Annotated in this window: 55 protein-coding genes and 9 pseudogenes (1 of these 64 cut by a window edge); 25 read left to right on the top strand and 39 right to left on the bottom strand. The window is 68.7% G+C overall.

Features of this window, described 5'->3' with window-relative positions:
- Positions 1–86 precede the first annotated feature (86 nt).
- From U9R90_RS18680 to U9R90_RS18690, 3 genes are all read left to right on the top strand, one after another.
- A complete protein-coding gene (locus U9R90_RS18680; protein ID WP_411057793.1) occupies positions 87–314 on the top strand; it encodes a polyprenyl synthetase family protein in 228 nt (75 codons plus the stop codon).
- Positions 293–742, top strand: a complete 450-nt coding sequence (locus tag U9R90_RS18685) for a polyprenyl synthetase family protein (RefSeq protein WP_411057794.1) — start codon at positions 293–295, stop codon at positions 740–742. Before U9R90_RS18680 ends, U9R90_RS18685 begins: the two co-directional genes overlap by 22 nt.
- Positions 743–901: 159 nt before the next feature.
- Positions 902–1,705: a terpene synthase family protein gene (locus tag U9R90_RS18690; protein ID WP_411057795.1), complete on the top strand. Its 804-nt coding sequence runs from the start codon at positions 902–904 to the stop codon at positions 1,703–1,705.
- An 84-nt stretch (positions 1,706–1,789) separates the two neighbouring features.
- Here the strand turns inward: U9R90_RS18690 and U9R90_RS18695 are convergent, their stop codons facing one another.
- Positions 1,790–2,191 carry a hypothetical protein gene (locus tag U9R90_RS18695; protein WP_411059731.1) on the bottom strand — a complete coding sequence of 134 codons (402 nt, stop codon included), beginning with the start codon at positions 2,189–2,191 and terminating at the stop codon, positions 1,790–1,792.
- 207 nt (positions 2,192–2,398) lie between these two features.
- Between U9R90_RS18695 and U9R90_RS18700 the strand changes: the two genes are divergently transcribed.
- Positions 2,399–2,527, top strand: a complete 129-nt coding sequence (locus tag U9R90_RS18700; RefSeq protein ID WP_411057796.1) for a hypothetical protein — start codon at positions 2,399–2,401, stop codon at positions 2,525–2,527.
- 530 nt (positions 2,528–3,057) lie between these two features.
- Here the strand turns inward: U9R90_RS18700 and U9R90_RS18705 are convergent.
- From U9R90_RS18705 to U9R90_RS18745, 9 genes and pseudogenes are all read right to left on the bottom strand, one after another.
- Positions 3,058–3,192, bottom strand: coding sequence for a hypothetical protein (locus U9R90_RS18705; protein WP_411057797.1), 135 nt, complete (start codon positions 3,190–3,192; stop codon positions 3,058–3,060).
- Positions 3,193–3,316: 124 nt separating this feature from the next.
- Complete coding sequence (locus U9R90_RS18710) at positions 3,317–3,463, bottom strand: hypothetical protein (protein WP_411057798.1); 147 nt, start codon at positions 3,461–3,463, stop codon at positions 3,317–3,319.
- 32 nt (positions 3,464–3,495) lie between these two features.
- Entirely contained in the window at positions 3,496–4,470 is a 975-nt protein-coding gene (locus tag U9R90_RS18715) for an epimerase (protein ID WP_411057799.1), read from the bottom strand.
- Between the two features lie 277 nt (positions 4,471–4,747).
- Positions 4,748–5,086: a hypothetical protein gene (locus tag U9R90_RS18720; protein WP_411054301.1), complete on the bottom strand. Its 339-nt coding sequence runs from the start codon at positions 5,084–5,086 to the stop codon at positions 4,748–4,750.
- Between the two features lie 94 nt (positions 5,087–5,180).
- Positions 5,181–5,332 (bottom strand): annotated as a pseudogene (locus U9R90_RS18725) (helix-turn-helix domain-containing protein); the annotation flags it as partial.
- Positions 5,333–5,761: 429 nt separating this feature from the next.
- Positions 5,762–6,202: a hypothetical protein gene (locus U9R90_RS18730; RefSeq protein ID WP_411057800.1), complete on the bottom strand. Its 441-nt coding sequence runs from the start codon at positions 6,200–6,202 to the stop codon at positions 5,762–5,764.
- Between the two features lie 42 nt (positions 6,203–6,244).
- A complete protein-coding gene (locus tag U9R90_RS18735; RefSeq protein WP_411057802.1) occupies positions 6,245–7,987 on the bottom strand; it encodes a hypothetical protein in 1,743 nt (580 codons plus the stop codon).
- 916 nt (positions 7,988–8,903) lie between these two features.
- Positions 8,904–9,674 (bottom strand): hypothetical protein, encoded by a 771-nt coding sequence (locus U9R90_RS18740; RefSeq protein WP_411057803.1) that lies wholly within the window; start codon positions 9,672–9,674, stop codon positions 8,904–8,906.
- 505 nt (positions 9,675–10,179) lie between these two features.
- Complete coding sequence (locus U9R90_RS18745) at positions 10,180–11,019, bottom strand: hypothetical protein (RefSeq protein WP_411057804.1); 840 nt, start codon at positions 11,017–11,019, stop codon at positions 10,180–10,182.
- A gap of 698 nt (positions 11,020–11,717) precedes the next feature.
- Here U9R90_RS18745 and U9R90_RS18750 point away from each other — a divergent pair.
- Positions 11,718–12,374, top strand: a complete 657-nt coding sequence (locus U9R90_RS18750; protein WP_411057805.1) for an alpha/beta fold hydrolase — start codon at positions 11,718–11,720, stop codon at positions 12,372–12,374.
- Between the two features lie 158 nt (positions 12,375–12,532).
- Here U9R90_RS18750 and U9R90_RS18755 read toward each other — a convergent pair whose 3' ends face one another.
- The 13 genes and pseudogenes from U9R90_RS18755 to U9R90_RS18815 all read right to left on the bottom strand — a co-directional run bounded on the left by U9R90_RS18755 (position 12,533) and on the right by U9R90_RS18815 (position 24,116).
- The gene (locus tag U9R90_RS18755) at positions 12,533–13,570 is read right to left on the bottom strand and encodes an alpha/beta hydrolase (RefSeq protein ID WP_411057806.1); all 1,038 of its coding nucleotides are present in this window, start codon (positions 13,568–13,570) and stop codon (positions 12,533–12,535) included.
- A complete protein-coding gene (locus U9R90_RS18760; RefSeq protein ID WP_411057807.1) occupies positions 13,567–14,529 on the bottom strand; it encodes a hypothetical protein in 963 nt (320 codons plus the stop codon). The genes U9R90_RS18755 and U9R90_RS18760 overlap by 4 nt, the downstream gene beginning before the upstream one ends.
- Positions 14,530–14,866: 337 nt before the next feature.
- Positions 14,867–15,343, bottom strand: a pseudogene (locus U9R90_RS18765) (transposase); the annotation flags it as partial.
- Between the two features lie 398 nt (positions 15,344–15,741).
- A complete protein-coding gene (locus U9R90_RS18770; protein WP_411057808.1) occupies positions 15,742–16,134 on the bottom strand; it encodes a nuclear transport factor 2 family protein in 393 nt (130 codons plus the stop codon).
- A gap of 77 nt (positions 16,135–16,211) precedes the next feature.
- The gene (locus U9R90_RS18775) at positions 16,212–17,555 is read right to left on the bottom strand and encodes a DHA2 family efflux MFS transporter permease subunit (RefSeq protein ID WP_411057809.1); all 1,344 of its coding nucleotides are present in this window, start codon (positions 17,553–17,555) and stop codon (positions 16,212–16,214) included.
- 55 nt (positions 17,556–17,610) lie between these two features.
- Positions 17,611–18,852 carry a cytochrome P450, cyclodipeptide synthase-associated gene (locus tag U9R90_RS18780; protein ID WP_411057810.1) on the bottom strand — a complete coding sequence of 414 codons (1,242 nt, stop codon included), beginning with the start codon at positions 18,850–18,852 and terminating at the stop codon, positions 17,611–17,613.
- Between the two features lie 29 nt (positions 18,853–18,881).
- The gene (locus U9R90_RS18785) at positions 18,882–19,598 is read right to left on the bottom strand and encodes a tRNA-dependent cyclodipeptide synthase (protein WP_411057811.1); all 717 of its coding nucleotides are present in this window, start codon (positions 19,596–19,598) and stop codon (positions 18,882–18,884) included.
- A 99-nt stretch (positions 19,599–19,697) separates the two neighbouring features.
- The gene (locus tag U9R90_RS18790) at positions 19,698–20,159 is read right to left on the bottom strand and encodes a MarR family winged helix-turn-helix transcriptional regulator (protein ID WP_411057812.1); all 462 of its coding nucleotides are present in this window, start codon (positions 20,157–20,159) and stop codon (positions 19,698–19,700) included.
- Between the two features lie 1,417 nt (positions 20,160–21,576).
- Positions 21,577–21,937 (bottom strand): annotated as a pseudogene (locus U9R90_RS18795) (IS5/IS1182 family transposase); the annotation flags it as partial.
- A 2-nt stretch (positions 21,938–21,939) separates the two neighbouring features.
- Positions 21,940–22,380, bottom strand: a complete 441-nt coding sequence (locus U9R90_RS18800; protein WP_411057813.1) for a VOC family protein — start codon at positions 22,378–22,380, stop codon at positions 21,940–21,942.
- A gap of 526 nt (positions 22,381–22,906) precedes the next feature.
- On the bottom strand, positions 22,907–23,230 hold the full coding sequence (locus U9R90_RS18805; protein ID WP_411059732.1) for an SH3 domain-containing protein: 324 nt from the start codon (positions 23,228–23,230) through the stop codon (positions 22,907–22,909).
- A gap of 27 nt (positions 23,231–23,257) precedes the next feature.
- A complete protein-coding gene (locus U9R90_RS18810; RefSeq protein ID WP_411057814.1) occupies positions 23,258–23,431 on the bottom strand; it encodes a hypothetical protein in 174 nt (57 codons plus the stop codon).
- A gap of 244 nt (positions 23,432–23,675) precedes the next feature.
- On the bottom strand, positions 23,676–24,116 hold the full coding sequence (locus U9R90_RS18815; RefSeq protein ID WP_411057815.1) for a hypothetical protein: 441 nt from the start codon (positions 24,114–24,116) through the stop codon (positions 23,676–23,678).
- A 459-nt stretch (positions 24,117–24,575) separates the two neighbouring features.
- On the opposite strand from U9R90_RS18815, the pseudogene U9R90_RS18820 reads away from it, so the two are divergent.
- Positions 24,576–24,907, top strand: a pseudogene (locus U9R90_RS18820) (transposase); the annotation flags it as partial.
- Between the two features lie 929 nt (positions 24,908–25,836).
- Here U9R90_RS18820 and U9R90_RS18825 read toward each other — a convergent pair.
- The gene (locus tag U9R90_RS18825; protein WP_411057816.1) at positions 25,837–26,859 is read right to left on the bottom strand and encodes an agmatine deiminase family protein; all 1,023 of its coding nucleotides are present in this window, start codon (positions 26,857–26,859) and stop codon (positions 25,837–25,839) included.
- Positions 26,860–27,105: 246 nt separating this feature from the next.
- On the opposite strand from U9R90_RS18825, the gene U9R90_RS18830 reads away from it, so the two are divergent.
- The 5 genes and pseudogenes from U9R90_RS18830 to U9R90_RS18850 all read left to right on the top strand — a co-directional run bounded on the left by U9R90_RS18830 (position 27,106) and on the right by U9R90_RS18850 (position 30,673).
- Entirely contained in the window at positions 27,106–27,678 is a 573-nt protein-coding gene (locus U9R90_RS18830) for a TetR/AcrR family transcriptional regulator (protein ID WP_411057817.1), read from the top strand.
- A 657-nt stretch (positions 27,679–28,335) separates the two neighbouring features.
- Positions 28,336–28,620 (top strand): transposase, encoded by a 285-nt coding sequence (locus U9R90_RS18835; RefSeq protein WP_411059733.1) that lies wholly within the window; start codon positions 28,336–28,338, stop codon positions 28,618–28,620.
- A gap of 52 nt (positions 28,621–28,672) precedes the next feature.
- A pseudogene (locus U9R90_RS18840) lies at positions 28,673–28,909 on the top strand (transposase); the annotation flags it as partial.
- Positions 28,910–29,395: 486 nt separating this feature from the next.
- A complete protein-coding gene (locus U9R90_RS18845) occupies positions 29,396–29,929 on the top strand; it encodes an ISL3 family transposase (RefSeq protein WP_411057818.1) in 534 nt (177 codons plus the stop codon).
- Between the two features lie 12 nt (positions 29,930–29,941).
- Positions 29,942–30,673 (top strand): transposase, encoded by a 732-nt coding sequence (locus U9R90_RS18850; RefSeq protein WP_411057819.1) that lies wholly within the window; start codon positions 29,942–29,944, stop codon positions 30,671–30,673.
- A gap of 161 nt (positions 30,674–30,834) precedes the next feature.
- Here U9R90_RS18850 and U9R90_RS18855 read toward each other — a convergent pair whose 3' ends face one another.
- Together U9R90_RS18855 and U9R90_RS18860 are read right to left on the bottom strand one after the other, a co-directional pair.
- On the bottom strand, positions 30,835–31,683 hold the full coding sequence (locus U9R90_RS18855; RefSeq protein ID WP_411057820.1) for a class I SAM-dependent methyltransferase: 849 nt from the start codon (positions 31,681–31,683) through the stop codon (positions 30,835–30,837).
- The gene (locus U9R90_RS18860) at positions 31,680–32,723 is read right to left on the bottom strand and encodes a saccharopine dehydrogenase NADP-binding domain-containing protein (RefSeq protein ID WP_411057821.1); all 1,044 of its coding nucleotides are present in this window, start codon (positions 32,721–32,723) and stop codon (positions 31,680–31,682) included. Before U9R90_RS18860 ends, U9R90_RS18855 begins: the two co-directional genes overlap by 4 nt.
- A 66-nt stretch (positions 32,724–32,789) precedes the next feature.
- On the opposite strand from U9R90_RS18860, the gene U9R90_RS18865 reads away from it, so the two are divergent.
- Entirely contained in the window at positions 32,790–33,410 is a 621-nt protein-coding gene (locus tag U9R90_RS18865; protein WP_411057822.1) for a TetR/AcrR family transcriptional regulator, read from the top strand.
- Here the strand turns inward: U9R90_RS18865 and U9R90_RS18870 are convergent.
- Complete coding sequence (locus U9R90_RS18870; protein ID WP_411057823.1) at positions 33,335–34,270, bottom strand: hypothetical protein; 936 nt, start codon at positions 34,268–34,270, stop codon at positions 33,335–33,337. The two genes, U9R90_RS18865 and U9R90_RS18870, sit on opposite strands and share 76 nt — an antisense overlap.
- Positions 34,271–34,886: 616 nt before the next feature.
- Between U9R90_RS18870 and U9R90_RS18875 the strand changes: the two genes are divergently transcribed.
- The 3 genes from U9R90_RS18875 to U9R90_RS18885 all read left to right on the top strand — a co-directional run bounded on the left by U9R90_RS18875 (position 34,887) and on the right by U9R90_RS18885 (position 37,036).
- Positions 34,887–35,567 (top strand): hypothetical protein, encoded by a 681-nt coding sequence (locus tag U9R90_RS18875; protein WP_411059840.1) that lies wholly within the window; start codon positions 34,887–34,889, stop codon positions 35,565–35,567.
- 424 nt (positions 35,568–35,991) lie between these two features.
- On the top strand, positions 35,992–36,306 hold the full coding sequence (locus U9R90_RS18880) for a hypothetical protein (RefSeq protein WP_411057824.1): 315 nt from the start codon (positions 35,992–35,994) through the stop codon (positions 36,304–36,306).
- 4 nt (positions 36,307–36,310) lie between these two features.
- Complete coding sequence (locus U9R90_RS18885) at positions 36,311–37,036, top strand: hypothetical protein (RefSeq protein ID WP_411057825.1); 726 nt, start codon at positions 36,311–36,313, stop codon at positions 37,034–37,036.
- A gap of 467 nt (positions 37,037–37,503) precedes the next feature.
- Here the strand turns inward: U9R90_RS18885 and U9R90_RS18890 are convergent, their stop codons facing one another.
- From U9R90_RS18890 to U9R90_RS18900, 3 genes are all read right to left on the bottom strand, one after another.
- Positions 37,504–37,974 carry a DIP1984 family protein gene (locus tag U9R90_RS18890; RefSeq protein ID WP_411057826.1) on the bottom strand — a complete coding sequence of 157 codons (471 nt, stop codon included), beginning with the start codon at positions 37,972–37,974 and terminating at the stop codon, positions 37,504–37,506.
- Between the two features lie 157 nt (positions 37,975–38,131).
- Positions 38,132–38,464 (bottom strand): hypothetical protein, encoded by a 333-nt coding sequence (locus U9R90_RS18895; RefSeq protein ID WP_411057827.1) that lies wholly within the window; start codon positions 38,462–38,464, stop codon positions 38,132–38,134.
- 22 nt (positions 38,465–38,486) lie between these two features.
- Positions 38,487–39,842, bottom strand: coding sequence for a tetratricopeptide repeat protein (locus U9R90_RS18900; protein ID WP_411057828.1), 1,356 nt, complete (start codon positions 39,840–39,842; stop codon positions 38,487–38,489).
- A 218-nt stretch (positions 39,843–40,060) separates the two neighbouring features.
- Here U9R90_RS18900 and U9R90_RS18905 point away from each other — a divergent pair, with 218 nt between their 5' ends.
- The 6 genes and pseudogenes from U9R90_RS18905 (at position 40,061) to U9R90_RS18930 (ending at position 43,460) form a co-directional block, all read left to right on the top strand.
- Positions 40,061–40,219, top strand: coding sequence for a hypothetical protein (locus tag U9R90_RS18905; RefSeq protein ID WP_411057829.1), 159 nt, complete (start codon positions 40,061–40,063; stop codon positions 40,217–40,219).
- Between the two features lie 268 nt (positions 40,220–40,487).
- The gene (locus U9R90_RS18910; protein WP_411057830.1) at positions 40,488–40,754 is read left to right on the top strand and encodes a hypothetical protein; all 267 of its coding nucleotides are present in this window, start codon (positions 40,488–40,490) and stop codon (positions 40,752–40,754) included.
- Complete coding sequence (locus U9R90_RS18915; RefSeq protein WP_411057831.1) at positions 40,754–41,152, top strand: hypothetical protein; 399 nt, start codon at positions 40,754–40,756, stop codon at positions 41,150–41,152. The genes U9R90_RS18910 and U9R90_RS18915 overlap by 1 nt, the downstream gene beginning before the upstream one ends.
- A 598-nt stretch (positions 41,153–41,750) precedes the next feature.
- Positions 41,751–41,951: pseudogene (locus U9R90_RS18920) on the top strand (DEAD/DEAH box helicase); the annotation flags it as partial.
- Between the two features lie 82 nt (positions 41,952–42,033).
- Positions 42,034–42,936, top strand: a pseudogene (cas3, locus tag U9R90_RS18925) (CRISPR-associated helicase Cas3'); the annotation flags it as partial.
- A 167-nt stretch (positions 42,937–43,103) separates the two neighbouring features.
- Positions 43,104–43,460, top strand: coding sequence for a hypothetical protein (locus U9R90_RS18930; RefSeq protein WP_411059841.1), 357 nt, complete (start codon positions 43,104–43,106; stop codon positions 43,458–43,460).
- 313 nt (positions 43,461–43,773) lie between these two features.
- On the opposite strand, the gene U9R90_RS18935 is transcribed toward U9R90_RS18930, so the two are convergent.
- The 4 genes from U9R90_RS18935 to U9R90_RS18950 form a co-directional block, all read right to left on the bottom strand.
- On the bottom strand, positions 43,774–45,048 hold the full coding sequence (locus U9R90_RS18935) for a transposase (protein WP_411057832.1): 1,275 nt from the start codon (positions 45,046–45,048) through the stop codon (positions 43,774–43,776).
- 645 nt (positions 45,049–45,693) lie between these two features.
- Complete coding sequence (locus U9R90_RS18940) at positions 45,694–46,803, bottom strand: M20/M25/M40 family metallo-hydrolase (RefSeq protein ID WP_411057833.1); 1,110 nt, start codon at positions 46,801–46,803, stop codon at positions 45,694–45,696.
- Positions 46,800–47,909 (bottom strand): o-succinylbenzoate synthase, encoded by a 1,110-nt coding sequence (gene menC / locus U9R90_RS18945; protein WP_411057834.1) that lies wholly within the window; start codon positions 47,907–47,909, stop codon positions 46,800–46,802. Before menC ends, U9R90_RS18940 begins: the two co-directional genes overlap by 4 nt.
- A 56-nt stretch (positions 47,910–47,965) precedes the next feature.
- Positions 47,966–48,157 carry a hypothetical protein gene (locus U9R90_RS18950; protein WP_411057835.1) on the bottom strand — a complete coding sequence of 64 codons (192 nt, stop codon included), beginning with the start codon at positions 48,155–48,157 and terminating at the stop codon, positions 47,966–47,968.
- Between the two features lie 153 nt (positions 48,158–48,310).
- Between U9R90_RS18950 and U9R90_RS18955 the strand changes: the two genes are divergently transcribed.
- The 4 genes and pseudogenes from U9R90_RS18955 (at position 48,311) to U9R90_RS18970 (ending at position 51,768) form a co-directional block, all read left to right on the top strand.
- On the top strand, positions 48,311–48,931 hold the full coding sequence (locus tag U9R90_RS18955) for a PucR family transcriptional regulator (protein ID WP_411057836.1): 621 nt from the start codon (positions 48,311–48,313) through the stop codon (positions 48,929–48,931).
- A 160-nt stretch (positions 48,932–49,091) separates the two neighbouring features.
- On the top strand, positions 49,092–50,561 hold the full coding sequence (locus tag U9R90_RS18960; RefSeq protein WP_411057837.1) for an alanine/glycine:cation symporter family protein: 1,470 nt from the start codon (positions 49,092–49,094) through the stop codon (positions 50,559–50,561).
- Between the two features lie 34 nt (positions 50,562–50,595).
- Positions 50,596–50,904, top strand: coding sequence for a hypothetical protein (locus tag U9R90_RS18965; RefSeq protein WP_411057838.1), 309 nt, complete (start codon positions 50,596–50,598; stop codon positions 50,902–50,904).
- 328 nt (positions 50,905–51,232) lie between these two features.
- A pseudogene (locus U9R90_RS18970) lies at positions 51,233–51,768 on the top strand (hypothetical protein).
- Here U9R90_RS18970 and U9R90_RS18975 read toward each other — a convergent pair.
- The 5 genes and pseudogenes from U9R90_RS18975 to U9R90_RS18995 all read right to left on the bottom strand — a co-directional run.
- Positions 51,725–51,850: pseudogene (locus U9R90_RS18975) on the bottom strand (IS5/IS1182 family transposase); the annotation flags it as partial. The pseudogenes U9R90_RS18970 and U9R90_RS18975 sit on opposite strands and share 44 nt — an antisense overlap.
- Positions 51,790–54,207, bottom strand: a complete 2,418-nt coding sequence (locus U9R90_RS18980) for an ATP/GTP-binding protein (protein ID WP_411057839.1) — start codon at positions 54,205–54,207, stop codon at positions 51,790–51,792. The pseudogene U9R90_RS18975 and the gene U9R90_RS18980, both read right to left, overlap by 61 nt.
- Positions 54,208–54,514: 307 nt before the next feature.
- The gene (locus U9R90_RS18985; protein WP_411057840.1) at positions 54,515–55,261 is read right to left on the bottom strand and encodes a hypothetical protein; all 747 of its coding nucleotides are present in this window, start codon (positions 55,259–55,261) and stop codon (positions 54,515–54,517) included.
- Between the two features lie 316 nt (positions 55,262–55,577).
- The gene (locus U9R90_RS18990) at positions 55,578–55,934 is read right to left on the bottom strand and encodes a hypothetical protein (protein WP_411057841.1); all 357 of its coding nucleotides are present in this window, start codon (positions 55,932–55,934) and stop codon (positions 55,578–55,580) included.
- A gap of 216 nt (positions 55,935–56,150) precedes the next feature.
- On the bottom strand, positions 56,151–56,431 hold the 3' portion of the coding sequence (locus U9R90_RS18995; protein ID WP_411057842.1) for a hypothetical protein. It continues 10 nt past the right edge of the window; the window shows 281 of its 291 coding nt (coding positions 11–291); the start codon falls outside the window, past its right edge; its stop codon occupies positions 56,151–56,153.

A 56,431-nucleotide genomic window follows, 5' to 3' on the forward strand; every position in this document is an offset into this window, starting at 1 on the left:
AGGTCTTCGCCATGATCAAGACCCGCGAGTGTCAACAACGCTCATGATCAATACAGCTAGCCGGTGGTGGGCGGGAGGCCGACGCGGTGGCGGGGGCCGTCGCTGTGGAACTGCTGCACAACTTCACCTTGCTGCACGACGACATCATGGACGGCGATCGCACGCGGCGTCACCGTTCGGCGGCCTGGGTGGAGTTCGGCGTGCCGACCGCGCTGCTGACGGGTGACGCGCTGCTGGTGCTGGCCTTGCGCGTGGTGACAGACCAGGGCATCCGGCGGCAGGAGAAGCGGTCGTGCGGTCTCTGCAGGACCTGATGCATGGTCAAAGCGCCGACATGGCCTTCCAGCGGGGCGGTGACGTCTCAAGGGATGACTACTTGGTGATGGCGGCGGGCAAGTCTGGATCGCTCGCATCGACCGCGTGTGTCCTGGGCGCGATCCTCGCTCAAGCCACCCCCGAAGCAGTGGGGGCTCTCGGCTGTTTCGGACGCCACCTTGGCGTGGCCTTCCAGTGCGTGGACGACATGCTGGGCATCTGGGGTGATGCTGCCCTGACGGGCAAGCCGGTCGGCGCCGATCTGCTGGCGCGGAGGAGGACTCTGCCGGTCCTCGCCGCCTTGGAGGCCGGCGGGAAACCAGCCCGGCAGGTCGAGCGCCTGTACGGGGACGGCGGCCTCGGCCCCGTGTGGCTGCAAGAGCTCATGGAGGCGATCGAGAACGCCGGAGGGCGGGTCGGCCGCTGAGGCCGAAGCCGGGCGGCAGGTCGACCTGGCGTTGCGTTGCCTGGAATGCGAGGGCATCACCTCACGGGGACGAGTGGCCCTGAGGGCTCTGGCCGCCGAGGCGATCCACCGCGACCACTGAACCAAGAGCGTGGAACCCGCTGTACGAGACGAGGTTGTATGAGCACCGGCACTGCGCTGACGATCCCCGTGTTCTACTGCCCCATCCCCCCTGCGAACCGGCCCGACGCACAGGATGTCGAGCAGAAGGCTCTGGAGTGGATCACCGAGATGGGCGCGTACGCGGACGGCCGACGGCTCGACGCGCTCGCAGCTGCCCAGGCAGGCATCGTCATCCCGCAAGCGATGCCTCACGCGTTCCCCGACCGTCTCCAGATCGCGGCCGACTTCATGTACTGGGGATTCACCTTCGACGACTGCCACTTCGAGGAGGGTGCGCTGGGCGACCGTCCCGGGGAAGCGATCGAGTTCCTGGGCACCATGAGCCGCGTCGTCGAGGCTCCCTGGGCGCCGCTGCTCCCCGCCAATCCCTGGGCCCGCGCACTGCGCGACCTGCGCCGGCGCGTCGACGCCTGCGCGACGTACGAACAGTCCCAGCGTTGGGTCTGCGGTATGCAGACCCTGTTCTCCGGCCTGGCTTGGGAAACCTGCCACCGCGGCCGGGGAGTCTGCCCCGACGTGGACACCTACCTGATGATCCGCCGCGGCAGCATCGGCATGGAACCGCTGACCGCGCTGAACGACCTCGTCGACGGTTATGTCCTGCCTGGTCGTCCCTCCTGCACAGGTGGCCGCACTTGGACGACCTCGGTTCCGCTACCGGCACGACAACCTCGACTTGGCCGTCGGATCACCCTGCAGTTCGAGAGTGGAAGCATCCGCGTTCTCAACCTCCGGACGAAATCGTCGTGGCCCTTGACCAGCACCTGGGCCCGGTCGAAGCCCATCTCCACGAGGCGATGACGCCTACAGGCACGGATGCCTCACCATGAGGCGATCCTGGAGCCGATACGCCCCCGGCGACCACCGGCGGTGAAGCGCGGGAACTCACGCTGGGTCCGCTGAGCCTCGCTTGTCCTCAACGTGGACGACGTGAAGTTCGGTGCCGTCCCGGTGGCGCTTGGAACGTCCAAACAGCCCGACAGCGATCTCCGACTCATCCCTAGGCTCATCGGTGCCGACATAGGTAAGGACGTCGCTGTGGTGCCCCGTGACGACCCATCCCTCGGCATCCTTGAGGTCGATCACCCCGAAGTCTCCTGCCGAAGATCCGGCATGCACCGGGCCGAACTCCTTCAGGATCTCGGTGGCCTGTTCAGCCAGCTCTCCATCCGGGGCGGTCAGCACGACACAAGTGCCATGCTCGAACAGCACCCACGACTTGTGAGGGTCGGCAAGAAGCCGCTGCCAGACGTCTATCAGCATCTCGGTGTTCACGGTGGTCATCATGCCGCAGAGCACCGACACAGGGTGACGGTCGGCCGACGGCTACGGCGAATACGCGACTCCTGAACACGCGGGCCTACCAGTCCCAAGGCCGGGGCCCCACCGCTCGGCGACGGGACCCCTTCCCGCGCACCGGGGAGGAGACCCCGTCCGGGGTGATCTGTGCTCGATGAAGTGACCCCGCGGGCCGCTGGAGTGGTTGAGCCGATCATGCGTAGCGCGATGATGACGGCCCTCGTGAAGTGCAAGGCCAAGAAGGCCGGAAGGATGCGGGTCTACGTTCACAACGGCAAGCTCGACGGCCGCACCGGCCGGGTGGCCAGTAGGTACATCGACTGACACAGGCCGCGGATGGTGCAGAGTGAGGTCAGGCGCCAAGGGGGCCCGCTTGCGGGCCTCGGTGTGCTCCCGGATCGCGGCAGCGACGTCCAGCAGCGCGTACGCGACGGCCGCCAGGCCCTCCCCGATCGCGTCGGTCTGATTCTCCTCGCGCTCCCGCTCGGCCGCCCGGCTTTCCGCGTAGTCGCCTCACACGCCCTGGCTCGGCATCCTCGCCCCTCCCTCCAGGCCGCCGGTCCGTCCAGCGGGCTCCTGCACCCCCTCGGGGGCGGGGGTGAAGCGCCCACCCCGCGACACCGTCGAGTCCGCGCCAGGTCTGGACCCCGGATAGGCTCCCCATGTCCGGCGTTCGGGTTCTCAGCGAGCGCTCATGCGGCCCAGCGTGCGGTACCAGTCGTCAGCGGGCCCATCCACGATCACGCCGTCCCGTTCCGCCCAGGCGTGTTCTTCTGTGTCCCTTTCGCGAGCCCCTGGTCGGCTCGACCGCACGTAGATCCACTCCCCGAGCCCCTGGTCGGAGAGGTACTCACTCAAGAGCCGGGTCGCCTCGCCGCAGGAACCGCGCGGAAGTCCGCCTCGTACACCTCCAGCTCGCCGCGTGCCTTCGCTTCCTCCAGCGCACACCTCACCCGGGAGGCGGCCGCGCGGACCGTCGCTATGTCCATGGCGCCATGGTGGGACCGGCTCTGTCGCGGTGCATCCCGACCGGTTCTCCGTCACAGTTATGCCGATATCTGCGACGCCGACGGCTCCGAACTGGTCATCGAGGGCTACCAGGGCGGGCGGGGTTCACGGTTCTTCCGCTTGTTCTCGCCGTCCATGGACGATCCACACGTGCTGCACCGGCTGATCGAACTTCATGTTCTGGGTCCATGCGCCCTCGTACTCGACTCGATGGAAGCCGCCGCTGTGATAGCCGTTGCTGGAGATGGCCACCGGGTCGAGTGCGGCTGCCGCGATGAGCGCGGTCAGGAACGTGCTGCCGTCCGTCGGGAGCCGGACCGCTCACGACGCGCCCGTCGCACGAGGTCGGCGGCTGCTTGCGGCCAGGAACCGTGGTCGAAGGTGAACCCGGCGCTGCTCAGCCGCCCGGGCACCACCCGCCGGCTCTTCAGGAGGAGTTCGGTGTCGGAACGGAGAACAAAGGCACCGATCTCGGCCATCCACCGCGTTGCGGGCAGTCCGACCGGCATGCCCCAGGCGCCGCGCAGCGCACGCGCGAACTCCCGCTGCGGCAGCGGACCAGGAGCCGCGAGATTGACCGCCCCAGTGATGTCGTCCCGGCCGATCAGGAACTCCACGGCGCGTACGAAGTCACGGTCGTGGATCCAGGACACGTACTGGGCACCGCCCGCGACCGGGCCGCCGAGGCCTAGCCGCGCCAGCCACAGCATGTAGTCGAAGACGCCGCCACGGTCAGGGCTCATCACCATCGCCGACCGCAGGGCCACCTTGCGCGTCTGCGGCGTCGCGGCCCGCTCCTGCTCCCGCTCCCAGTTCTGCGCGATCTCCACGCTGTAGGCCCAGTAGCCGGGGACACTGGGCTCATCGCCGCCGATCACCCCGGTGGCCTCGTTGTTCGGCGCGTCGAAGCGGTGGGCGTAGATGGTGGCGGTGCTCATCTGGAGCCAGACCCGGGGCGGCTTGTGGGCGGCGGCGATCGCCTCGCCCACGACCCGTGCGGAGTCCACGCGCGAGTCCATCATGGCGCGGAGGTTCTCGTCGGTGTAGCGGCAGCTGACGCTGCGGCCCGCGAGATTGATCACGACGTCACTGCCATCGATCACCTCCGCCCAGCGGCCGAGCGTCCGGCCGTCCCAGTGGATCTCGCCGTCCCGCACCGGGCGTCTGGTCAGGACCACGACCTCGTGGCCCGCAGCGGTCAGCGCCCGGCGCAGCACGCCGCCTACCTGGCCGGTCCCTCCCGGCAGCACGATCTTCACTGGTCTCTCCTCGGACGCCGTACGTTGCACAGCGAGCGTACGACCTGCCCGTACGGGACAGAGCGCGGCATGGCCGTCGGCCGACCGGGCGGGCGGAGCGGCATCACGGTACCTCGCGTACCGCGGAGTGCGGCGGGTCCGGGCGCGCCTGCCGGGTCGCTTCCATGTGTCGCTGCGCTGGGTGGCCAGCTGTCGCCAGCGGGCCTGTACGGTCAGCGGGTCAGCGAGGCAGCGGTCCGCTGACAGGAGATGGGTCCGCTCCCACCTCGCTCGGCACCTAGCCCGTGAACTCCGGCCGCTCGTACGGCGTCCACCACGTGGTCAGCCCCCACACTCCGATGCCGAGCGCGGCCACGGCGACGAGCGCCGCGGCCCACGGCCGGCCCAGCAGGCGCAGGGTCAGCGACCAGGCGACGACCGGTACGAGCGCGCCGCCGAGCGCGATGAGCGGAAGGTCGACGTACAGCACACTGAGGTCCCGGTGGATCTCTTCGAATCCACCGGTGACGCTGACGCGGGCGTGCGGCGCCCAGGCCAGCACGGCTGTCGAGGCGCCGCCCGCACCTGCGATCAGAAGTCCGGCGCATCCACGGGTCTGGTGATCCACATCGTCCATACCCGCCTCGACGCGCCGGAGCCCACCGCAGTTCCTGCCGCGATTTTTCTGGTCGCGTATCTCCAGGGGCAGGACGGAGCGGCGGATCACCCTAGGCGACGAGTTTTCGCAGCGACCAGCGGGTGAAAGGGCTGACCAAGCTTGGTGGGGCGGGTGGTGGCCGTATCGACGACGAAGTCCTCGTCATCACGACTGAGCAGGCGGAGGACGGCCGCCCGCCCAGCGAGCGGCCAGGCAGGCCAGGCCGAAGGGCCAGCACGTGGCGCAGCCGGGGCACATCGACGTTCCCGCAGCTCAACGCGTCGTACACGCCACCGTGGCCCCGACAGTGCCCGGCCACTGACGACACGTCAACGGGCGCGGGCACCAGGCCATCCGCGCATAGCAGTGCGTCCGTAAACTCGAACAGGTCGTCTCCGCACGCGCTCACCACCCCACCTACAGCTGGAGGCTCCGGGCAGGCCGCCCTACGACCAGGCAGTGAGCTGGACCTCGCTCACCTACGCAGTGGAACACGCCGAGGAGCCCGGCACCAGGCTGTTGGTCACCACCAACCCGCAGGACGGCCAGGGGCGGGGCATTCCCCGGCGGGGCGAGGTAGGGACCGACGACATGGCGGCCTGGTCGATGAAGAACGGGTCCGTGAAGAGCCTTAAATGTCCCGGTCGGGTGGGGTCATTCAGGCGTGCTCGGGCCGAAGAGGGACTCGATGTGTGCCTGTAGGTCCCGGAGGAGGTCTGTCGGGGCCTGGGACGTCCCTGCCGGTTCACTGGAGGCAGGGCGTTGGGTGTCAGTCAGACGCGGGACCCGAAGTACGACCGTCCCGTCGGCCCGCCGTTCAATCGTGTACGCGGAACTCTGTTCCGGGTCTGTCGGGCCGGCTCGTCGGCCGCTGCGTGCCTGTCGGGTCTGCAGCCATGCGGCGAGGGTCTGGAGCGTGGCGGTGGTGAGTGTGAGTATCGCGATGATGGTGCCGAGCTCGCCATGCGTGTCTGTGGTGGCCGGGGGCGGTTGCTTCCGGATGGCCCCTTCGGGGAGGTTCTCGCTCAGTTCGTGGAATTCGATGAGCCGAAGTCCCTCGACGATCAGGGAGGGTTGGTGTTGCGTGTCGGACATGCGGCTGCTCCTCGTTGGTGGGGCGCATCCGGTTCACGATGGTCACACCCAACTGAGCAGGAGGGGGGCCGACTGCCCGACGCGGGGTGGATAGCCGTGGGTGTTCCAACAACTGTCCAGCTGATTCAGCGTCCAGTCGAGGTCGAATCCGAATGCACGGAACACGTCGGCAGTCTGCTCGCGGAGCGGGTGCAGTCCGGTGGCAAGGCCCAGCAGGGCCAGGCAGTTCAGCAGCCGGACCGAGCCGAGCAGGGGCAACATGCCGTCCTCCCGCATCACTTCGGCGCTCCGGTCGGCTGCTGTGTGGTCACGTGCCGTCCACAGAGCAGTGTCGCGGTACAGGCTGTCGGCTTCCTGGTCGGCCTGGTCCATGATGTGGTCGAAGGGGATCTTCAGTTCGGGCGAGGCCGTCACCAGAGCGTCAGCGACGGCGTGCAGTGGCGCGGCCGTGAGCGCGCCGCGTTCCCAGTAGTGCTCCAGCATCTTCTCTCGTAACCTCACATCGCTTTCCTCGATCATGGTGAAGGAGAGGAGGCGGTCTCCGTCTGTGACGAAGGCGCCTCGCCCCAGGGAGCCCTCCGGGCTCATCGTCTGGGCCGCCAGTACCTCTAGCCGGGCCTTGCGAACGCCGGGCCGGGTCCCGGGCTGCAGGTCCGACGCTGGGGCGGTGAACAGGTGTTGTCCTTGCCAGGAGACATCCATGCCCGCGCCCCCGCCATGGGTATACGTCTCCACCGGAACATGGCTCACGGTGAGGTAGGGGCGCCGATTCAGCGTCCGTACGAGAATCTGGTGCTGAGCCAACGAGAATTTCTCGCCGAGCAGTTCCCGAAGTCGGCCTTCGTGCAGGGAACTGAGCACCTCGGCGACAACGGTCGCAGTGAGATCTGAGGCGCCATCAGCAAGAATGCCGGGAGTCCCGTTCCGCTCGCCGGTCTCGCCGTAGCTGATCAGATGGTCTTCGAACGCCCTGATGTCACCTGCCGTTATTCGCTCGAAGTCGATGAGGCGTTGCTGCAGGCGGAGGGCGATGCGGCGTGCGCTGACCAGAGGATCTGCGTGGTCGGGGGAGAGGAGTAGCGTGACCAGCTCAGGGTCGTCGTAGAAGTAGGCGCGCAGGTATGTGAGTGCCAGGTCCGTCTCGGTGGCGAGCCGGGAGTCCTGCTTGCACAGGTGCCACCACAGGCTCTTGATGGCCAGATAGCCGGGAAGGTAGCCCTGCCCAGCGGCGCTCAACGGAGAAGCGAGCAGGCTTGCTTTCGCTGCCAGCCCGTCCGGACTGAGTCTGGCGTCATGCAGGACCGAGGCAGCAGCTGCCATGGAGGCGAACGGTTCGACCACCGTGTCGTTCGTTGCCAGTATCCTGCGGTCGCTGAAGTGGAAGGCCAGGTTCCAGGTGAGCGAGCTGGCTGCTCGACTCTGGAGTCTGGATACCGCGTCGTGCTCGGCGAACAGTGCCAGGCCCTCGGCAAGCGGCCTCAACAGGCGTACGGCAATGTGGAACCGGACCATGGCGTCCAGCACCGCCCACTCGGCCTCACTCAGCTCGGCGGGTGGCAAGGGCGGCACCCGCCGACCCAGACCACCGAACTCCTCGGCCAACTCCGCGAACGACCGCGCCATCACGTCGAGTTCTGCGGATTCCGCTGCCGACTCGGACACCACCCGGCGTAGCAGGCACACCTGAGCGTTGCCGTCGGCGCGGACGGCCAGGGCGACGAGCGCGTTTCCCACCGCCGAATGGAAGCACCAGTGGTGGGTCCACTCATGGATGTAGGCAGACACGTTTCGTGCTCCACCAGCCGTCAGTCCTAACCACGGACGAGGGTCGTCCTCGTCCTCCGTGGTGATGGCCGCGGCGTTGGTGATCAGGTCTGTCCAGGCCCGGCCGTCCAGAGAGCAGTGCCTACCCGATTCCACCGAACGAGTGTCCCACCGATGTCGACGGCAATCCATCGCTCCACCAGGGTTTGCAGGACTTCGCCCTCCACACCGAGTCGGTGCGGCGTTTGCAGTCCGCCGAGGCGACCCAGGAGGGAAGGCGGACCGAGCCGGCACCGACGCGCGCGTCCGCGGGAGCCGACCCGGTGAGGCAGTTTCTTCGGGCCGGTCGACTGCACCGCGCTTAAGGGTCTACCAAGCAGAGGGCAAGGCCGTGGCAAAAGAGGAAACTGATCCGGCTGATACGCGGCGAACCGAACCAGGGGGTCAGGCCGGTACAAGACCCGCAGAGTTCCCGAACCGTGTCCTCCTCAACATCCGACGATGTTCCTGGCCGATAAGGGAACAACGACAGCGACAGGCATTCCGCTCGAAGAGGATAGTCTCGAAGAGCGATTCGTAGTCATGAGCCACGTCGACGCGCGACATGCTGATCTCCGAACCTGAGACCCGAAGGTAATGTCCGGGCAGCGCAGCACATTCGTAACGTTGATTCTCGTCACGGCAGAGCGTCGCGTCTCCGCTGAATCCTGGGTCGAACAGGCCTCCGCCGGACACACGGACACCGGAGTACCACCGGCGCAAATACCGCCCCGGCCAACCGGCGTCGCAGCCAGTGCCGCATGGTCGCCACACCATGCGGCACTGCTCGACGCAGTCGACGAACTGCACGATACGGCCCAGCTCTCACAACCCACCGGGGACGTCCTGCGCGTTCACTACAGGACGGTTTGCCACTCGTCGCGGTCTGTCGCCGGGCTCACTGCACCACGACGCGGTCCCCGGTCGAAGTCGAGGGTCCGCTTGTGGTGTTGCCGTAGTAGCGCCAGCGCCACGTGCCCGACGTTCCGGCCGTCACCGTCGTCTTGAGCACACCCGAGCCGTCCGCGTACACCTTCTTCACCGTGGTGTAGGACGTGGCGCCCACGGGCTTGAACTGCAGGCTCACCTTCCGGCCGCCGTACGAGGCGTACTTGCGGGTCTCCCAGTTCGCCCGCGTGACCTTGCCCGTCACGGTGATGGTCTTCCCCTTGGTCACCGGTTCGGGGGACGCGTTGACCTTCAGGCGGGTGTTCCGCTTGACGTAGACCGTGAGGTCCTCGTCGTCGGCGTCGTGGCCGTCGCCCACGAAATACACACGGGCCGCGGTCTTCCAGGCGCCGGCGTCCTTGTTCCGCATGCTGTACTCACTCGGGTCGAGGTACAGCGTCTCGTTGAAGTCGCAGACACCCCTGCTCACGGTGATGCAGTCGCTGGTCTCGATGGCGTGCCACAGTTCGTCGCCCGAGCCGAGCTTCCCGCGGTACGGGAACACCATCGGACCTTCCCACCTCAGGGTGGTCGACATACGGAAGGACGCGGGCACCGCGACCTCCTTCGATATCCCGACCACGATCGGCTTGCCGCCGTTCACCTTGACCCGAGTGAACGCGACCCCGTTCTCAGCGGCCCCGGCCGGCACCGTCGCGACCGCCGTGAGCACTGCGGCCGCCCCACCGGCCACCGCGACTCTCCACGCCTTCTTCCCCACCTGATCCTCGATCTCTCCTACGGCATACGCACATGCGCACTGTCAGATGCCGGAGGGTGCACCCTCCGGCATCTGAGCAGACAGATGAGATCCACCTGGAGTTGTATGCACGTAGATCACGGTTCGGAAACCCGTTGACGCTCCGCCCGCGTTCCGGCGAGCAAGTCTCTCTCTGACCGCGCAGGTCGCGCGGGCCAGCAACCCGGGCGGCGCAACCGCGATATGGGCGCGCGACCGGCTGGACGGGCTGTGGTGTGACGGGGACTTCGCCGATTGGTACCCGCGGGATGGGCGTCCGGGTCTCGCGCCTGCTCACGTCCTGACGGCCATCACCGTCAGCATCGAGCGCCTCAGCGGACTGCCGCCAACCGAGGAAGCCCCCACCCCCCCGCTGACCGACTGCCTCCCAGAACTACCCTGACCAGCGCGAAACACCCCGGTCGAAGTCCTGGCGAACCCTGGGCAGCTGACCTCGACGGCCCCAAGATTGCCGACAGAGTCAAGCTCAGCTCTTCTCCAGCACAGCGCGGGCGTTGGAGAGGTATGCGTCCATGTCCTTCCGTACCTGGCCGTAGCGGTCTTTGTGACGCTTGAGGTCGGCCTCCTCATGCCGTTTCAGGACGTGCCACCAGATACCGATCGTGTTGTGTTCGAACTTGCACTCCACGTCCGCAATCGCCGTTGAGGTCGCCAACGCGCCCTGCTTCATGTCCTTGGACTGCTTGTCCCGCCAGTACTTTCCGGCGGCGCCCGGCGACTCGTACGCTTTTTGCCCCTTGTCCGTCATGCAGACCGACCAGGAGGCGAAGGCCTCCTTCAGCTCCGGGTCCTTCTCCGCCTGCTCCGCTACCGTCATCTTCCGGGTGTCGATATACGACAGGAAGTCGCGCAGGTGGTAGGGGCCGGTTCCGGAGACACCCTTGGTGAGGCGGCTGGAGTCGGAGCTTTCCGGGCGGCAGGAGTATTCGGCGTCGTCTTCGGCCGGAGTCAGCGGGCGGCCCGTGTTCTTGGCCTTCTCCTCGCGCAGGTACCTCTCCATGCTCTTACGGCTGGCGTCGGGGTCGTAGCCGTATCCCCAGCGTTTCGCGTATCCCGGATCGGTGGGGTGGAAGCGGCTGCTGAAGCTCATACCCGTCGCCACAGCAGGTGCGGGGTCATCGCCGATCGGCTCGGCGGGGGCGGGGTGCAGGGGGAAGTCGTCGAAGCCTCTACGGCGCATGCACTCTTGCGTCAACCTGGCCTTGGCCTCGTCGACTTGCCCCCAGGGCTCCAGCTCGGCGGGCGACCACTTCGGATCGTCCAGTGGCAGGGCGGGTAGCCGCTCCGCGTCCGTGTGGCTGTCCACTATCGGTATGCCGTCCGCTCCGACCGGCGGCGGTGCCGGGGCCGAAGAGGCTGATGCCGGGGGAGAAGGCGGCCTGCCTGCCTGACCGTTGCCGCATCCGGACACCACCACCAACGCCAACACCGCCGCTGCCGCCGCCGCTAGTTTGCGCGCCATCACGTTCCTCTCCCCGGACATCCGTTGCGTGGGTACAGAGCGAACCACAGCTTGATCTCCCCGGGGTGCCCGACCGCCCGGCGCCGGTCCGAATCGGTCCCTCCGAACGACGGGTACTCATAAGCCCCCACCCGTTCCGGCGCTCGGAACGGCACCGGGACGGCCCGGAGTTCCACATGTTGGCCAGAGTGATCAACATGTGGAAGCCCCGGACGCTGTGATCAACATGGGGGAGCAGCCCAACACCGTCTTCGAGGCGATCACTGGCATCCCCGCCCCGCGGGAGGAAGCCGCCACCGCCGAGCCAATGAACATGGAGAACGCGGGAGCCGCGTGCGACTTCTCCCCGAACGGGCCGATGGTCGGCGTCGAATCGCCGCCGGTGGTGTGGGCCTTCCGGCCGGGCAGGCCGGGCAGCCCGCCGAGCTGGTCCCGGACTCGGGCATCCGGATCGGCCTGCCCATCGCCACGATGCTCTGGAAGGCGTGCGAACGCTGCCGTCGGCTCATCAAGGCCAACAACTGGGCGGACCTGGCCCGCGAGTGCGGCTACCCGGAAGACTGGCCTATCGGATATCGGGTCCGCCGGATGCTCCGCCGCTGGTCCTGTTGCACGCGCTGGGTGAAGATGCCACTGACTGGGAGGCGGTTGTGCCCGCCCTCGCCCGGAGTCGGCGGGTGTATGCCCTCGATCTTCGCGGTCACGGCCGAAGCGACTGGCCGGGGGACTACTCGCTCGAACTCATGCAGGCTGATGTGCTCCAGGTCCTGGACGCACTGGGACTTGGCCCAGTGGATCTGATTGGGCACTCCATGGGCGGGATCGTGGCCTACCTGCTCGCGGAGGACCATCCGCAGCGGGTGAGCAGGCTCATCCTGGAGGACGTTCCAATCCCGCGTCCCCGGGAGCAGACCACCCTGACCAGGCCGGGCGGCGTCCTGACCTTTGACTGGGAGATGGTGCTGGCCGTCAGGCGGCAGATCGATGTGCCTGACCCCAGGTGGCTGGAGCGACTCAGCCAGATCACCGCCAAGACCCTCGTGCTCGCTGGTGGCCCACACAGCCATGTTCCCCAGGACGGCGTCGCCGAGCTGGCCCGCCGCATCCCCGGCGGGCGAGGCGTCACCATCCCGGTTGGACATCTGATCCACCGGGCAGCGCCGGAGCTGTTCACCGAGGCGGTTTCGGCGTTCCTGTAAGAGAACTTCCGTCCCACCCGCCAACCATGAGTCGCGGTCCAGGCCGTGGCGTGTGGACGGTCGCCGCGTCAACGTCCTCTGGGCACTCCTACGCGACGGACGGACCTACGAGGCCGTGCCTCCCACCGCTCACGCGGCTTGACAAACAGCATTAGGAATCACTGTACGCCGGCCTCGGGTGACACGACGATGCGGCGAAGCCAGCGGGTGCGGGCGTCCCGGGCGTCCCGGCTGAGCGCCGCCCGTGGTGCGAAGGTGTCGAAGCCGTGAAATGCCCCGGGCCATACGTGTAGTTCGGCTTGGCCGCCGGCCTGCCAGATGGCGTTCGCGTACGCCACACCCGCGTCCCGGAACATCTCGGCCGACCCGACATCGACGTATGTCGCAGGGAGTGCGGACAGGTTCGTAGCGCGGGCGGGGGCCGCGTAGGACGGCAGGTCCGCGGCGCCGTGGCGGTCGCCGAGGTAGGCCTGCCAGACGGTCGCGAGCGAGGCGCGGTCCAAGGTGTCGACGCCGTCCATCTGATGGCTGGAGATGGTGGTGTCGCGGTCGTCCAGCATCGGGGACATGAGCAGTTGCCCGATCGGTGTGGGCCCGCCTCGGTCACGGGTGAGGAGGCTGAGTGCCGCGGCGAGTCCACCGCCGGCGCTCTTTCCCCCGATGACGACGCGGTGCGCGTCGATGCCCAGGTCGGTCGCGTGTTCGGCCACCCAGACCAGTCCGGTGTGGCAGCCCTCCACCGCTGTGGGGTAGCGCGCCTGCGGCGCCAACGGGTACTCGACGGAGATCACGGCCAACCCGAGGGGGAGAGCCCAGTCGTGCAGCAGGCGTGGAAGCACGGACCACGCGTTGCCCATGATCATGCCGCCGCCGTGCAGGTAGTAAAGGAGGGGGAGCGATCCCGTGATGCCGGCGGGCCGTGCGCTCACGAGCGTGAGGCCTTGGCCGTCCGCCGCTCCCGGCACCCGCAGATCCTCGACCTCGAAGAGGCCGTCGGCCCGGAGTTCCTCAAGCGTCGGCCTGGGCCGGGCCGCGGCGTCCCGCTCCTGCCGGGCCGCGAGATTGGCCAGGGTCAGCGGCTCCCTCGCCCCGTTTCCCCGGGCCGCGAGGGCCGCACCCAGCTCGGGGTCGAAAGGAACCGCATCCCAGGTCTTCGCGTCGGGGCCGGGCTCCGACGGCAGGTCACGCGGGCTCATGACAGGCTGTCCCTTCCTGCGCGCGAGCGTGGCGGGAGCCGGAACGCGTAGGCGCGGTGGGCAGCGCATCCCTGACAGACGGCGGCGAACCGGGAGAGCCGGTGATCACCTTCATCGGACAGGATGTTGCGCCAGAAGCAGCGGAACTCCCCACACGCGCAATGCCGTTGGCTTACGTCGACGAACGCGGCGGTGTTGGAGTCGTGCCCCTCCTCGGCGGGTATCCGGGTGGGCGCGTCGGGGATGTCGAAGGGACCGAAGGCAGCGAACGGGTTGCCGCCCGCGGGATCGGGAAGCCCGTGTTGTCTGCGCTTCCACGCCACATCCTGCCCGGGGTCGTAGCCTCGCCCGGCGCACTCCACGCAGTTGCCTGGACCCGCGTTGTTCCCGGCACACCAGCATCGCCCATAGCCACCGCTGCCACCGGTGTAGGGCCTGCCTTCACACAGCAGACACACCCCCCAGCCCTGGCAGTCCTCGCACACCACCCCATCGATGTCGATCGTGCTGGGCGTGAACAGCGGCTGAGCCAGCCGCTGTTCGGTGAACACGACCGGCGTCCAACCGGTGAAAGTCAGAATTCCGGGCCCCGCGCCCTCGTAGACCTTGACCTCGAAGTCCTCACGTCGGACCGTCGCCCAACTCTCCCCGGGGCGGCCGCGATCTCGCCGTCGCACGGTCCAGCCGGCCTCGGTGAAGGCGTCCATGGCGTTGGCGAAATCGGGGGAGGACGGTCGATCGTCGCCACCGACACCGATGAGGAACAGGTGACGGTGACCGACCGGCGCCGGGGCGGCAAGCCGTACCGGGTCGCTCCACCCGCGGACCACGACAGGCCGGCGGTCCGGGTACAGGGCGGTGGCGACCCCCAGCAGCTGTCCCTTCAGCCACACCGCACTTGCCGAATCCGGGACTTCGGGTGTGTGCGGGTGCTCCTGTGGAGCGGCCGGATCCGTCATGCGGGTACCTTCCCTCAAGGAGTCGAACACACTAGTAGGTCTCCGTGAGGTCTGCGGGGCTCTCACGTGTCTGGCCAGGTGGGGGGCTGGTAGGGGACGGTGGCAGGTGGTGCAGGTAGTCGATGGGTGTGTCGTCGGGCAGGTTGGAGAGCCGGTAGTCAGTGGGAGCCGCGGCGGCGGGTCACTCGGCGAGCAGCCATAGATCGGGCAGTCTGCCGTCCCACCAGACCTGTTCGGCGGAGGCGGCCGCTTTGAGGGGGGCGCTCGAGGGCCTTGCCGGCCGGGCGGACCCGCACGGCGGCGAAGCGGGACCGCATCGGCCCGCGTTGCGCGGTCGGTCAGTGCCCCCCCGGAATCGGGCGTTGGTCCCGTAAGCGGCATCGGCCGCGATCACCTGCGGGGTCAGTCCCCAGGTGGTGAGCTCGTCAAGGATGTCCAGGGCGAGCAGTCGCTTCTCCCGATGCCCGACATCGGCGGGGACGTGCGTACTGGCCCGTCGCTCGGTGTCATCCGCCCACTCGGTGGGCAGGAACAGCCGCCACTGCAGCGGGCAGGATGCCGTGGCGGTGAACGCGTGGACGCTCACCGCGACCTGGCAGTTCGCACGTTTGCTAAGCGCGCCGCAGTACTGCGGCGCCACCCCGACCGCCGTCCGGCCGTCCTTGGGCACCGACACGCCATCGATCGCCCACGCGTCGGGGGCGAGAGATCTCGCCACGCGCGCGGCGATGCGACGCCGGACCGGCAGCGGATCCCACGGAGACTGGTTCACGAATTGCTGGAGGTTCTGCTCGTTTCCATCAAGTCTGCCCGCAGACCCTGAGGTTGCCCTACGTCCACGGATCCCACGTGCCCCTGAACGTGCCGAACGTGAAGACCTAACGGAGTCCGACTCGGGGATTGACAGATACGGCGAACTGGCGACCCACTCTGAGGCCCTCGACCGGCTCAGGCAGGACCTGCGCATGGACGGCCGGCACGACGCGGCCCAACTCGAGCAGTTCCTGCCCCACCTCGGTGAGGGGGCCACTGCCATGCTCTTCCGCTGCACCGCCTGTGGCACCCGCCTCTCCTACGCCCGTTTCCTCGGCCAACAGGGGCGTCCAGGTTCTGTGGTTGTTCGAACGCCTGCCGGAGCTACCGATGGCCAAAGAAGTGGGGCCGCCCATAGAGCGAAAAGGCCGGCCCGGCCTGGTACGAGCCTCGGCGAGGTCAGCGGATGGCGCCCAGCGTACGATCGGCAGTCGTGCCGTCGAGTAGGAGAGTGGTCTCCTCAATGCGCAGGAAGCGGCCATCAGGGGCGTACTCACCGAAGAGGTAGACCTCGGAGCGGGCGGTGGTTCCGTCGCGTTTTCGGAGGGTGACGGTGTGCCGGTCCGCGTAGAGGTGTCCGTGACGGAGTTCCTCATGGACCTCGATGCTGCCGCTGGTGATGAGCTGCTTCAGACAGGCGATGTGCTCCGTGAACTGTGCGCGGTTGGTCCACACCCCATCGGTACGCTGCCGATAATCAGGGGCGAAGTGCCGCTCGACTGCCTCTTCCAGGGCAAGCCCCGTGGTGAAGAGCAGGTCGGTGAGTGTGGCGTTGATGTTCGTAGGGTCCACGATGGTCTTTCCTCGGCATGCGGTCGGTGGACGGGAGCGGGCCTTCCTCATGTAACGAGAAGGCCCGGCCCTGATTTTCAGCGACGTTCGACCACTCCGCGCGGAAGGAGCAGGGCGGGCAGCGCGGTACAGGCGGTGAGGGCCATCAGCCACCAGAAGCTCGGCGCGAACTGCCCAGCTGCTGTCTGGTGGGTGTCGGTCTGGGCGGTGAGGACGGTGGCGACGACTACCGAGCCGAAGGCGCCACCGAGCTGGGTGGCGATGCGGCTGGTGGTGCTGGCATGCGCGATGTCCGTGCGCTCGATGTGGTGGTAGCAGGCGCCCATGGTCAGGATGGTCACCGCGCCGACGCCTGCGCCCCGCAGGACGAGCCCGGCCCCCAGCAGCCAGCCGTTGCCCGTGCCGGGGGCGGCCGCGAACGGCACGGTGCCGGCGACGGCCAGGGCGAGGGCGGCCAGGACTGTGCCACGGGTGCCGATGTGTGCGGTGACCCGGTTGGCCACCGAGCGGGCGGCGAAGGCTCCGATGCCCTGCAGCGCGAGGACAAGACCCGCTTGGAGCGGCGTGTAGCCCCAGGCCCGCTGGTAGTACAGCGGCAGCAGGAGCAGTGCCCCGTAGAAGGCAAGGCTGGTCAGCAACAGCGCGGACCAGGCGCCCAGGAAGTGGGCACGAGCGAAGAGCCGTATATCGACCAGCGGCGTGGCAGCTCCCAGTGCTCGCACCGCGAAACCGCCGATGAGTACGACCCCGGCACCGATCGCCACAGGAGTAGTCCAGCTGCGGCCGGTTCCGTCACCGAGCTGGGACAGACCGAAGACGAACAAGGCCAGTCCCGGTGAGAGCAGCAGCAGCCCTGGAACGTCGAGCGCCCGGTCGTGATCGGTCGGGGAGGCGGGCAGGCGGCGGGCGGCGAGGGTGATGCCGGCCAGGCAGATCGGCACGTTGATGAAGAAGATCCAGCGCCAGCCCGCCGAGTCCAGGAGCAGACCGCCGAGAATCGGGCCGAGGATCGGGGCCAGGACAGCGGGCAGGCCGACCGCACCCATGGCCCGAGCGGCTTGCCGCTTGCCCGCGCTCTGCACAAGCAGGGTCTGCAGGATGGGCATGGACAGACCGCCGCCGATGCCCTGCACGATGCGGAAGACGATCAGGCTGGTGATGTTCCACGCCAGACCGCAGGCTATCGAACCGATCAGGAACAGGGTCAGTGCCGTCAGCCAGATGCGCTTGCCGCCGTAGCGGTGGGTGGCCCAGCCGCTGACCGGGATGGCCACGGCCGAGGCCAGGGCGTAGCCGGTGGCTACCCACTGCACCGTAGAGACCGGGGCGTCGAAGGCCTTCGACAGGTCATCGAGGGCGACGTTGACGACGGTGGTGTCCAGGAGCGGCAGGACCGCCCCGAACAGCAGTACCACCACCATGCTCCGAGTGTGGGCATCCAGCCGGTCCGACGTCACGGCAGGAAGTCCGCGTACGTCAGTCACGGCCCGGCACACCCCCGGCCACCGGGGTGAAGTCCAGATCCAGGGAGAGAGGCCCGCGTGTGTACAGGCCGCTCTCCTGGTAGGTGTAACCGGCCGAGTAGCGTGCGTCCTGCAGCAAGGGGAGGAGCATCGCGGCGACCGTCTCGATCTCCGCGCGGGCGAACGCGGCGCCGACACACTGGTGTAGGCCGGTGCCGAAGGCCAGGTGCTGGGCGGCGGCGGTGAACGAGCGGGCTGTTCCCAGGTCGGCGCGGTGGATGTCGAAGGTGTCGGGGTCGGTGAACGCCTCCGGGTCACGGTTGGCCGCACCGATCATGCAGAACACCGTCGACCCGGCCGGGACGACGGTCCCGGAGAACTCCGTGTCCTGCTTCACCTGACGGGGAATGAGGTGGACCGGCGGTGTGAAGCGCAGCGTCTCGGCGATCGCCGCGGGCAGCAGCTCGGGGTCCTTGCGGACCTGGGCCATCGTCTCGGGCCGGTCGATGAGGTGGTGGAAGAGCATCGCGAGGGTCTTGTCGGCCGGTTCGGTCGCGGCTGCCAGGATGTTGATGATCAGTGCGGTGACGTCCCGTGTGCTCATGGCGATGCCGTCGAACTCCGCTGTGCGCAGCCGGGAGATGAGATCGTCCCCGGGCTCCGTGCGGCGCTGCTCGATGATGGGCACCAGGTACGCCTCCAGCTGCTCGGCGCACTGAAGGCAGTGCCGACGGCGCTCGTCGGTGAGGGTGATGCTGGTGATGAACTCTGCGACCCCGTGGTGCCAGGCGGCGACTTGCCGCCAGTCGTTCTTGTCCAGGCCGAGCACGTCGAGCGTCACGTAGACGGCGAACGGCTTGCCGAAGTCGTTGACCAGGTCGACCTGACCCCGCCCGAGGAAGGGCGCTATGAGTTCCTCGGCATTCGCGTGGATTGCCCGGACCTGGTCCTTGAGCGCGGCGCCGGTGAACCCACGCACCACGATCTTCCGCTTCGCGGTGTGCTCCGCCCCGGTCATCTGCGCCAGCACCGGTCCGCGCATCACCGGCTCGGCCCGCACCGTGAGCGTCTTGCTAGTGAACGCCTCGTGCTCGGTCAGGACCCGGCGCACATCCTGATAGCGGGAGAGGAAGTAGCTGTCGATGTCCGGCTCGTAGTGGACCGGGGTCTCTTGGCGGAGCATCGGGAAGTACGGGTAGGGGTTACGGGCGAAGTCCTCGGACAGGATGCTGAACTTCGGGGCAACAGTGGTCATGGAACGGCCTTTCTCGAAGGGGGTGTGCTTCAGGTCGCTTCGGTGAGAGCGAGATATCCCTGCGCGGGGTTGGCCAAGAGCGTGAAATCTCCCGCGAAGATCTTCTCTCCCAGCTCCCAGGGCTGGTGATAGGCGAGCAGGGATTCCTCGACGTCGAGTACGGCCGGGGTTTCCAAGAAGAAGGGAAGTTCCGCCATCACATAGGCGGCGGCATGTTCGGCCTGCTCGGCGGTAATGGGCTCGACTATTCCGTATACGGTCCGCAGGCGCCCCAGAATGGCCTTCTCCGCCATCTCCAGGCAGGCCGAACGGAACAACGCATTAGTCTGGAAGGCGGCTTCGCTCTCCGCCTTGCACTTCCGGTAGGTGGAATGGTTGGTGAACTCGGATATCGAAACGACTCTGGTGTCCGCCTCGGTCAGGCCCAGCGCGCTGGAGGCGTCCTCGACGGAGCGCCGGTTCCGCTTGACTGCACGCCTCGCCTTGTAGCGGGCCTTGCCCTCCGGCGTACCCATGGCCTCCAGTTGCAGTGCGGACTCGTCGCCGGCCAGTAGCACATCGAAGCTGTCGAAACTGGTGGCTGCCCAGCGGATGAGCCGGGTGACGTACTCGTCCGAGAACCGGCTGTTGAACGGGCTTATGCCGATGAGGACGTGTTTTCTGCGCACGTATATCTCCGCGCAGTTTCCCGTGGCTGGTGTAGCGGCGAACTCGCACGCGCGCACGGGGGCTGATGTGGCTGTCATCTTTTGTTCTCCCACTCTGGAAGTGCGCCTGTTTCAGGCAGCACTGATCCACCGGGCGAGATCCGGTCTCGTCCTTCAAATAAAGGTTTCAGGTATTACCTAGGAATTGTCTCGCTGCGTGAAGAGTCCGCACTCGACGAAATGTCGGAAGATTTTCACGAAGACGGCGACCTCTTCGGGCGGCCACTCCGAGAGGTGCTCCCCGATCAGCTGTGCGAGGCGGTCGCGCATCGTCCGCACTGCCTCCTGCCCCTTCGGGGTGAGCATCAGCAGTGTGCCTCGGCTGTCGCGAGGATCCGGGGCTCGGGTGAGGAGGCCGGCGTTCTGGAGTGCGGTCGCCCGGCGGCTGACCACCGAACGGTCCAGTCCCACGTCTCCCGCCAGCTCGGCGGCGGTGCACCGGCCGCGACGGGCCAACCCGCTTATCACCGGGTAGGAGACCTCGTCGACCCCCTCTGCGACGTCCCGCGTCAGTTCGCCGTAGACCTGCACTCGCATCTCGCGCCGCAGAAGCACGCCGAGTGCTTCCGCCACATCCGCACCGAAGGTGTCGTATTCCACGCGATCAACGTAGCGTGCACGGTGCACGCGTGTCCAGTGCACGCATCTCGCGCGTCGCATGTGCTCACCGTTCAGGGCGGCATATGGGGGCTATGGACGTACGGAAGCGATCGCATACGGGAGGGTGGTGCCTGAGTTGATGTCTGGTTCGTCGTTGCGGTTGAGGCAACCGAGAACCTCAGTTGTTCAGCGAGGGCGGCGCTTGGCGAGGCGGCGAACGAGCAGGGGGACGACGGTTCCTGCCAGGAGGGCGGCGAGCGGTACGGCGACGTTTACCCAGGGGGCTCGGAGGGGTTTGTAGGTGGCGGTGCCGTCTTTGATCTCGATGTAGCCGCGGGGGCGGGCGCCGGCTCCGCCCCTCCGCCCCCTCCTTCGCCGGTGTTGCCGGCTCCGGCTTCGGGGCCCGTGCCCACGGCGAATCCGAAGGCGATTTCGGCGACTGGAATGACGGTGATCCTGCCGCTGGTGACCGGTTCGCCGAAGACGGCTGTCACCGAGGCCCGGCTACCGAGCTGTTCGGCCAGACGTTCCATCAGTGCTGCGGTCGTGTCGGCCTGCGGGACTCTGGTCCGGTGTGCCTGAGCTGGTCATCGGATACCTCCGGGGTGGCGGGTACGGCGGTACCGAGGATATGGGGGTGCCTGGCATGGGCCGCGTGCGGATCGGTTGCGTAGCAGGGAGGCGAGCACACGACGGCCGCCTCGAACCAGCCTCTTCAGGGAAGGGCAGTTGCTGGGCTCCTACGCGGCAGAAGTCATGGTGATGCTGCTGCGCTTCATGTTCACCGAGTGGCGCTATCAGGGCGGGGTGTCTGGTTCGTCGTTGCGATTGAGGCGAGCGGACTGACCGGGGGACTCGTCGAGGGGTTACGGTCGTGGCTGGGTGGAACAGTCCTGGATCGGTCTCGATCAGGACGCCGCGGCGGACCAGGCGCTTGAGCTTGGTGTGGAAGTTGTTGACCTTGTTCGGCACGATCTCCGGGTCCATCGCCTCGCAGACGTGCCGTGCCCGCAACGGACCGTCGGCCTCGGCGAACACCGCCAGAATCTGCCGGTAGGCCACGTTGTCCGGCACGGTGGTGGTCGGCGCGGGCGTCGGCGGGGACGCCTCGTCGGGCAGTTCCAGGAGCGTCCTGCGTGTGATCTTGATGTATTCGGTGGCCTGGTCGAGCTCGCTCAGCAGCGCGGTCAGTTCCGCGATCTTCTCGTGAGTGGCCCCGCTTGCTCGGCGCTCTGCTGTTCGCGGGCTTCCAGGCGGGCCAGCAGCGCGCCGAGGGTGTGCCGCGGGACCTCGCTCATGCGCCGCGCCAGGAGGTGGGGGTGCCGGTGAACCGACGGGCCCGTCACATCGCTTATGGGCCCAGTACACCCGTGATTCGGCGGTGACGGGACGGTGCTCTGACCGTGTCGGTCCCGGCGGCGACCTCGTCCAGCAGGGCGGTGCCGGGGGCGTTGTCGTGGCCGGAGGTGGCCAGTGCCACCACCGCGGTCACCAGGCCCAACACATCAACGGCCGGGCCACGCTTGCGGCCTGGCACTCTTCGCCGCGTCTCGTCCTGTCGTGTCCTCGGGCACCCCGGCGGCCGCGTGCAGGCTCTGGGTATCCAGCACCACCAGGCCGGGATCGGCGAGGCGGCCCTTGCTTTCGCGGACCTGCCAGCGCAGCAGGTCGTGGATGACCTGGTCGGTGCCGTCGTCGCGTCACTTGGCGAAGTCGTAGTACACCGGGCCGCGCGGAGGCAGGTCGTGCGGCAGATAGCCCCACGCGCGGCCGGTCCTTCTCAGCGCAGTTGCTCGGCCAGTCCGACGATGATGCCCTCCGGGCCGCGGAGGTAGCAGAGCAGATAGCGGTCCTCGAACCGTGCGATCTCGCCGACGAGTTCGGCGCCGTGAGGGCGCAGGCGGGCCACGGTGTCCTCGATGTCGTCGACCGCGAACATGACGCGGTGCGTGCCCACAATGTTGTGCGGCCGGTTGCGTGGCCCGGCGCTGATCGCCGCCGGGCTGCGGTACTTCGCCAGCTCGAGCCGGCTGTGACCGTCCGGGGTCCGGACCATCGCGATGTCACAGCGGACGCCTTCGAGTCCGGTGCACTGGTCGGCGACGCGGCCCTTGACCTCCGCCCTGCCCTCCAGCTCCATACCGAGTTCCACGAAGAACGCGATGGCGGCATCCATGTCCTCGACGACGATGCCGACGTTGTCCATCCGCTGAATCGCCATGCTGCTTTCTCCTTCTTCCTCGTGCGGCCGGTGGTGGCCGCTGATGTCCCTGGGACGGAGCCGGTGGCACGTTCTCGACATTCGCAGGCCGCCGAACTCCGAAAAATCTGGATCGCGCCTCAGCACCGCTACAGCAGCCCCGCGAGCCAGGCGCCACCGCCGAGGGTGAGTGCGGCGCAGGTGGCCGCTCTCATGAAGACGATCAGCCGCAGCGTGCCGTCCCCGCTCTCGGCCGATCAGGTGACCAAGCCTCGGCGGGCTCTTGTACGTATGTCCCTCATCCTGGACTGCGTGCTGTTTCCTCTCAGCGCGACACGGTTGGGGTGGGAGCTTCGTTGCGACGGGCTTGCCCGTGCCCTTCACGAGCAGGGGCTCCGACCACGAACAGCCTCGGTCAGGTCATGGTGCTCGTTGCCTTCGATCGGCGGAGTGAGGGGGTTCGTTCACAGACGCCTTTCAGGGTGAGAACCCGCCCGCCGGGCCAGCACGACGCCGAAGCTCGGTACGGGTTCCACTCGTTCGAGCGTCAGGACTCCGCGAACCCGCGGGCTTCGGCATGGGACATCCTTGTCCACCCCGGCCACGGCGACATCCGAGCCCGTCCCTGCGACGTACGCCGCGCTGCTCCTGGTCCTGTTCCAGAAGCACGACGTTCAGCCGCCGATCCAGGCCGTTCCCATGACGGACGGATGTACCTGCTGGCCACCCGGCCGGTGCGGCCGTCCAGCTTGCCGTTGAGCACATGGACCCGCATCCATCCGGCCTTCTTGGCCTTGCACTTCACCTCAACGCCGGTGCCCGTGGCCAGAAGGCCGAGTGCGGGGTGGCTCGTACCCGGGCCGGACCGGATCTTGACGTTGGCGGCTGGGTAGGTCCATCAGTACCCCTTGGCGTACGACATCCCGCAGGAAGAGGTACCGACGATGGCCACCTTCGCCGGGGCTGTCTCAGCCGACAGGACGAGTGCCGGAACCGTCATCGCGGCCGTGAGGGCCGGCATCATCGCTTTGCGGATGATCAGCTCAACTGCTCCGGCGGCACGCAAGGTCACGTCATCGAGCACGGATCACCCGGACGGACAGAGTGTCCTCGCTGATGCACGGGAAAGGGCCTCTCCGTCGAGCGGCGGGGCCACCTTCTGTGGTCAGCCACAAGATCAGGCACACCTCGAGACCGTGGTACATCGCGCCTTCTTTACCTGTTGTCAGCCTTCTTGCCCCAGGAAGTAGAGCTGCAGGCAGATGCCCCCTGTGGAGGCAACAGCTCAAAGTGCCTGCCGCCGCCTGACCCAACGGTTACTCAACGAGTTCCGCAAGATGCGCAGCCTCGAAGATGAAGTCTGTGATGTAGAGGTGGTAGCGGAGTTTGCCGTGGTAGGCGGCGATCCGTTCGGCCGCGAGCAAGGCGACTTGCTGAGCGTGGCCGAAGCGGATGACCGGCCCGTGTGGCGTCAGATGGACGAGTGCGTAGAGCGCGATGGCGTCGAGGTTCTCAGCGAGGCTGTCCAAGCCCTGCGCGCGTTCGGGCAGGGCACCGAACATCCCCTCGCTAGTCGTTGTACCTTTTACCTGGACAAAGAGCCGTGTGGAACCCTTTTTCGCGAGAAGGTCAGCGAACCGAAAGTTCTTCGCCAGCTCGTTGAGGTTGATCACTTCCCAGCCCGCAGCAGTGAGAGCGGCCTCCGCTGCCGCTTCAGCTTGCTCGCCCACGCGCATCTTCTCGGCGGCCGATTGCATCAGCTCCCCCTCCGTCAGAGCAGTCGCTCGCCGCTCTGTGCCCGCCAGTGTGGACTGGGACACTGACAGAGAGGGCTGCCCTGTGTTCGAGGCATGGGGATGATGCGGGCGGCAGGCTCGCGGTCGGTGTGGGCGGCGTTCTCCAGGGAGAGGGATTGGTGGACGGCACCGCTCGCTGCCCAGGTCGCGGTGCATTTCGCAGCCAGCGGTCCGCCGCGAAGTGGACGCACCAGAGCGGGGGAGGCCTACACCACCGCCGTGCCCGGGCTGGTGGTTGAGGTCCTCGCCGGGACGACCCGCCACGATGAGAACTTCGGGCATCCTTCAACTGGGACGCCCTGACTGAGCCTTGCGGACTGCCGGAGCGGTTCGGCCGGAACGCGGAAGCCCGGCGGGATGCCATCCAGACACGAGGCGTCTCCGAGGTCGTCGACAGCTACGACGTTCTGGTTGTGCACGTGGACAATCGACGGCCTCCCGGTCAAGGTTCTGGGGCGGCTGCGCTCGGACCGGGTGATGCGCAAGCCCGTCCCGGTGCCGTGGATCCCGCCGCCCCAGGGCGGACGCCCGCCCAAGCACGGCAAGGAGTTCCCGCCTCGCCAAGCCCGACACCCGGAGCGAGCACGACGCGGCAACGGCCCAAGCCACCGACCGGTACGGCACCACGCAGGCCATGACCTGGGACCGCATCCCCCCGCCTCACCACCCGCAGCGCGTGGATCGGCCACGACGGTGAACTCCTCTTCATCGAGGACACGTTGATCCGCCTGAACGTAGACCACTTCCCGGGCGCCGCCCGGACGGGTTCGTCACTTCTCCCCGCCCGGGCGCCTGGCGCGTACGGGCCCGGTCAGGGGCGCTGGCCTGCCGGGTTCTGATGGGATTCCGGGTCGCGTCTACCGTTCGCGCGCGTGCGGGGTGGAGGCGGAACAGGTAGGCGGTGGCCGGGTGGGTGTAGGCGGTGCCTCTGCCGGTGGTGTGGAGTTGTTCGCGGCGGTGGTGTGGAGTTGTTCGCGGGTGGGGTGGGGTGGGCGTCTGGGCTGCAGGTAGCGGTCGAGGTCGTCGGTGGTGAGGTGGTAGCGACCGGAGCGGTGGTGGAGGACGGCGGCGAGCCGGTAGCGGGGGTCGAGGTGGGTGAGGCCGGCGTCGGCGTGGCTGTGTTGGCCAGGAGCCAGCCTCCCGGGAGCAGGCAGCGGGCGGCGTGTTCGGAGACGGGGCCCGCGTACAGGGAGATCACCAGATCCCACTCGGCCGCGGGTAGTTCCGCGAGGGTGTGGGTGTAGTCGCCGGGTACGAATGCGATGTGGGGCACAACGTGGCAGCCCACCGCGTCAGCCTGATGGTCATCCACTCCGGCGCGCGCCGGAAGTGGGCGCCGACGGCGGGGGCCAGGCTACCGAGACCGGTCGGCTCATCGGCGGCATCGGCGGCAATCGGCCGACAGTCCTTTGACGAGCTGCGCCAAGTGCTCAGCGTGCTGCGGGTCGATGAGAGCGAGGAGGCCGCTCCGCGCGCCGCAGCGACCATGGACGATCCGTCCGAGCTCGTTGAGCAGCCGAGACGAGCACGGGTCGCAAGCGACTGGTGTACGGAGGCGATCTGGCGACGGATCTGTCAGGGGTGGGCAGTGGTGGTCGCTGCACGGTGGGAGGCGACCGTCGCCGTGTCTCTGGCCGCGGTCCGCCAGTGGGCCGAACGCCGTGTGTCGCGGTAGCCGTTGTCAGGCTTTGGGTTGTTGTTGGGTGGCGCAGTGGATGCCGCCGCCGCCTTCGGCGATGGTGTGGATCTCCAGCTGGACGACCTCGTGATCGGGGTAGAGGTCGCCGATGATCGCGGCGGCCTGTCGGTCGGCTCTGCGGTCGCCGAAGCGGGGGATGAGGACGGCGCCGTTGGCGATGTAGAAGTTGGCGTAGGAGCCGAGGAAGTCCTCGCCGCGGCGGCCGAGCCTGGCGGGGTCGGGCTCGGGGAGGTCGATGATCTCGAACTTCCCGCCCCGGGCGTCGGTCGTGTTCTCCAGGGCGCCACGGGCCTGATCGTAGGCGCGGGTCCACACATCGGGTCCGTCGCCGTCCCAGGTGCGGCTGAGCAGGACGACGTTGTTCTCGCCGCAGCGGGCCAGGGAGTCGACGTGGTAGTCGGTGATGTCCTGCCCCTTGACGCCCTTGAACCAGATCACCTTCTCCGCACCGACCAGCTGCTTGAGGTGGTTCTCGATCTCGTCGCGGCTCAGGTCGGGGTTGCGGTTGGGGTTGACCAGGGAGCTCTCGGTGACCAGGAGCGTGCCGTGCCCGTCCACCTCCAGTGAGCCGCCCTCTCCCACCAGGGGCGCGTCGATGCGGGGGACGCCCGCGTACTTAAGGACGGCGCGGGCGACCTTCGCGTCGTGTTCGTGTTCCTGTTTGCCGCCCCAGCCGTTGAAGTGCAGGTCGATGCCCTGAAGGCCCTTGGGGCCCTGGACGAAGGTCGGGCCGCTGTCGCGCATCCACAGATCGTCGGTGGGCACGGCGATCACGTCGACTCCGGAGCCGCAGGCCCGGCGGGCGGCCTTGGCCTCCTCTGGGGCGGCCAGCATGACCACCGGCTCGAACTCGGCCAGTGCCCGGGCGATGCCCGCGATGTCGCCCTGGACGTCTTTCGCCATGTCCTCCCACACCGAGTCCAGTGGCGGCCAGGACATGAACGTACGGACGTGTTCGCGGGTCTCCGCGGGCATGAACAGCCCGGCCTGCTTCTGACGGGGCAACCTCGGCTCCTTGGCCCCGGATGGCTCACTGCCGGCCTGCTTCTCCTGTCCGGAGGCGCAGGCTGCCAGACCAGTGGCGGCCAGTGCGGCAGCCGTGCCGCCCCTCAGCACACTGCGGCGGTTCGGTCTCCTCATGACACGGATCCCATTCCTCGACGGAGACGATTCCTGACTGAAATTTCAGTCAGGGTGGGAAGGTAACATCACCTCCGTCACCACTTCGAATGCTTCGAGGGAGCCGAACTCGTGTCCGCCCGCCGCACCGCCATCCTGGAAGCCGCTGCCCGCGTCATCGCGCAACGTGGCATCAGGGGCCTGCGAGTCGAGGAACTGGCCGAGGAGGCCGGCGTGTCGACCTCGCTGATCTACTACCACTTCCGCGACCGGGCCGGACTCCTCGCCCGCACACTCGACTTCATCAACACCCGCGCCGAGCACTACACCCACCCCACCGCCGACCCCGACGCCGACCCTCGTGGCCACCTGGAAGAAATGCTGCTCCTCGAACTCCAGGACACCCCCGCCGTCGTCGAGAACAGCACCGCCTGGGGCGAACTGCGCTCCACCGCCGTCTTCCAGCCCGAACTGCGCGACCAGCTCCGCACCACCACCGGCAGCTGGAACGACTACACCAGCGACCTCATCCACCGCGCCCAGCAGACCGGCCGCGCAGCACCTGATATCTCACCGGACGACGCCGCGGACCGGCTCACCGCCCTCGTCGAAGGACTCAGCAAACGCTGGCTCAGCGACACCCTCACCCTCGAACGCGCCCGCCACCTCCTACGCGGCGCCATCACCGCAGAACTCGGCCCGTGACCCGGCCACCGGCACCGCTACTTGGCCGCCCTCAACCGAGACCTTGGAAACCCCACATCCCCCGCCCCACAAGCCCTCGCGTCCGCCCGGCAACTGCGCTGCCCCATGTGCGCTGAAGACACCGTCGGCGCCCAGGACATGGGCGGGGAGCACAGCCGTGCGCCGTGGAGTCCGAGCGCGCGTTCACACCGTAGAGGGACCTGGTATGTGTGCCGCTGGATGGACGGCGGGGCTGGTCGGCTGCGCCCGGAGCCCGTCGGCAAGGGGGAGGGGGCAGGGCGCAGCGGGATCAGGACCGGCAGGATGGCGGCGGTGGTGCTCGCGCCGAGGACGAGGAGGAAGGTCGGCACGCAGCAGGCGAATCCCAGGAGGAAGTCCGCAGGCTCCCAGCGTTCCCCGACCTGCTGGATGACGCGGGCGGTGCCGAGATGGTCGTCCCAGCGGGCCCGAACCCGCGTGCCGGGAGGTCGACCTGGACGGTCCTGGCCGTGCGGACAAGACAGGTAGTCGATGAACTCGACTTGGATCTGGCCGAGTTCACGAGTGATGTCTTCAAGTACCTAGTCCCAGAGGGGCAGCGTGGCCATGGTCGGCAGTACCTGCGCAGCCTGATGCTCGGCGGCAGGCGCAAGTCGGTGGAGCACTTGGCCGAAGCGGCTGGGGACGTTCCGTCGGTATCTGGGGCATTACATCGGGCAGTCGCCGTGGGACTGTCGCGAGGTGATGCGCCGGGTCGCGTCCCGGGCACACCGTGTGCTGCAACGGTCAGCCTGGCTCATCGATGACCACGCTCGTCCGCTACGGGCATCACACCGCCGGCGCGCACTTTCAGCACTGCCGCGAGCGCGGCCAGCACCTGTGCCAGTAGGCGTCGCGGTGCACGCCGTCTCGGCGCGCGGTTCCTTGCCCCTGTACTGGCGGCTGTTCCTGCCCAAGGTCTGAGCCGGGGACCGCGACCGTTGCACCAGCGCCGGGGTACCCGAGGCACCGCACCGGGCAGACCTTTGCCCTGGACCTGATCGACGAACTCACCGCCTGGAGAATGCCCCAACCGCTGGTGATCGCCGACAGCGATGACGGCGACAACGTCGCCTTCCGCACGGGCCTGGGCTCCCGGGAGATCTCCCGGCTGGTGGCGGTCACCGGGGACACGATCGTGCTGCCGGTCCTGGCCGAACACCGCTACCGGGCCCGGCGTTTCGTCTACCGGCCCAAGACCGCGCATCACTGAGCCCGGTCCGGATGATTCGCCGCGATCCCCGTACACATCGCGGGCATCGTCGAGTGCGCTCACATCGCCGAGTGCACCCATGACTGGCTCGGGCGGTTCGAGCTGGGCTCTGTCACGGATCTTGTGGAGCGGTCGCGGAGGGTTACTGCGGCGTTCGATTATGGTCGTCTGCGGTTCCGTGAGACCGCGTGCGCCGTGGCTCTGAACCGTAGTTACTGACGCTCCATCACGTTGGGGTGGAGCTCCGCGTTCCGGGGTGGCGGCCGGTGACGGTGCCGGTCATGGAGACCGGCACACCGTTGTGGAAGACGCTCGTGTTCGACGGCATCGAAGACGTGGACGTCGACAAGGTGACCGCTGCCTTCGGGACGATCGACATCGTGGCCAGCGGACGTGCCGCCGGGGCGGCCTGCCCGGACTGCGGCTGCAACTCGGAGTGCGTGCACGGTTCCTACCAGCGCAGACTGCGCCCGGCTCGGCCACCTCTTGGACGCCATCGGGCTCGCGCTGGCCGGACGGGCCGACGCACGGATGGCGGCCCAACTCGGCCTCGGTGCCGGGCGGATGACGCTCCTGCGTCGGGTCATGGCCTTGCCGGACCCGCAGTTCAGCACGCCACGGGTGATCGGCGTCGACGATTTCGCGACCCGCCACGGTCATTCGTACGCCACTGTGATCACAGACGGCGAACGCCACCACCCCATCGACGTCCTGCCCGGCCGCGAAGCAGCACCGCTGGTGGCCTGGCTGAAGACGCACCCGGGAGCAGAAGTGATCACTCGGGACCGCGCGGGGGCGTATGCCGAGGCTGCCGCGCTCGGCGCACCTGACGCACTGCAGGTCGCGGACCGGTTTCACATTCTCCAGAACCTCAACCAGGCCGTCGAGAAGTGCGTCGCGGCGCATCGTGACTGCCTGCGCACCATCGTTCCGCCAGCGGACGATCAAGCCATCGTCGCGCCGTCCGCGGAGAGCCAGACCGAGGCCGATCCGTCCGTCGTCCCGGTGCTCACCGGCTGACGGGCCGAGCGGATGCGAGCCCATCACGCCCTGGTCCACGGCCTGTTGAGCGAGGGCATGGGGTTGCGGGCCATCGCCCGGCACCTCGGCTGGGGACGGCACACCGTGCAGCGATACGCGCGGACTGCTCGCTGGCAGGACATGGTCACCGGACACCGAACCCGCCCCAGTCGGCTCGACATACACCAGCCCTACCTGCAACGACGCATCGACGAGACCGACGGCGCGATCACCACCACACAACTGCGCGAAGAACTTGCGGCCTGCGGCCACCGGGTGCCCTACAGCAGCCTGCGCGACTGGACCCGCAGTCGCCTGACGTGGCCTGACGCCCCCGCTCCGGCCGCCGCGGCGCCGTCGGTACGGACCGTCGTCGGCTGGATCACCCGGCATCCCGACACCCTCGCCGAAGACGACACCACCCAGCTCAAAGCAGTCCTCGACACCTGCCCCGAGCTGCATCAAACCCACGAACTCGTACGTGACTTCGCCCAGATGCTCGCCCACCGCACTGGTGCCGCCCTGCCGGACTGGATCAGCACGGCCCGCACCGCGCAGCTGCCCGGCATCACCAGCTTCGCCCACGGACTCACCGCCGACCTGGAAGCGGTGATCGCCGGACTCACCGTGCACTGGAGCTCTGGCGGCACCGAGGGCGCCGTAAATAGGGTGAAAAAGATCAAAAGGCAGCTGTACGGGCGGGCCGGATTCGAACTACTCCGCAAGCTGATACTGCTTCAGTAACCCTCCGCGACCGCTCCAGAAGATCTGTGACAGAGCCCAGATCGAACCGCCCGAGCCAGGCCCGGCGTCCAGCACGTCCCACACGATCTCTTCCGCCTGCTCGGGCAGAGCGGCGGGCACCTTCGCGGCCGGTGGTGACAGCCGGATCGCGTACGAGCCGGTCAGATCCTCATCCGGCCGAGGGCGAGCAGATAGGGGGCGTCCAGGACGAGGGTGCCGTCCGAGGTCTGGTTGTGGGTCTCGAACAGCGCGGCGAGATCGGCGCGGGCCTGTTCCCAGCGTCCCGTGGCCGCCAGGGTGGCGCGGTGCGCGCGCAGGGGGCCCGGCTTGTTCTCGAAGACGGCGACGGCGTGGGCCACAGACGGGTAGGCGATGCGGACGTGGGCGATGCGGGTGCGCAGGGTCACCGGGAGCGGCGCGAACCATGCGTGTACGTGTCCGGGGTCTCCCCAGCGGGTCGGGGACGGCCCGGTCGGCGGGTGGTCGAGGTGCCGGGTGACTGTCGGGGCGATGCGGCCCAGTACCCCGTCCGGGGTCCAGGAGGCGACGGCGATCAGCCCTCCGGGGCTGCAGACCCGGGCCAGTTCGGCGGCGGCCCGGTCCGGGCTGGGCGCGAACATCACGCCGAAGGTCGACAGGACGGCGTCGAAGGAATCCGCCGGGAACGGCAGGGCCAGCGCGTCCCCCGCGACGAACCACGCCGCCGCCGCGCGTCCGGCGTGCCGTGCCCGGTGCGCAGGGCGCGCACGCCGCGCGGCGATCCGCAGGAGGTCCGGCTCCCGGTCCAGGCCGACCACCCTGGCACCCGCCGCGGCGGCGGCCAGTGCGGCGGGTCCGGTGCCGGTTCCCACGTCGAGCACGCGCGGCGCGGGTGTGTCCGCGGTGCGGCCCGGCACATGCCCCAGCTCGGCCAGGGCCAGTGCGGCCACCTCGTTCGCGGCATGGGCCCAGGCGTCACCCGCGGCAGCGTAGTCACCACCGAGCCAGGCGCCGCCGGTCGTGCTGCTCACTCCTGACCCCAGCCGCCGGGACGGTGGAGCGTGACCCCGTGCTCGGCCAGTGCCTCCGGGAGCCCGGCCAGCATCGGGAGCTGTTCGATGTGGTGCACCCCGGGTGGCGGGGCGCCAGTGAGCAACTCCCGCGCGACATACGCCGCCGCCAGTCCGGTGACGCGGCTCTGGGCGTGCCCCGTCAGCGCGTACGCCGCGTGCCGGTCGCCGCGCCAGGCGTCGGCCCGCACCGCGAAGCCGTCGCCGCCGATGTGCACCCGGCGGAAGGCCTCGATCAGCATCCGTCGCGCGACCGGTCGGCGGACGGCCCGGAGCAGCCCGGCACGCCGCAGAGCGAACAGCGCCGCGGTCAGCGGCCGGGAGTCCAGACACAGCCGGGTGGTCGCCTCGGGGACGCCGAGGGTACGGCGCAGGGTGTGCTGGTCGGAGAACGGGAACGGGTGGACGGTCCTGGCACCGTAACCGGGCAGGACCGTCCGCAGCGGGCGGGCGGTGAGGGGCTCGGCGAGCCCCTGGACGGTCCAGCGCACCGCGTCGCCGCCGTGCCGTTCGCCGGAGCCGAGGAACACGGCGAGGTCGAGGCGTTCGGCGCCGCCGACGGCGTCGTGCGCACGGCGTGCGAGCAGGTTCGTCAGGCCCGGTGCGACGCCGACGCTGAGCACCGCCGTGGCTCCCGCGGCGGCCGCCACATCGTGCAGCTCCGCCACGCCGTCGAGCAGCCGCCGGGTGGCGCCGATGTCGACCAGGTGGATGCCGCGCTCCAGGCACGCACGTGCGAGGCCCGTGTCCGAGGGCTCGACACACAACACCACCGCGGTCACATCCCCCAGCCGGTCCAGCACCTGGCGGAAGCCGTCCGGGTCGGCCACGTCGACGCGTACGCCCCCGTCCTGGCGGGCCCGGGCCGCGCTGCGCCCGGCGGGCAGGACACGGTTGGGCAGCCATCCGGCGAGCGTGGACGTCACGGTCGTGCCCACGGCTCCGTAGCCGCCGACAACCAGTACCCGCCCGTCCCGGGCTCCAGGTTTCGCTGTAGTCATACTCCAATGGAATAGCACTGTAGTGTCACTACAGTCAAAGTTTCGTGCGAACCCCTGGAGAAGTCCGTGGCCCTGACCCGCGCGGAGAAAGCCCGTCACACCCGGCAGCGCATGCTCGATGCCGCGGCCCGGCTCTTCGTCGAGCGCGGCTGGGCCGGAACCACCGTCGAGGACATCGCCCGCGCCGCCGAAGTCGGTGTGCAGACCGTGTACTTCACCTTCGGCAACAAGCGCGCGCTGCTCAAGGAACTGCTGGACACCGTGATCGCCGGTGACTCGGACCCGGTCGCGACACTCGACCGCCCCTGGGCCCGCGAGGTCATCGACGAGCCGGACTGCGCCGCCCAGCTCGCCCACCAGGCCGCAGGCGCCCGTGCCATCCTGCGGCGTGCCGCTCCGGTCCTGGAGGTCGTACGGGGTGCGGCCGCCGCGGACCCGGAACTCGCCACGCTGTGGCGGACCAACCAGGAGCAGCGGCACACCGTGCAACTGCGCTTCGCGCAGGCGCTGGTGGCCAAGGCCGGCGGCACGCTGCGCGACGGTCACGATGCGGCGTCGGCCGCGGACATCGCGCTGACCGTCCTCGGTCCCGAGACCTACGGCCTGCTGGTTTACGCCCGCGGCTGGACCCCCACCCGCTGGGAACACTGGGCGGCGGACACCCTCGTACGCCAACTGCTCCCGTGACCCTCCGGGGAGGGAACCGGAGTGCTTCGCCGGGGCTCAGGGGGCTCAGAGCCTGTCTTTGAACCCCCGCCTGCGCCCCGACGCCGCACGCCGAGAGCACGCACCGAACGCCGCTGCGCCCGCCCTTCGCGCGGACGACGGGGGTCAGAAGACAGGCTCTCAGGGCACGGGCAGGCCGGAGTTGGCCGGGCCTGGAGGAGGGCGAGTGGTTCGGTGGCGCTGTGGTTGGTGATGGGTACGCCGGCCGTGGCTGCGTTCTCGGAGACGAAGTGTTCGTCCTGGGTGGGGTGTTCGTAGCGGATCAGGGTGGGAGCGGTGACGGGGTGGGTGCCGAACCGGCCGCGTCCCTGGACGGCGATGGCGCCGTATGCGGCTTGGTCGGTGAGGGCGGCGGTGACAGTGGGCGCGATGGTGACCTCTTTGGCCGAGAAGCGCGTACTGCTGTCGGCGATCCAGCGCTCGGACAGCCCGTCGTGCCGGGGTGGGGTGATCGGGAGAGGCGGGTTGTGGAGGGTGCGCTGGGTGGCGGGGTCGGTGTTGGCCTGCCAGTCCAGCATGTCGACGATGTACTGGTGGTTTCCGCGGTGTTCGGCGGGGACGTCCTTCCAGCGCAGGTCGTCGAGTACGGGCTGGTCGTCGGCGAAGCTCTCGCACATGGCGTAGGTGTCGGAGGCCTGCCCGACTTCATAGGTGCACCGGCTGCCTGCGGCGTGCGGAACGCCGGGTGGGATGTTCCAGCCGGGACCCGGGCGTACCCGGAATGCCTGGGAGAGTTCGGTGTTGTGATTGTCGCCGGAGAAGTCGGCGATGCAGGCGAGGAACTCCTCAGGTGTGGCGTCGGGGCGCAGGCCCAGGAACATGATGGGCCGTTTCCCAATGTGCGGGTTGAGTTCCGGCGGGAAGGAGAGCTCCGGCTCCGCCTCGCTGCCCGATGGCCGCCGCGTGGGTGTCGGTCAGGTGGATGTGGAACGGCAGAGCCCCTTGGTAGTCGGAGAACTTCGCGGCGACCGGCCAGGCGTGGCCGGTCGCCGCGAGGCGGGGGCTGGTGAGCTCGGCGCGAGCGCACGCCAGTCCTGGTCGATGACCAGTTGCTGCCTCCGCACGTCCTGGCCAGGGTGATCAACGTGTGGGGCGACATCGCAGCCGCACCGGTCCGCGGCCGCCTGCCTGCCATCCCTCACCACAGCCCCGGTGACCGGTCTCGCCTCGCCCGTTCCTGGCGCCGACTCGAGCACCGACCTGCCGCCGGAACCGTCCGGCACCTCTCCTCGCCGGTCCTGACAGCGCGCCGGAGAGCCGGGCGCGGGCCTGCCGCGGACGGAGGGAACGCCGCGTTGCCCCGCCCCTGCGAGAGCCCGAAGCGGGGGAGAGCTGCGCTCTCCGGACGGCGGACGGAACGCAGGCGTGCCGTGAGTAGCTCCGCTCACCGGTTTCGGCTCTGGCACAGCCTTTGTGGTCGCGTTCTAGAGTGGCTCAGTGGACAGCACTTGGTTCGTGGTCGAAGACCCTGAGGCCGACGGCGAGGAGCCCTGGAACTTCGACGCCGACGAGCTCACCTTCATCTCGGCGCTGCAGGGTCGGGCCGCGTCATGGCGTGTGCAGCGGGCTCCCAGTGACGTCGGTCGTCCCGAGGATGATTCGTCACTCCTTGTCCACGTCTCCCTCGTCGACTCCGACCGGTCGATCTCCCTGGGGGAGTGGGCCGTGCACTTCCACGGCACGCACGTACTGGCAGGCAAGGTCCGCGACCAGCTCTTCAACATTGATCGACGACCCGAGCGGGGGTTCTTCCGGGCGACCGGGACGGCACAAGAGCTGGCCGAGCGGTGCGCGCAATGGTTCGAGGCCATCCTGAGCAGGCCGGTCAGCCGCACGGAGTGGCATAACCAAGGCCGGGAGTACGCGACCGCCTGGCACTTCGCGGACAACCTGGAGGGCCTGGTGGGAAGCGGCAACTTCCACGACCGCCACACTCGCTGCGTCCTGCTACGCGGTGCCACACGGCCGCAGGACACCCCCCACTCACCACTGTGTCCCCACGGACCGGATCTCGGTGTCGTTCCCTCAAGAGGGATTGCGGCGTCACAGGCACCAGCACCGCTCTTTGCCACCAAGCGAGACCGCTGGCGCTTCCGCCTGCGCCGCCACAGAAATTGAGCCAGAACTCCGGATTCGACAGCAGTGGGCCACCTCTTTGACGGGTACCCGGCCGAGGCCGCGTTCGATGGTCACCGAGCAGTGGCAGCACCCGGGCAACGGGCTGCGGTACTCGGAGCTGTCGAGGGTCACCAGGAGTTGCATCGGGGTCGTGCAGGTTGCAGTGCATTGCGTGTGGGTCGGTCGTGCCAGGACGCGAATCCGCTGGCGCCAGTTGAGAGGGATGGACAGGTCTCGGCCCGCCCACGGAACTGGCCGACACGTCGGGCCTTCCCGGTCGTGGGTGCAGCCGGGTCGTTGTGCCCCGGTAGGCGGCCAGCTCGGGGAAGAGCGCCTCGACATCGAGCGGGCGCGGAGGCGTGGTCCTCGTCATGGGGGGGCGGCGGTAGACATTCGACAGGTAGCGGGTCAGAGCGGGTGCGGGATGGCCGCCTGCGGCCGCCAGAGCCTCATCGGCGCGAGCGGGAACGCGGAACCCCAGAGCTGGCAGCACATGCTCGCCCAGCTCCCGGTCCTCACGAGTCACCGAAAGCCCATCAGCGACGACCGCAGGCGCCTGGCCGGCAGGGCCTACATCTGGACCCGCGTCACCGAACTACGCGCCGTCTGGACTCGGGAGCGACACAACGTCTTCCACTGGCTCCACAAAGCTGACCACCAGCCCTACCACAGCGCCCTCAAGCCGCTGCTTGAAGGCCACGCAGAGCAACTGGCCAAGGCGATCGACCACCGTCAGTGACGGCATGCACAATGCGTTCATGAGTCACGACTACAGGGCCGGTGACGTGCTGTTGCTGGAGTGCCCGTTCACTGAGACCGCTGTCACCGGGGTCACCCGTTACTACGTGTCCGTGCGGTGCCCGTGGCTGGAAGTGGACCTGCAGGCTGAGAACATCAGGTGGAACGGCCAGAGGGCGCTTCCAACGCCCGCGGCCCGCGAGTGGGAGATCTTCCGAACGAAACCGGCGGAGACCACACTGAAGCCGGGCGATACCTGCCTGGTGGGTATCCCCGCAACCGTGGTGCACGTCCAGGCGGTCCACCGCTTCGATCCGCCACTGGTCACCGGCATGCTGCCCCGGCCCGCGTCCTACCTTGAGGTCCTGCAGCAGGGTGAGACCCATGATCCTTCCCTTGAGGACCAGGGCTACACGATCGATCCGGCCGACGGCGAACCAATACGCATCGAGCTGTTGTTCCGTCCGTACGCCTTCCTCGAACTGGGTGATGAGGTTGCCGACCGGAACGGGCGCGCCTGGCGGTTCGATGCGGCCTGGGACTGGCACCCCTTCGACGGTGAGCAGTCGGGCACTCCGACCTGGCCGCTGAAATTGCTCGTCCGCGATGGTGAGCCGACACCGAAGGAAGCCGAAGAGGTCGCCCAGGCAACAGCGGCCGGCAGTCACGCGGACGAACTGGAGCGGTGGAGCGGACTCACTCGCGCGCGACCAGCCGCCCATCAGCAATAACCTCGCGGGGCTCTACTGGCTGCGCTGCGATAGGACGGTCGAGTGTCCCCTCGCAGCACATCTGGCAGGCCGCGGTCCGGTGACCTGCGTGGGGGCCAGGTCGTTCGAGAATGCCGTAGCCCGGTTTTCTCGAACAACCTGGCTTTCGCGGAAGTCTCGTTCGCGGCCGAGACGGAAACGCTGCCGCCGAAATCGCTGACGGCGTCCGCCGGAGCATGCCGTTCTTTGCGGTCTGTGATGTGGAAGACCCCGAACCCGCCCTCACCGCTCCGGATCTGCACGTGGTGATCTGCTGTGCGATGTGCACCTTTACCTGTACACCGTGCTGAGCTGCACTGTTGATGGGGAGTTGAACCCCCGCGTTGCTCTTCACGCGCCACAGGTGGACCGGAAATCCGCCGGCCCTCGGGGTGTGCACGCCTCCGAAGCAGCTACCTGCTCCACACCGTCCTGACTTGCCGGACTGGTCAGTCCAGCAAGTCGACTTCCCAGTTCGTCCGCTGAATCCGCACATCGACTTCCCGGATCTCCCTGGCGAGGACATCCGCCTGGGTGCGCAGTTCCGCGACTGGAAGCGCGGAGAGCATCATCAGCTCGGATCGCAGTTGCCGACCGTATCCGCGATCGCCCGTACCCGCTGCCGCATCCGCCGCCGCGGTGACCACCGAGTGACGCAACCGCAAGACGTCCCGGCGCGCAAGCGCGTCGGTGAGCGTACCGTCGGGGCCCATCTCCACTGTGGCATTGGTCCGGTTGATACGCCGGATCAGCGTCTCGAGGGTGTCCAGCACCTCACTGGACTCGGCCAACAGCTGAGCTGCATCCTCTGAGGGCGCCTCTCCCTCTTGATACCGTGCGTTGCTGACGACCCGCGCTCGCAACTGCTCCACACGCCGTGTGGCCTCCGCACGTTCCGCCAGTGCCTCGGCAAGCTTCACTGCCCCCACCTCCCGTCATCCTTGAGCTCGCACGAGTATACGAGCGCAAACCAGTGCATACGCACCTGGATTTCGATCCGCCGGAGCCACGGCGTGATCACCCAGGACAGCCGGTTGGCTGAGGAGTCACCTCGTGTGGATGGGGACGGCCAGCCATTCAGATCGACACGAATGAGAATCCGACAGCGCGAACGAGAACGAGTGGGAATCCGACAATTTCGATGCCGATGAGCTGGGCGCGGTAGCAGAACAGGTGCTGGCGTCGCTGTCCGGTCTTGCGATCGGTGATGTCCGGCTGGGCAGGGCGAACGTCCTTCCAGGCATCGATGAGCTCACCGACGATGGGGTCGACCGGCTTGGAGAATGCCGCCGTCGTCTTGTTCGCCGGAATGTGCAGCAGACAGACGTGGTAGGTCTCGCCGTTGTCGGGGTCGGTGGCCTGGTCCCAGCAACCGGCATGCCGCCCTCTAGGTGACGGGCCGCCATACAACAGGTCCGAACCAGGCAGGGTCTCAGAACGGGGGATCTTCCGACCATGGGTGTGTCGTCGGTATAGCGGGCGCTTGGGGGCGGGGCTGCTGAAGGACGGCCAGGGCTTCGCCGATACGGCCGAGGTCGATGAGGTAGCTGGCCATGTCGTGGCTGTTCCTGTGGTCATGTTGCTGAAGGATGGCGATGGCTTCTTCGGTGCGCCCGGCGTCGGCGAGAAGCCGAGCGATGTGTTCCGCCGCGTACCAAGTGGTGCCTTCGGGGTGGGCTCGGGCCCGTTCAACCGCCTCGTCGACCCCGCTGCAGGCGGCGATCAGCGGCAGCCGCATCCAGAACAGCTCCCACTCAACCTCGCCCCCGCACTGGGCGGCGAGGGCGTCGAGGTGGGCCAGGCCATCGGAGGGGCGACCATGGTCGAGACACAGCTCGGACAGGGTGTGGAGAATCCAGTCGTCGCCGTGGCGGGCATCGGCCTGGGCGCGCATCACGGCGATCGCCTCGTCGCCCCGGCCATGCCGGGCCAGGAGCTGCGCGAGCTCGTAGGCCGAGTTCGGGTTCCAGGCCGAGGGTCCGTCGGTCCGCCCGTATGCAGCGATCGCGCCCTCAACGTCGCCACACTCCTCGAGCAGCTCCGCCAGCCGATGTACGGCCTCCTCATGTCCGTCGGTCGCCGCGTAGGCGCGCAGTTCCTCGGTTCGGCCGTGCCGAGCCAGCAGGTCGGCGAGTTGGTCGCGGCTGTTGATCGAAGTGGTCTGACGGTGCCTGAGCAGGGCGACGGCCTCGGCGATGTGGCCCTGGCGCTCGCGGATTGTCGCGAGTAGGCCGATCGCCGTGTCGTTGTCGAGGCCGCGGCAGCACCACGGGCCGTCGCAGCGGTGGTCGGCCCGGATCCGGGCGGCGAGCAGCGCGGCGGCCTCCTCGTCGCGGCCGGCGACGGCGGCCACGTCGACCAGGGCGGTGGCGAGCGCCCAGTCGTCGGCGTGCGGCAGGAGCATGGTGAACGCCTCCGCGGGGCGGCCGTGTCGGGCAAGCAGCCGCGTGTAGGCCTCCAACGCCATCGGGTGCCCGACGGCCATCCGGGCCCGGACGGTCTCGATCGCTTCCTCGATTCGGCCCCAGCCCTCCAGCAGCTCGGCGGTCGCTGCGACGGCCGTCCACCAGCCCGTAGCGGCGTACGGGCCGAGCACCTCCAGTGCGTCGGCCTGTCGGCCCCGCTCGCCCAGCAGCCGCGCCCACACAAGTGCGCAGAACCACTCCCCACGTCCGGCCCACTCCTCCACCACGGCTGCATGGCCGCGGTGGAGCAGCCGGGAGACCAGTTCCGGCGGGATGCAGCCGGACTGCGTCCGGGCCCGATAGTCAAGATCAGCAGAGTCCACGGCCACGCACCATAGCGCCGACCTCTGACATCGCGCCGATACCACTAGCAGTTTCGAATACAGCACGGTTGGAATGACGCTCCCCGCCAGTCGGCGCGTCCACATGGACGGCGAAGGAGCGCGAGGCGTACGCCAACGACCTCGATGACGCCCGCGCGCTGATCGCGGTGTCCGCGGCAAGCAACCGCAGCAAAGCCGACCAGGACCCCAGTACGTGGATGCCGTCCCTTCAGGGGTACCACTGCCAGTACGTCAGCGACTGGGTCGCGACCAAGACCCGCTACCAGCAGGCCATCGACCTGGCCGAGGAAGCCGCGCTCTCCCAGACGCTGGGCCGCTGCCCGAACGTGCCGATCACGGTCGCGCTGGCCCGTTGATGTCCGCTCCGCCAGCTCAAGTCCAGGAGACCGAGCGGCCGCCGCCAGGGCGAGAGCGGCGTCAAGACTGCCGTGATCGAGTGCCTTGGGACCGGCTGAGGCCCGAAGCCCGGGATGGGTGCCTGGGGCAGCGCGCTGCGCCAGGCACCTTGCGTGTGTCACGCCGACAGGGCCGCGGGCCTCCTGCAGGCGTAGCCACGTACATCGGGCAGGATGCAGTGCTGCCGAAACCCCGCACAGCTCCTCTACTCGCAGTAGAGTATGGAGCATGGCAGACGAGACGAGCATCAAGGTGAGCGCGGCCACCCGCGACCGGCTGGCCGCCCTGGCCGCCGATCACAACACCACGATCCGGCAGCTCGTCGAAGAGCTCGCCGAAGGCCGCCCGACCCAGGCCGAATACGCGGAACGCGCTGAACAAGCCCGCGCCGAACTCGCCTCCGTCCTGGGCACGGCACCCAGTGAGCAGGCCGAGGCGAAGGCCCGCGACCTGCTGGAGCGCCTCGGCGGCCGCCAGGACGCGGCAGCCGCGTAGTGGGGCCGATCGCGGTCGTCCTGGACCACACCACCGCCACCGCCCTCCACGACCCCAAAGACCCGCACAACGAGGCCGTCGCCGCGTTCTACGTCCAAGCCTCCGGCGGTCTGGGTACCCTGTACGCCCCAGTCCTGTCCCTCACCGCCGGCGACACCGAACGGCCCGGTCTCCTCGCCTGCATCCACGGGCTGCGGTTCATCACGATCGAGCCTTTCGATACCGAGGCCGCACTGTCCGCCACCGAACTGCTGCACGCCGGGCACTCCTGGGCGGCCGTCCACGCCATCTACGCCGCCCGCCCCTCCGCAGACTTCCCCGCCGGCCGCTTCCTGCTCACTCTCACGCCCGAACAGTACGAAGGCACCGGCGTCCAAGCCGTCCATCCCGACCAGTAGGTGGCAAGACGAGCCTGCCGACGGATGCGGATCATGAGCTGCTGTGCCGGGAGAGCATGGCCCGGTTAGGGCTGGAGCCCCGGCTGCCGCCGCTGCTGGTGAGGCCAGGCTCGCGATCGTGGGCCTGGTCGTGCGATTCAAGGTGAACGGCGCGTTCGTGACCAGCACCGCCGTGCCGGACGGCACGGCGCGGACCACTCAGCGTCGACCTCACGCCGCTCAAAGGGCGACGGGGTCATCCCGCTGTGCGAGCTGCTGGCGCCGATACCCCCATTCGGTAGCACGAGTCGGACAGCCGCGGGCCCGTGCTGGCACGCAGGATGGTGTTCACTCCGCGGATCTCAGGGGCGCGACATGGCATCTCTCTACCGGTTGTGACCCCTCGGGGGGGGCGATGAGGACGCGCACCTGTACGGATACCGGCTCGCCACGGCGCGTTGTGACCCCTCGGAGGGTCGATGAGGACCGGCGTGGTGCTGAAGAACGGCAACTTCAGTGATCGATAGCGAATCCCCTGGGGAGCGGATTTCGCCCTGTCCACGGACAGCAGGCCGTCCGGGATCGCGTTATCAGTTGACGTTGAGGTGTAGGGAAGCGAGTGGCAGCCTTCCGCGCCCGGCTGGAACAGCAGCTCACCGATCAAGGCAAGACGCTCCGAGCCCATCAACTCCAGGCCGCCGAAACGGCGGGCCACCTGCTCCTGCGCGCCCCGACCGGCAGCGGAAAAACCGAAGCAGCGCTGCTATGGGCCGCGCACCAAGTAGAAGCCCTCAGCGCCGAAAGCGGCGGCACACCCCGCGTCTTCTTCACCCTCCCCTACCTCTCCTCCATCAACGCGATGGCCCGGCGCCTTGCCACGACACTCGGCCGACCCCGACACCGTGGGCGTCGCCCACTCCCGCGCCGCCTCCTACCACCTCGCCACCGCGATCACCCCGGAAGATGGCGACGACCACGACTCCCCCTGCCGCGCCGACGCCGCGACCAAAGCCCTCTCCCGGGCAGCGGCCACCAAGCTGTTCCACGAGAGCGTCCGCATCGCCACCCCCTACCAACTCCTGCGCGCGGCCCTGGCCGGACCGGTCCACTCCAGCATCCTCATCGACGCCGCGAACTCCGTCTTCATCCTGGACGAGCTGCACGCCTACGACGCCCGCCGACTCGGCTACATCCTGGCCAGCGCCCAGCTCTGGGAGCGCCTCGGCGGACGGATCGCCGTCCTGTCCGCGACCCTCCCCGCCGTCCTGGCCAGCCTCTTCGAAGACACCCTCGCCCAACCCACCACCCTCCTGGACGCCCCCGACCTCGACCTGCCACCGCGCCACCTCCTGCGCACCCGCGGCCACCACCTCACCGACCCCGACGCCCTGCACGAGATCCGCCAGCGGCTGGACCAGGACGAATCCGTCCTGGTGATCGCCAACAACGTCGCCCATGCCCTGGACCTCTACGAGCAGCTCGCCCCCGCCGTCCGCGCCCGCCACGGCGACGACGCCGCGCTCTTGCTGCACTCACGTTTCCGCGGAACGGACCGCTCCCGAATCGAGAAGAAGATCGCCGCCCGGTTCGGCACCGTCGCACCAGACGCCCAGCACGCCCGTAAACCGGGCCTGTTGGTCGCCACCCAGGTCGTCGAGGTCAGCCTCGAGGTCGACTTCGACACCCTGTTCACCGCAGCAGCCCCGCTGGAGGCACTGCTGCAGCGCTTCGGCCGGATCAACCGCATCGGCGCCCGCCCAGCGGCCGACGTGATCATCCACCACCCTGCCTGGACCACCCGCTGCGGACACCCCGGCCACTACGCCGACGGCATCTACCCACGCGAACCGGTCGAAACCACCTGGCACCTGCTCACCCCCACCAGGACCAGGCCATCGACGAAGCAGACGCCACCCACTGGCTGGACACGGTGTACGCCACCGACTGGGGCCAACGCTGGCGCGAGGAAGTCGTGGAGCGACGCGAAAGCTTCGACAGCGCCTTCCAGCAGTTCCGCTACCCCTTCGAAGACCGCACCACCCTGTCCGAGACCTTCGACGAACTCTTCGACGGCACCGAGGCGATCCTCACCGAGGACCGCGACGCCTACGCCACCGCTCTCACCGAAGCTGGCTCCCACCACCAGGCTGCCGGACGGCTCCTCGCCGACGAGTACCTCATCCCCATGCCGCACTGGGCCGGACCGCCCAGCCGCTACGAGAAACAGCTCAAGGTCCGCGTCATCGACGGCGATTACGCCCCCGACCGCGGCCTGCTCGCTGTCCGCGGACTATCCCAGCAGACCCACCGGGCCGGGGAGGTCCTGTGATCCAGGCGGAGGACATCGGCGGCGTCTCCTGTGACAGGCGGGCCGACCAGTACCCGGCTATCGAAGCCCCACTTTTCAGCGCCACGCCGGGCCGAACTGCACGACCGGAGGCCCGCTGCAAGAGCGTGCTGCGGGTCCGTTGGAGAAGCAGCAGTGACCTGCGGCTTTACCCTGGGGTCCTTATCGACCCTCCGAGGGGTCACAACTCGTCTACGACACCCTTGCCCAACGTAACTCCCGCATGTCCTCATCGGCCCTCCGAGGGGTCACAACCTGTTCGGCGTCGCGGTCTTCGAGATCTACATGCACGTCCTCATCGACCCTGATCAGGTGGGCGCGGAGTGTGGCGGTGGTGGCCTTGGCGTGGAAGGCCGAGGCCAGGGCGCCGGCGGCCCGCAGCAGGTTGTGCGACATGGCCCACAGAGTCAGCCAGGCAGCGTTCACCTGGAAGTTTCCCGAGGGCAGGTGGGCGAGCGCGGAGGACTTTCCGTCCGCGATCGCCTGTTCCGCGACAGCGTGTTGCCGGTGGTGCAGTTCGGCCTGAAGCATGCCGAAGGGGCTGTTGGTGAAGATGGGGTGGTAGCGCCAAGAGTCGAACAACTCGCCCTGCCCGGTGGCTGCTCGCGGGTTCAGGCGTCGCACCCGGCGCACGATCAGACGGGCGGTGACCTGCTCGGCCTTCTTGCGTCCGGTGAACGCGGTGTACTCGATCTCGGCGCCCTCGGCGTCTGGAGACCATCTCGCCGGTGTCGGGATCCACGAACGCCTCGGGGTAGCGGATCGGGACCCAGGCGTCTTCGGTGATGCGGCCGATCGCGGCGGCGATGGAGGGGTTCATGCCCGTGGTCAGGGAGAAGTGGGCACCGGACCTGTGGCAGGCGGCGGCCACATCGGCGGTGTAGAACTTGCTGTCCGCCCGCACCATCCGGATTCCGGTTCCGCCCGCGTCCTTCGCGATGGCCAGGGCCTGGGCGGCGAAGCTTTTCGCGCCGCGGACATCGGCGGACTTGCCGCGGCGCAGGCGGACCGCACCGATCACCGGCCGGGCGAGCGGGGTGGACAGGGTGGCCACGATCGGGTGCAGGGTGCGCTGCCCCTTCAGGCGCCCGTGCTCGGCGCCTTGCTTGGCCCGTCCGTAGACCCGGCGGTGGGTGGGGTCGATATCGATGAACATCAGCTGCCCGGCGCCGGGCAGCTGCGGGGTGTGGATCGCGAGGCGGGCCAGGAACTCCCGGTGCACCCGGTGGAGTTGCCGGTTGTGGCCGTGGGTGAAGGACCGCAGGAAGGTGCCCAGCGTGGACGGGGCGCGTATCCCGGCGAAGGCCCGGTCCATCGCGCCGTGCCGCAGCCGGTCGGCATCATCGATGGAGTCGGCCCCCGAGCACATCGCGCCCAGCAGCGACATCACCTTGGCCGCCGGATGCACGCCGCCGCTGTTGTCGGCCGCCTCGATGCGGACCCGGGCGGCCAGCTCGGGCAGACCGACCCGCTCGGAGAGCGCGACCAGTGGCAACAGCCCCGCATCCGCGATCAGATTCGGCTCATCGAAGAGTGCGGAAACATGGACGGCGGCATGGGAAGATTGCATCTCGGAAGAGCCTTGTCATCTTGCGTGCTGGAAGCCTCAAGAACTCCCATCATCGCAGGTCACAAGGCTCTTCCTCGTTCCCGGAGAAGTTGTCCACAGACGTCAGCCGGTGGATCCGGGCTAAGTGAGTCTGCCCCGGCGGTTGTACGCCGCGTCAGAAGGTGTCGCGCGCAGAGCGCAATCGCCGTGCAGCTTCGGGTGTACTCGTCCGCCGCCGTTCCCGCACCATTGTTGCCCGGCTGGTTCGCGGTGTTCACATCCAATGCTTCATAGCACCTGTCATCGCTGCGGTAACGATGCCCTTGTGCACCTCTGTGTTGACGTGCGCGAACATGAAACCCTCCTTGTTCGACCCGTGCTGACGAATCACGCCCGGTCGAGTGCCCAGGGCAACGCCGACTTGGTTCAGCAATGCTGCTCCCGATGGCACGCTTCAATACGGCACGCACCAGAAGCACTTGGTGGAACGTTCCGTCGAAAATGGTGTACCCCTTAGTTCGTAATCTGAGGAGTCGTTATCAGGACCGTATTTTGGAGACGACAGGCCAGCGCCCACGTACGGACGTGTAGTGCGTGGTACGCCGCGCCCCGGGAACCTACGAGCGGGTTCCCGGGGCCGATGGAGGAAGATCGGGTGTGGAGACCTCAGGCAGGTGGCAGCAGGCGGGCTATGAGGCCGGCGACGAGGGCCGCCCGGCGGGGCATTTCGGCGATGACGGCGTACTCGCCCTCGGCGTGCGGGTGCGCGCCGACCGCGCCGAGGCCGTCGAGGGTGGGGATGCCGATCCCGGCGGTGAAGTTGCCGTCGGACGCGCCTCCGACGCGGACCGCGCGGATGTCCCCGAGACCGAGGTCCCTGGCGGTGACGCGCGCGAGATGCAGCAGGTGTAGGGCCTGGCCTGCCTCCATCGGCGGGCGGTTGGGGCCTCCCTCGACGGTGACCCGGGCGCTGGGCAGCACCGGGGACAGTGCGGCCATCCGGGCGTGCAGGGCGTCCTGTTCGGCGCGGGTGGTGGCGCGGGCGTCGACGTGGAAGTGGGCCTCGGCCGGGACGGTGTTGGTCGTGGTGCCGGCGGCGGCGAGGGTGGGTGTGACGGTGAGTCCGCCGGAGCCGAATGAGGCGACGGTGTGCGCTTGGGCGGCCAGCTCCAGGAGCGCGTTCACGCCCTTCTCGGGTTCCAGGCCGGCGTGCGCGGCCCGCCCCAAGACCCGTACCACATACTGGCTGACGCCCTTGCGGCCGGTCTTGAGTGCACCGTCCGCGCTGGCCTCCAGCACCAGCACTGCCCCAGTACGGGCGGCGGCCTTTTCGATCAGCGGTCGGGAGACCGGTGAGCCGATCTCCTCGTCGGTGGTGAGCAGCATGCCGCAGCCCGCCGGGGAGCCGAGCGACGCCATCGCGTACAGGCCCTGCACGACGCCGGCCTTCATGTCGAAGACGCCGGGGCAGCTGAGGGTGGTCTGGGTGCGCAGCGGCTTCGGCCAGCGGGCCAGGGTGCCGATCGGCCAGACCGTGTCGAGGTGGCCGAGCAGCAGCACGCCACCCGGCGCCGGCTCCCAGTACAGCGCGGGCCGGTCCTGCTCGATGATCCACTCGGGCCTGCGGCTGAGCAGGCGGGTGCCCAGCTCGGCGGTGTGCTCTGCGACCTCGGCCAGTCGGCCGAAATCCTCGGACGGCGACTCCATCAGGCACAGGTCGAGCGTCGCCTGGGCCATCTCCTCGGTGCGGGCGGTCAGTTCGTCGAGGAGGGTCACGGCTTCAGCACCTGCGTGGAGACGGTGAGTTCCGCCAGTACCTCGGGGATCGGGGCGACGCCGATGCCGGGCCCGGTCGGGATTTCGATGCGGCCGTCCTCGGTCATCGTGATCGGCTCGGTCAGGTCCTGCTTGAAGTAGCGGTCGGAGGCCGAGATGTCCGAGGGCAGGGTGAAGTTGGGCAGGCCGCCCAGTGCGAGGTTGGCCGCCCGGCCGATGCCGGTCTCCAGCATGCCGCCGGCCCAGACCGGGATCCCGGCGGCCGCGCAGACGTCGTGCACGCGCCGTGCTTCCAGGTAGCCGCCGACCCGGCCCGGCTTTATGTTGACGATCGTGCAGGCGCCGGTGCGGATGGCCTCGTAGGCGGCCTGGGCCGAGACGACCGACTCGTCGAGGCAGATCGGGGTCTGCACGACGCGGGCGAGCTCGGCGTGGCCGGCCACGTCCTCCTCGTCGAGTGGCTGCTCGATCAGGAGGAGCCCGAACTCGTCGAGGCGCGCGAGGTGGCGGGCGTCGGAGCGGGTGTAGGCGGAGTTGGCGTCCACCTGGAGGAGCACGTCGTCTCCGAAGCGCTCCCGCACCGCGGCGAGCGGCTCGATGTCCCAGCCCGGCTCGATCTTGAGCTTGATCCGCCGGTATCCGGCGTCCAGGTAGCCCGCCACCGCGTCGAGCAGCTCCGGTACGGCGTCGTAGATGCTCACCGACACGCCGGAGTCCACGTGGGTCGCAGTCGCCCCCAGGTGGCGGTTCAGCGGAACTGCGGTGGCCTTCAGTTGGGCGTCGAGCACGGCCGTCTCCACCGCCGCCTTGGCCATTCGGTGCCCGCGTACTGGCTCCAGCAGCGGGGCGACCAGATCGGCGTTGAGCCGGTCGGCGGCGAACAGGCGGGGCAGCAGATGGTCCGCGACAATCCGGTGCGCACTGTCGGTGAACTCGCTGGAGTACAGCGGGTCGGCGATCGCGACGCACTCGGCCCAGCCGTCGGCCTGATCGGTGATCACCCGTACCAGCAGCACATCGCGTTCTGTCTGGGTGCTGAACGAGGTACGAAACGGAGACGCCAGCGGCATGGCGACCCGCCGCAGTTCCACAGCTTCGATGTTCATGTGGTTCATCGGTTCCTCGGGTTCATCAGGTTCATCAGGTTCATCGGGTCGTTCGATCAGGGAGCGGTGAGGACGTATGTGCCGTTCCGGTCGGCTCCTGTCCATCGATAGCCGGACTGCAGCAGCGGCCGCATCGTCTCGCGCAGGGCAAACCGCCAGTCCAGGACAAGGGAGGCGTCATCAGGCAGCAGCACCGGGACGCGTAGCCGTACCTCCTCGCCGGGCCGAGGATCCCTGGCGCGGCGCACCGGTCCTCCCGCCTCGCCGATATCCAGGAGCGGGCTGTCGGGAGGGGCCGGAGCGGNTCGGACGCGGCCGCGGACACCGCCCCCGTAGAGGCCGCCGTCGCAGCCGCCGGTCTTCGCCGACTCGAGGACGCCCTGACGCTCTATCTCACCGCAGTGCGCCCCTCAGCGGTGGCCGTGCGCGGTGACCGTGCCGTGTACGTGCTGGCGGCCTGGCCGAAGCCGTCCAGGGATGAGGTCCTGGCCGCGGCCCGCTCACTGGCCGCGGACTTCGTCTCCCGGTTGCCGGCCGGACCCGGCGGGGGCTGTCTGGCCGCGGTCGCCGGGCCCACCGCCGAGCCCGGTCGTGTGCCCGCCGTCCGGGTCCAGGCCGACGCCGTGCTGCGCGCACTGCGCGGCGCCGGGGACTCGGCGCCCGCCGTGGCCACCCTCGACGACACGGCGCTCCAGGTGCTGCTCGACCACCTCGGTGACATCGCCCAGTCGCTCGGCCTGCCGCCGGCCACCGGCCCGCTGCGCCGCCTCGCCGCGCACGACGGCCCCGACGGCGTCCTCACCGAGACCCTCGCCACCTTCCTGGCCGCGAGGGGCGTGACCGAGGACACCGCTGTACAACTGCGGGTGCACGTCAACACCTTGCGATACCGGCTGCGCCGGATCAGGGAGGTGTCAGGCCTGGACTTCCATGACGCCGACCAGATGCTGCTGGCGCAGCTGCAGCTGCAGCTGCGGCTGCAGCTGCGCAAGACGACGACCTTCTTCCACACAGACGACTAAATGCGAGGCATGACTTCGTACTGAGGCACAAAGGATGCTCCTCGGGTCTCCAGCAGACTCACGAGTCAATCCGCGTGGCCCGCGGTCTGCGCCCCCCGCCTCAGCGGCCGTCGCGCGTTCGAGCCACGCACCCCGACTCACAAGAACGGGACGCCGACGCATGAGTACGCTGGACTCCTGGATCGTTGACATCAACGACCACTTCTGGACTTACCTGCTGATCCCGCTGGTGGCCTTCGCGGGCCTCTATTTCACCTTCCGCTCCAGAGCCGTACAGCTGAGACTCATCCCGGAGATGTTCCGCGTTCTCAAAGAGAAGCCGACGGACGGTGTCAGCCCCCTCGGCGCCTTCTCCATCTCCGCCGCCACCCGGATCGGCACCGGCAACATCGCCGGTGTGGCCACCGCCATCACCCTCGGCGGGCCCGGCGCGGTCTTCTGGATGTGGATGATGGCCCTCGTCGGCTGTGCCTCCGCCTTCGTCGAGGCCGTGCTCGCCCAGCTCTACAAGACACCCGGCAAGGAGCCCGGTACATACCGCGGTGGCCCTGCCTACTATATGGAGCGCGCGCTCGGAAAGCGCTGGCTCGGCGTCCTGTTCGCCGTGCTCATCACGCTGACCTTCGGCTTCGTGCTCACCGCGGTGCAGTCCAACACCATCGCAGTCACCGTCGAGGGCTCGCTCGGCGGCGCGGACACCGCCTGGCTCGCCCCAGTCGTCGGCATCGCACTGGCCGTGCTGCTCGTGCTGTCCGTGTTCTACGGCGTGAAGCGGATCGCCAAGGTCACCCAGGTGCTGGTCCCGGTGATGGCCGGCACCTACCTGCTGATCGGAATAGCCGTGGTGCTGCTCAACGCCACCGAGATCCCGCGGATGATCGGCGACATCGTCGGCGGCGCCTTCGGCTTCCGCGAGGTCGCGGGCGGCGCGGTCGGCACGGCGATCCTGCAGGGCGTGCGGCGAGGCATGTTCTCCAACGAGGCCGGCATGGGCTCCGCCCCCAACGCCGCCGCCGCCGCGGAGACCACCCACCCAGTCAAGCAGGGCCTCGTGCAGACCGTCGGCGTCTACTTCGACACGCTGGTCATCTGCACCATGACCGCCTTCGTCGTCCTCAGCGCCAACCCGACGCTGGGCGAGCGCGGCGGCGCGGACGTCACCCAGTCCGCGTTCAACGGGGCCCTGGGCAACTGGGCCGGTCACATCCTGACGCTGGTGGTCTTCATGGTCGCCTTCAGCTCCATGATCGGTAACTACTACTACGGCGAGTCCAACATCGAGTTCATCACCCGGAGCAAGTCCGCGATGACCAGTTACCGAGCGGTCGTACTGGTCTGCACCGTGCTCGGCGCGATGGGCTCGGTGAGCATCGTGTGGAACCTCGCCGACATCACGATGGGCACGATGGCGCTGGTGAACCTGCTGGCCATCCTGCCGCTCTCGGCGATCGCCTTCCGCCTAATGGACGACTACACGGCCCAGCGACGCGCGGGCCTGGACCCGGTCTTCACACGGGACCGCGTCCCGGGCCTGAAGAACGTCGAGTGCTGGGAGCCGACCACATCCGCGAAGAAGTCGGGGGCGGGCTCCCGCATGCCCGACATCGGGTGTTCCTCTGAGGCCTGCTGAGTCTCTGCCCCTGCGGCCAGGGAGTTCTTCCTCCGTGTGCTCTGCCGCCGGTGACGGAACTTCGCAATTTTCGAATCCGCCTCACCTTCAGCCCGACGAAGACGCAGTCGAGCTGAAGGTGAGGCGGCTCGGGTTGGCGAAGCGGGCGGTCGTACGAGACCTGCGCGAGCACCAGTCTCCGGTCGCGTCGAAAACGCTGGAGCGGTTCCAGACCCATGGACCGGCCGGGTTGGTTCTCGTCTCCCTGACCGTCGCCCTGCCGTTCCTCGCCGATCACGAGATTCGAGAGCGCAACGGCGTGGCCGTCAGCACAGCTGTGACAGCGGCTTCGGTCCGATCGTGACCCACCAGCCTCCGATGTCACGCAGGGGACAGCTCCGCCCTCACCTCACCCCGGCGGCACACCTCATGGTGTCCTCCCAGCCTTCCGGCCACACGGACAGCCAGCAGGCCGGTCCTCCACTGAGAGGACAGGTCTCGATGTGGCTGCGCAACCTGAAGCCCCACCGCTTCAAGGGGAAGCTCGGCCTTCGACGATGCCAGTCAGGCGGATTTGTCAGTAGCTGTTGTCGTACCGAACCTGAGGACGGTGTTTTCGCAGGCCAGGCATAGGATCGGTGGCTTCTTGGGAGTTGTGGCCTGTCGTGTCGTTGCTCCCTGGGAGGTTGTGGATGCCGTCGGTTGTCGGACTGCTGGAACAGCACGAGCTCGCCGCTCGCCGTCGAGTTGACGGGCTGCGGGAGGAGGTCGACCGTATTCAGGCCGAGCTGGCCGCGGCCGAGCAGGAATGGCAGGAGTGGGCTATCGCCCGCAGGCGGGTCGATGTGGTGCTGGCTCGGACGGCGGAAACACCGCCGACACGGAGACCACCCCGGACCTGCGGGATGCGGACGCGCAGTCGGCGCCCCGGGATGCGGCGAAGCCGAAGTCGCAGGTGCCCATGTGGCGTGAGGGGCTGGCCTGGTCGGTGCTGTCGGTGGACTACCAGCGCATCCTCATGGTGCTCGCGGACCGGTCCCGGCTCGGTCAAGGGCCGCTGACCTGCCAGGAGATGGCCGCCGCGTTCGGTATGGACGTGGTGCCGGCGCGGGTGGAGGCGCTGCGGTCGAAGGCGAAACGACTGGTGGCCCACGGCTGGCTGGCCGAGCAGCGGCCGGGCCGCTTCACGCTTGCGGCGGGCGTGGCCGGGCCAGGCGGCGGGTCATGAGCAGGGTCATCGACCAGTAGATCATCGCTTCGGCGCTGGTAGTGCGGCGCTCGTAGTCGCGTGCCAGGCGCCGGGTGCCTCCTGGCCGGTCATCAGGTAGGTGAGTTCGGCGAGGTAGGCGAACTCTTCGCCGTGCACGCAGGCCCGCAGCCGGGTGCGGGCCTGGTTGAGGAGGTCGGCCGAGCCGAGCACCGCGGCGTGCAGGCACTCGGCGAACCGCACGTACGACACCGACGAGGTCAGCCCGGCCTCCATCGCCTGCGCGACGAGACCTTCCGCCCGCACCAGAACCTGGTCATCGACGCCGGCGTCCCGGGCCAGGGAGGCGATCTGTGTGTGGAGCTCAGCGAACCGGATCGACACCCCGCCCAGGGCGTCCTGGGCCCGCGTGATCTGCTCAGCGGCGCGCGGCCGGTCCTGGAAGGCGGCCGCAAACGCCAGGCAGGCCTGCGACAGCGCCGCCTCCCCTGGCTGCCCGGTGGCCAGCGCCTCATCGCGGCTGGCCGCGTACGCGGCGCAGGCCAGCGCCATGCTGCCCTGGGTCCACCACAGATCCCCCAGGGCCCGGTCCCGCCGACCCTCCACGCCGAGCGCCTCGGCGGCGGCCCGCACCTGGGGAAAACGGCCGGTACGCCGCGCGAGGTGCACCAGACCGCGGCCCGCGGTCGCCGCCAGCCGCCCACCCGCGTCCGCGACCTGCTGCATGCCCTCCAGCGAGGCACGGAAGTTGCCGAGGTCGCGGTCGCACTCCGCGAGGAAGTACCGGGGCAGCTCCAGCAGCTCCGCGGGCAGGTGCCCCGAGGCCACCACGGTGCGCAGCTGCTCCGCGGTCTGGGAGCGGTGGCGGCGCTGCCGCTCGGCGATCGCCGCCAGGGCGATGCCCAGCGCCTCCGCCGCGCTGCCGATACCGCCCGCTGGGGCGCTGGCGCCGGCCGCCGGGATCTCGATCGGCCCCCACACGAAGTCCTCGACATACGAGAACGCGGCGTCGGCCAGCCAGCCCAGCTCCAGCCCGTAGTCTCGCGCCAGCCGCAACCCCTGCCGCAGGGCCCCCACCAGCCGGGCCCGGTCACCGGCCGCCTCGCGGCCCAGCGCGTCAAAGGTCCGCTGCGCGGCCCGCTGCCAGTCCGCTTCACTCCACCGGTCCTCGCTGGTGGAATCCGCCTCCCGGACAGTGTCCCGCACCAAGTTGTGCACCCGGTAGGGCCACGGCGCGCCCGGATCGCCGTCGACGAACGGCCGCTCTATCAGCTCCAGCGCCGGGGAGTCGTGCTCGAGACCCGCGGCGGCCGCGGCCAGGTCGACGGAGAACGAATCCAGCAGGCTCACCGCCCGCAGGACCCGCCGCACCTCGGGACTGAGATCGCGGAACGTCCGCGCGACCAGGGCAGAGAAGTCGAGGTTGAACTCGTGCGGCGCGGGCGGCCGTCCCTGGCGCCGGTGCAGGTCCAGAAACCGCATCACCGCGAGATCCAGATACAACGGCAGACCATGCGAGTTCGCGGTGATCAGATGGCGGGTGCGGTCGTCCACCACCGGCCGCTCACCAAAGGTGAGCCGCTCACACAGGTACCGCTCGCAGTCCTCCGCGGACAGATACCCCACGGTGTGCTGGCGCGGCTCCTGGTCCGCGCCGCCGGCCAACAGCGGCCAGAACTCCGGCCCCGCCCAGTCCAGCTGGCCCTCCAGCTTCGGATCGTCCCACTGCAGCCGGTTCCGCCCGGTGATCACGAACAGCACATTGGGCATCAGCCACACCATGCGCTGGATCAGCCGCTCCAGATCCCGGTGGACCCGCTCCCCGACATCCTCGAAGGTGTCCAGTAACACCACGAGCGTCGCCCGGTCCTTGGCCGGCACCTGACTCAGATCCCAGGCCAGCAGATGCGCGTAGTAGCTCAAGGCCTCCAGATCCGGCTCGGCCTCCAGCAGATCGGCCAGCCGGTGGCACCCGGCCAGCGCCCGCACCCGGTGGCGGCGCTCCCGCAGCGCCCGGGTGAACGACCCGACCGCCTGACCGACCAGCGAGCCCGCCGTCCCCGGCAGAGCGACGGCCTGGGCGACGTCGGCGAGCGCGGACTGCATCTGCCCCGACAGCGACCGCACCCCGGGAAAGCGGCTGAACCAGGTCCGGCGGCGCAGATATTCCTCCAGCGGCTCGCCGGCGTGGTTGCGCTCCCAGTAGCGCTGCAGCGCGATATCGAACGCGGGCATCGGCCGCCCCATTTCGGTGACGGCCAGCCGGAGTGCGAGCATCACCGACTCGAAGTCACTGCCCGCATTGCGGGACAGATCCACCCGCACGGGTATGACCGGGCCAATCTGCGGATCGAGCGGCGGCCACTGGCCGCTGTGCGGTTCGCTGTCCACCAGGTGTTCGACGATGCCGCGCGAGAGCGTCGTCTTGCCGATCCCGCCCAGGCCGTAGAAGACGAGCACGTTGTGCCGGGGGACTCTAAATCCTGCACGTCAAAGGAGGGGTCGCGCTGGCGCCGGGCATGCACCGTGAGGCTGTCGGCCACCGTCCCCCACTCATCGCGCCGGTCGGCGAAGAAGTCGACCGCCTTCAGCTCGCGGCTGTTCGTACGAAACAGCGCACGCAGATCCGATCGTGACACGCAGCAACCCCACCTAGTCATCTACTGCCCACCACAACAGGCACATTGACTGACCGTCAAGTAGGGATCACGCTCCGGACACCCCGCAGGCCGTGCGCCACCGCCCCCCGGAGACCGCGTGCCTGCACCTACGGCGCGAACACGTCCAGCTGACCGGCAGAAAGGCGGGCGCCAACGAGCCGCCCCGCGGCCGCCGCGGTCCGCAACGCCCGCGTCGTAGCCCGCTGGTCCTGGCCGGGAACGTCAGCCAGCCCGATCCGCCCCGCATACAACACACACCAGCGGTACCGCTCCACCTCCCGCACCCACGCTGCGGACGGGACGAACGTGCCGGTGTAGAAGATGGTGCCGTCCGGCTCCAGAACATGGAGCGGAGCCGCCCCCTCAGAACCACAGGGATCTCCAAAAGCGGCAACCCACTGCGCCGCGGGAGCGGGCGCCTGCCGCAGCCGGCCGATCAGGGAGAACCCGCCCTGTAGCAGTCCAGAGGACAGGACGTCGACGAGTTCCGAGCCCGCACCGTCACGGAGGAAGACCGGCGTCTGCAACTCGGCCATCAGCACCGGCAGGACCGTACCCCGGTGCTCGACCAGTCCCGCGGACATCCGCATCGTCACGCCGCCGTCCCCCGGGGTCGGCCGCAGATCCTGTGCGGGCACCTCCACGACCGCAGAATCCGCGCACGCCAGATGGCTGTAGCGCACATGAGCCACAGAACATCCCACCGCCACCACCACGTTGGCAGGCTCCTCAGGATCCAGGTTCTGCTCACACACCACACAGACCCCAGTGGCAAGCGTGACCGACGCCGCCTGGGACACCCCGTCCGGACCGAGGACGGCACGCACGGCAGCACTCATACGGATGTCCGCCATCACCTGTACCTCCCGACCGCATCCCCCTTAGCCAACCCGATCCGCACCCGCCGCGCCGCACACTCGGGCGAAGAAGCAGTGCACGCCACACCAGGCATCCCGCTGCTTACGTCGGGGCTCGGTCAGGGCCGGTAGGTGACACCAGTCGGTACTCCTCTCGCCTACAGCTCATTCGGCAAGGGGGTCACATGCGGCTTCGCCTCGCCGAGCGTCTCGGGTTGGCGGACCGCTCGTTGAGTGCGTGGTGTACGAAGCCGAGAGGCCGGTTAGAGGTTGGGTCGCCCGGGGGAATCTCACCCCAGGGCGACCCGACTTCTTAGTCTTTCGGCCTGGTCTCGCGGAGTTGGAGACGCAGGAGGTACAGAGTGAGCTGGGCCTGCGCGAGGGAGCCCTCGGCGGAGTCCAGGGCGAGGTGGGCGTACTCAATGCGGCCGTTGTCGAAGTGTTCCTGGGCGTCGATGAGGCTCGCAGCAGCCAGCGCGCTCGCCGAGGCGCCGGCGATTCCGGGTGGCTCGGGTGCTTCCCCGCTGGCGAGGTCGACGTCCGCGAGGAGCATGGGGACGTCGAACGCCGTGCGGTTCAGCCGGTTGGCGAGGACGGCGCGATGAACGTCCCGCTCAGCGCTCGTGTGACGCCACCCCTGCTGGAGGCCGTGGAAGGCCAGGGGCGGCACCTCCTTCGGGTCGACCAGGGTGGCGCTCTCCGTCTCGACCAGGCCCAGCAGGGCACCGAGCAGCTCCGGATGTCCTGCTCGATGAGGCCGTCAGGGCGTGGTTCAGGGTCGACGACGTGCTCTTGGCCCACGGCCGCGAGTGCCCTGAGCATCTGGTCGATCGAGATCGGGGTGACGTTCTCCAGGCCCATGGCGGCTCCCCTTCTCGGCGGCCGGTCAGTCTTCGTCTTCGAGCTGCCTGAGCAGGGCACGCCTGGCATCCAAGGCCCCGGCCCTCGCGGCGATCACGGACCTGGCCGTGGAACTGGCGGCCTGGGCGGCCGAGATCGGCTTGCCCGTATGGAGGTTGCTCGCGCGGTACTGGGCGTGGACGTTGTAACCGCGGCCAGCACCGTAGGCGAGCTCTATATACGAGTCCGCGATCCCCATCATCGCGCCGCCGAGGTTGCTCTCCGCCCCGGCGAGCTCCTCGCGCAGCCTGGCAACAACGTCTTTGG

It is taken from the genome of Streptomyces sp. E11-3 (assembly GCF_046540415.1).
In the GTDB taxonomy this organism is placed as follows: domain Bacteria; phylum Actinomycetota; class Actinomycetes; order Streptomycetales; family Streptomycetaceae; genus Streptomyces.

What these genes read in the sequence shown, in the direction of transcription:
- U9R90_RS18690 (WP_411057795.1), top strand. Translation starts at nt 902, where the DNA reads ATGAGCACCGGCACTGCGCTGACGATCCCCGTGTTCTACTGCCCCATC.
- U9R90_RS18695 (WP_411059731.1), bottom strand. Translation starts at nt 2,191, where the DNA reads ATGATGACCACCGTGAACACCGAGATGCTGATAGACGTCTGGCAGCGG.
- U9R90_RS18700 (WP_411057796.1), top strand. Translation starts at nt 2,399, where the DNA reads ATGCGTAGCGCGATGATGACGGCCCTCGTGAAGTGCAAGGCCAAGAAG.
- U9R90_RS18705 (WP_411057797.1), bottom strand. Translation starts at nt 3,192, where the DNA reads ATGGACATAGCGACGGTCCGCGCGGCCGCCTCCCGGGTGAGGTGTGCG.
- U9R90_RS18720 (WP_411054301.1), bottom strand. Translation starts at nt 5,086, where the DNA reads ATGGACGATGTGGATCACCAGACCCGTGGATGCGCCGGACTTCTGATC.
- U9R90_RS18730 (WP_411057800.1), bottom strand. Translation starts at nt 6,202, where the DNA reads ATGTCCGACACGCAACACCAACCCTCCCTGATCGTCGAGGGACTTCGG.
- U9R90_RS18755 (WP_411057806.1), bottom strand. Translation starts at nt 13,570, where the DNA reads ATGAGCCCGCGTGACCTGCCGTCGGAGCCCGGCCCCGACGCGAAGACC.
- U9R90_RS18760 (WP_411057807.1), bottom strand. Translation starts at nt 14,529, where the DNA reads ATGACGGATCCGGCCGCTCCACAGGAGCACCCGCACACACCCGAAGTC.
- U9R90_RS18775 (WP_411057809.1), bottom strand. Translation starts at nt 17,555, where the DNA reads ATGGTGGTGGTACTGCTGTTCGGGGCGGTCCTGCCGCTCCTGGACACC.
- U9R90_RS18780 (WP_411057810.1), bottom strand. Translation starts at nt 18,852, where the DNA reads ATGACCACTGTTGCCCCGAAGTTCAGCATCCTGTCCGAGGACTTCGCC.
- U9R90_RS18785 (WP_411057811.1), bottom strand. Translation starts at nt 19,598, where the DNA reads ATGACAGCCACATCAGCCCCCGTGCGCGCGTGCGAGTTCGCCGCTACA.
- U9R90_RS18800 (WP_411057813.1), bottom strand. Translation starts at nt 22,380, where the DNA reads ATGGCGATTCAGCGGATGGACAACGTCGGCATCGTCGTCGAGGACATG.
- U9R90_RS18815 (WP_411057815.1), bottom strand. Translation starts at nt 24,116, where the DNA reads ATGCAATCGGCCGCCGAGAAGATGCGCGTGGGCGAGCAAGCTGAAGCG.
- U9R90_RS18850 (WP_411057819.1), top strand. Translation starts at nt 29,942, where the DNA reads ATGCGAGCCCATCACGCCCTGGTCCACGGCCTGTTGAGCGAGGGCATG.
- U9R90_RS18860 (WP_411057821.1), bottom strand. Translation starts at nt 32,723, where the DNA reads ATGACTACAGCGAAACCTGGAGCCCGGGACGGGCGGGTACTGGTTGTC.
- U9R90_RS18870 (WP_411057823.1), bottom strand. Translation starts at nt 34,270, where the DNA reads ATGTTCCTGGGCCTGCGCCCCGACGCCACACCTGAGGAGTTCCTCGCC.
- U9R90_RS18880 (WP_411057824.1), top strand. Translation starts at nt 35,992, where the DNA reads ATGGCCGCCTGCGGCCGCCAGAGCCTCATCGGCGCGAGCGGGAACGCG.
- U9R90_RS18885 (WP_411057825.1), top strand. Translation starts at nt 36,311, where the DNA reads ATGCACAATGCGTTCATGAGTCACGACTACAGGGCCGGTGACGTGCTG.
- U9R90_RS18905 (WP_411057829.1), top strand. Translation starts at nt 40,061, where the DNA reads ATGCCGTCCCTTCAGGGGTACCACTGCCAGTACGTCAGCGACTGGGTC.
- U9R90_RS18910 (WP_411057830.1), top strand. Translation starts at nt 40,488, where the DNA reads ATGGCAGACGAGACGAGCATCAAGGTGAGCGCGGCCACCCGCGACCGG.
- U9R90_RS18935 (WP_411057832.1), bottom strand. Translation starts at nt 45,048, where the DNA reads ATGCAATCTTCCCATGCCGCCGTCCATGTTTCCGCACTCTTCGATGAG.
- menC (WP_411057834.1), bottom strand. Translation starts at nt 47,909, where the DNA reads ATGAACATCGAAGCTGTGGAACTGCGGCGGGTCGCCATGCCGCTGGCG.
- U9R90_RS18960 (WP_411057837.1), top strand. Translation starts at nt 49,092, where the DNA reads ATGAGTACGCTGGACTCCTGGATCGTTGACATCAACGACCACTTCTGG.
- U9R90_RS18985 (WP_411057840.1), bottom strand. Translation starts at nt 55,261, where the DNA reads ATGGCGGACATCCGTATGAGTGCTGCCGTGCGTGCCGTCCTCGGTCCG.